The 57,671-nt window shown below is 45.4% G+C and carries 54 protein-coding genes (2 of these 54 cut by a window edge); 24 read left to right on the top strand and 30 right to left on the bottom strand.

Features of this window, described 5'->3' with window-relative positions; genetic code table 11:
- The 6 genes from G395_RS0119360 to G395_RS0119390 form a co-directional block, all read left to right on the top strand.
- A protein-coding gene (locus tag G395_RS0119360) for a DUF1684 domain-containing protein (RefSeq protein WP_026631577.1) crosses the window boundary here: on the top strand, nucleotides 1–630 show its 3' portion. Its footprint begins 30 nt before the window's first position; 630 of the gene's 660 nt are visible here — the last part of the coding sequence; the start codon falls outside the window, past its left edge; its stop codon occupies nucleotides 628–630.
- A 128-nt stretch (nucleotides 631–758) separates the two neighbouring features.
- A complete protein-coding gene (gene pheT, locus G395_RS0119370) occupies nucleotides 759–3,188 on the top strand; it encodes a phenylalanine--tRNA ligase subunit beta (protein ID WP_026631578.1) in 2,430 nt (809 codons plus the stop codon).
- Between the two features lie 35 nt (nucleotides 3,189–3,223).
- Nucleotides 3,224–3,568 carry a hypothetical protein gene (locus tag G395_RS0119375; protein WP_026631579.1) on the top strand — a complete coding sequence of 115 codons (345 nt, stop codon included), beginning with the start codon at nucleotides 3,224–3,226 and terminating at the stop codon, nucleotides 3,566–3,568.
- Nucleotides 3,565–3,876, top strand: coding sequence for a cell division protein ZapA (gene zapA / locus G395_RS0119380; RefSeq protein WP_026631580.1), 312 nt, complete (start codon nucleotides 3,565–3,567; stop codon nucleotides 3,874–3,876). The genes G395_RS0119375 and zapA overlap by 4 nt, the downstream gene beginning before the upstream one ends.
- Before the next feature lie 120 nt (nucleotides 3,877–3,996).
- On the top strand, nucleotides 3,997–5,568 hold the full coding sequence (gene rny, locus G395_RS0119385; RefSeq protein ID WP_026631581.1) for a ribonuclease Y: 1,572 nt from the start codon (nucleotides 3,997–3,999) through the stop codon (nucleotides 5,566–5,568).
- Nucleotides 5,569–5,583: 15 nt separating this feature from the next.
- The gene (locus G395_RS0119390) at nucleotides 5,584–7,119 is read left to right on the top strand and encodes a P-loop NTPase family protein (protein ID WP_026631582.1); all 1,536 of its coding nucleotides are present in this window, start codon (nucleotides 5,584–5,586) and stop codon (nucleotides 7,117–7,119) included.
- A 73-nt stretch (nucleotides 7,120–7,192) separates the two neighbouring features.
- Here the strand turns inward: G395_RS0119390 and recA are convergent, their stop codons facing one another.
- Complete coding sequence (gene recA, locus G395_RS0119395) at nucleotides 7,193–8,260, bottom strand: recombinase RecA (RefSeq protein WP_026631583.1); 1,068 nt, start codon at nucleotides 8,258–8,260, stop codon at nucleotides 7,193–7,195.
- A 339-nt stretch (nucleotides 8,261–8,599) separates the two neighbouring features.
- Between recA and G395_RS0119400 the strand changes: the two genes are divergently transcribed.
- Complete coding sequence (locus G395_RS0119400; protein WP_026631584.1) at nucleotides 8,600–9,667, top strand: aminopeptidase; 1,068 nt, start codon at nucleotides 8,600–8,602, stop codon at nucleotides 9,665–9,667.
- Between the two features lie 13 nt (nucleotides 9,668–9,680).
- Complete coding sequence (locus G395_RS0119405) at nucleotides 9,681–10,487, top strand: DUF3108 domain-containing protein (protein ID WP_026631585.1); 807 nt, start codon at nucleotides 9,681–9,683, stop codon at nucleotides 10,485–10,487.
- Here G395_RS0119405 and G395_RS0119410 read toward each other — a convergent pair.
- Both G395_RS0119410 and dnaA read right to left on the bottom strand, forming a co-directional pair.
- Complete coding sequence (locus G395_RS0119410; protein ID WP_026631586.1) at nucleotides 10,462–11,511, bottom strand: GNAT family protein; 1,050 nt, start codon at nucleotides 11,509–11,511, stop codon at nucleotides 10,462–10,464. The genes G395_RS0119405 and G395_RS0119410 overlap by 26 nt on opposite strands.
- A gap of 50 nt (nucleotides 11,512–11,561) precedes the next feature.
- Nucleotides 11,562–12,989 carry a chromosomal replication initiator protein DnaA gene (gene dnaA / locus G395_RS0119415; RefSeq protein WP_026631587.1) on the bottom strand — a complete coding sequence of 476 codons (1,428 nt, stop codon included), beginning with the start codon at nucleotides 12,987–12,989 and terminating at the stop codon, nucleotides 11,562–11,564.
- Nucleotides 12,990–13,248: 259 nt separating this feature from the next.
- On the opposite strand from dnaA, the gene G395_RS0119420 reads away from it, so the two are divergent.
- Entirely contained in the window at nucleotides 13,249–14,439 is a 1,191-nt protein-coding gene (locus G395_RS0119420; RefSeq protein ID WP_026631588.1) for a methylmalonyl-CoA mutase family protein, read from the top strand.
- Complete coding sequence (gene scpA, locus G395_RS0119425; protein WP_026631589.1) at nucleotides 14,436–16,580, top strand: methylmalonyl-CoA mutase; 2,145 nt, start codon at nucleotides 14,436–14,438, stop codon at nucleotides 16,578–16,580. The genes G395_RS0119420 and scpA overlap by 4 nt, the downstream gene beginning before the upstream one ends.
- Before the next feature lie 5 nt (nucleotides 16,581–16,585).
- Here scpA and G395_RS0119430 read toward each other — a convergent pair whose 3' ends face one another.
- The 14 genes from G395_RS0119430 to G395_RS29815 all read right to left on the bottom strand — a co-directional run bounded on the left by G395_RS0119430 (nucleotide 16,586) and on the right by G395_RS29815 (nucleotide 29,824).
- Nucleotides 16,586–17,782 (bottom strand): beta-ketoacyl-[acyl-carrier-protein] synthase family protein, encoded by a 1,197-nt coding sequence (locus G395_RS0119430; RefSeq protein WP_026631590.1) that lies wholly within the window; start codon nucleotides 17,780–17,782, stop codon nucleotides 16,586–16,588.
- A gap of 1 nt (nucleotide 17,783) precedes the next feature.
- A complete protein-coding gene (locus tag G395_RS0119435; protein WP_026631591.1) occupies nucleotides 17,784–18,050 on the bottom strand; it encodes a phosphopantetheine-binding protein in 267 nt (88 codons plus the stop codon).
- Between the two features lie 22 nt (nucleotides 18,051–18,072).
- Nucleotides 18,073–19,350 (bottom strand): ABC transporter permease, encoded by a 1,278-nt coding sequence (locus G395_RS0119440; protein WP_026631592.1) that lies wholly within the window; start codon nucleotides 19,348–19,350, stop codon nucleotides 18,073–18,075.
- Nucleotide 19,351: 1 nt separating this feature from the next.
- Nucleotides 19,352–20,101, bottom strand: coding sequence for an ABC transporter ATP-binding protein (locus tag G395_RS0119445; RefSeq protein WP_026631593.1), 750 nt, complete (start codon nucleotides 20,099–20,101; stop codon nucleotides 19,352–19,354).
- 10 nt (nucleotides 20,102–20,111) lie between these two features.
- Nucleotides 20,112–21,143 carry a BtrH-related acyltransferase DarH gene (darH, locus tag G395_RS0119450; protein ID WP_026631594.1) on the bottom strand — a complete coding sequence of 344 codons (1,032 nt, stop codon included), beginning with the start codon at nucleotides 21,141–21,143 and terminating at the stop codon, nucleotides 20,112–20,114.
- A 4-nt stretch (nucleotides 21,144–21,147) separates the two neighbouring features.
- Complete coding sequence (DarG, locus tag G395_RS0119455) at nucleotides 21,148–21,546, bottom strand: flexirubin biosynthesis protein DarG (RefSeq protein ID WP_026631595.1); 399 nt, start codon at nucleotides 21,544–21,546, stop codon at nucleotides 21,148–21,150.
- A gap of 15 nt (nucleotides 21,547–21,561) precedes the next feature.
- Nucleotides 21,562–22,704 carry a dialkylresorcinol biosynthesis protein DarB gene (darB, locus tag G395_RS0119460; RefSeq protein WP_026631596.1) on the bottom strand — a complete coding sequence of 381 codons (1,143 nt, stop codon included), beginning with the start codon at nucleotides 22,702–22,704 and terminating at the stop codon, nucleotides 21,562–21,564.
- Nucleotides 22,705–22,706: 2 nt separating this feature from the next.
- Complete coding sequence (locus tag G395_RS0119465; protein WP_026631597.1) at nucleotides 22,707–23,615, bottom strand: hypothetical protein; 909 nt, start codon at nucleotides 23,613–23,615, stop codon at nucleotides 22,707–22,709.
- A gap of 29 nt (nucleotides 23,616–23,644) precedes the next feature.
- Nucleotides 23,645–24,127, bottom strand: a complete 483-nt coding sequence (locus G395_RS0119470) for a hypothetical protein (protein ID WP_026631598.1) — start codon at nucleotides 24,125–24,127, stop codon at nucleotides 23,645–23,647.
- 50 nt (nucleotides 24,128–24,177) lie between these two features.
- Nucleotides 24,178–25,236, bottom strand: a complete 1,059-nt coding sequence (locus tag G395_RS0119475) for a methyltransferase (RefSeq protein ID WP_026631599.1) — start codon at nucleotides 25,234–25,236, stop codon at nucleotides 24,178–24,180.
- Between the two features lie 9 nt (nucleotides 25,237–25,245).
- Nucleotides 25,246–25,971, bottom strand: a complete 726-nt coding sequence (locus G395_RS0119480; protein ID WP_026631600.1) for a YdcF family protein — start codon at nucleotides 25,969–25,971, stop codon at nucleotides 25,246–25,248.
- A 233-nt stretch (nucleotides 25,972–26,204) separates the two neighbouring features.
- Nucleotides 26,205–26,816: a hypothetical protein gene (locus G395_RS0119485; protein WP_026631601.1), complete on the bottom strand. Its 612-nt coding sequence runs from the start codon at nucleotides 26,814–26,816 to the stop codon at nucleotides 26,205–26,207.
- A gap of 34 nt (nucleotides 26,817–26,850) precedes the next feature.
- Nucleotides 26,851–28,113: a flexirubin biosynthesis putative acyl-CoA ligase FlxY gene (flxY, locus tag G395_RS0119490; RefSeq protein WP_035361804.1), complete on the bottom strand. Its 1,263-nt coding sequence runs from the start codon at nucleotides 28,111–28,113 to the stop codon at nucleotides 26,851–26,853.
- Nucleotides 28,103–29,824: a C45 family autoproteolytic acyltransferase/hydrolase gene (locus G395_RS29815; RefSeq protein ID WP_051350264.1), complete on the bottom strand. Its 1,722-nt coding sequence runs from the start codon at nucleotides 29,822–29,824 to the stop codon at nucleotides 28,103–28,105. Before G395_RS29815 ends, flxY begins: the two co-directional genes overlap by 11 nt.
- A gap of 62 nt (nucleotides 29,825–29,886) precedes the next feature.
- On the opposite strand from G395_RS29815, the gene G395_RS0119500 reads away from it, so the two are divergent.
- Nucleotides 29,887–30,513 (top strand): 4'-phosphopantetheinyl transferase family protein, encoded by a 627-nt coding sequence (locus G395_RS0119500; RefSeq protein WP_026631603.1) that lies wholly within the window; start codon nucleotides 29,887–29,889, stop codon nucleotides 30,511–30,513.
- 29 nt (nucleotides 30,514–30,542) lie between these two features.
- Entirely contained in the window at nucleotides 30,543–33,020 is a 2,478-nt protein-coding gene (locus tag G395_RS0119505; RefSeq protein WP_026631604.1) for a PIG-L family deacetylase, read from the top strand.
- A 3-nt stretch (nucleotides 33,021–33,023) separates the two neighbouring features.
- Here G395_RS0119505 and G395_RS0119510 read toward each other — a convergent pair whose 3' ends face one another.
- From G395_RS0119510 to sufC, 8 genes are all read right to left on the bottom strand, one after another.
- Nucleotides 33,024–34,133 carry a vWA domain-containing protein gene (locus tag G395_RS0119510; protein WP_026631605.1) on the bottom strand — a complete coding sequence of 370 codons (1,110 nt, stop codon included), beginning with the start codon at nucleotides 34,131–34,133 and terminating at the stop codon, nucleotides 33,024–33,026.
- Between the two features lie 90 nt (nucleotides 34,134–34,223).
- Nucleotides 34,224–34,652, bottom strand: a complete 429-nt coding sequence (locus G395_RS0119515; RefSeq protein ID WP_026631606.1) for a BrxA/BrxB family bacilliredoxin — start codon at nucleotides 34,650–34,652, stop codon at nucleotides 34,224–34,226.
- A 52-nt stretch (nucleotides 34,653–34,704) separates the two neighbouring features.
- Entirely contained in the window at nucleotides 34,705–35,016 is a 312-nt protein-coding gene (locus tag G395_RS0119520) for an SUF system Fe-S cluster assembly protein (RefSeq protein ID WP_026631607.1), read from the bottom strand.
- A 24-nt stretch (nucleotides 35,017–35,040) separates the two neighbouring features.
- Nucleotides 35,041–35,475, bottom strand: a complete 435-nt coding sequence (locus G395_RS0119525; RefSeq protein WP_026631608.1) for a SufE family protein — start codon at nucleotides 35,473–35,475, stop codon at nucleotides 35,041–35,043.
- Nucleotides 35,476–35,487: 12 nt separating this feature from the next.
- A complete protein-coding gene (locus G395_RS0119530; RefSeq protein ID WP_026631609.1) occupies nucleotides 35,488–35,868 on the bottom strand; it encodes a DUF5618 family protein in 381 nt (126 codons plus the stop codon).
- 47 nt (nucleotides 35,869–35,915) lie between these two features.
- Entirely contained in the window at nucleotides 35,916–37,142 is a 1,227-nt protein-coding gene (locus G395_RS0119535; RefSeq protein WP_026631610.1) for a cysteine desulfurase, read from the bottom strand.
- An 84-nt stretch (nucleotides 37,143–37,226) separates the two neighbouring features.
- A complete protein-coding gene (sufD, locus tag G395_RS0119540) occupies nucleotides 37,227–38,546 on the bottom strand; it encodes a Fe-S cluster assembly protein SufD (protein ID WP_026631611.1) in 1,320 nt (439 codons plus the stop codon).
- Between the two features lie 60 nt (nucleotides 38,547–38,606).
- Complete coding sequence (gene sufC / locus G395_RS0119545) at nucleotides 38,607–39,365, bottom strand: Fe-S cluster assembly ATPase SufC (RefSeq protein WP_026631612.1); 759 nt, start codon at nucleotides 39,363–39,365, stop codon at nucleotides 38,607–38,609.
- A 258-nt stretch (nucleotides 39,366–39,623) separates the two neighbouring features.
- Here sufC and G395_RS0119550 point away from each other — a divergent pair, with 258 nt between their 5' ends.
- Nucleotides 39,624–41,084 carry an arginine deiminase family protein gene (locus tag G395_RS0119550; RefSeq protein WP_026631613.1) on the top strand — a complete coding sequence of 487 codons (1,461 nt, stop codon included), beginning with the start codon at nucleotides 39,624–39,626 and terminating at the stop codon, nucleotides 41,082–41,084.
- A 63-nt stretch (nucleotides 41,085–41,147) separates the two neighbouring features.
- Complete coding sequence (gene ctlX, locus G395_RS0119555) at nucleotides 41,148–42,104, top strand: citrulline utilization hydrolase CtlX (RefSeq protein ID WP_035361805.1); 957 nt, start codon at nucleotides 41,148–41,150, stop codon at nucleotides 42,102–42,104.
- Between the two features lie 68 nt (nucleotides 42,105–42,172).
- Here ctlX and G395_RS0119560 read toward each other — a convergent pair whose 3' ends face one another.
- Entirely contained in the window at nucleotides 42,173–42,631 is a 459-nt protein-coding gene (locus G395_RS0119560; RefSeq protein WP_026631615.1) for a hypothetical protein, read from the bottom strand.
- A gap of 240 nt (nucleotides 42,632–42,871) precedes the next feature.
- On the opposite strand from G395_RS0119560, the gene G395_RS0119565 reads away from it, so the two are divergent.
- Entirely contained in the window at nucleotides 42,872–44,944 is a 2,073-nt protein-coding gene (locus tag G395_RS0119565) for a TonB-dependent receptor (protein ID WP_026631616.1), read from the top strand.
- Nucleotides 44,944–46,077: a radical SAM family heme chaperone HemW gene (hemW, locus tag G395_RS0119570; RefSeq protein WP_026631617.1), complete on the top strand. Its 1,134-nt coding sequence runs from the start codon at nucleotides 44,944–44,946 to the stop codon at nucleotides 46,075–46,077. The genes G395_RS0119565 and hemW overlap by 1 nt, the downstream gene beginning before the upstream one ends.
- Nucleotides 46,078–46,133: 56 nt before the next feature.
- On the opposite strand, the gene G395_RS0119575 is transcribed toward hemW, so the two are convergent.
- Nucleotides 46,134–46,556, bottom strand: coding sequence for an OsmC family protein (locus G395_RS0119575; protein WP_026631618.1), 423 nt, complete (start codon nucleotides 46,554–46,556; stop codon nucleotides 46,134–46,136).
- A gap of 271 nt (nucleotides 46,557–46,827) precedes the next feature.
- On the opposite strand from G395_RS0119575, the gene G395_RS0119580 reads away from it, so the two are divergent.
- Together G395_RS0119580 and G395_RS0119585 are read left to right on the top strand one after the other, a co-directional pair.
- Nucleotides 46,828–47,379: a hypothetical protein gene (locus G395_RS0119580; RefSeq protein WP_026631619.1), complete on the top strand. Its 552-nt coding sequence runs from the start codon at nucleotides 46,828–46,830 to the stop codon at nucleotides 47,377–47,379.
- 83 nt (nucleotides 47,380–47,462) lie between these two features.
- Entirely contained in the window at nucleotides 47,463–48,083 is a 621-nt protein-coding gene (locus G395_RS0119585) for a DUF1684 domain-containing protein (protein WP_026631620.1), read from the top strand.
- Between the two features lie 54 nt (nucleotides 48,084–48,137).
- Here the strand turns inward: G395_RS0119585 and G395_RS0119590 are convergent, their stop codons facing one another.
- Nucleotides 48,138–48,647, bottom strand: a complete 510-nt coding sequence (locus tag G395_RS0119590; protein WP_035361815.1) for a YcxB family protein — start codon at nucleotides 48,645–48,647, stop codon at nucleotides 48,138–48,140.
- Between the two features lie 234 nt (nucleotides 48,648–48,881).
- Here G395_RS0119590 and G395_RS0119595 point away from each other — a divergent pair, with 234 nt between their 5' ends.
- The 6 genes from G395_RS0119595 to G395_RS0119620 all read left to right on the top strand — a co-directional run bounded on the left by G395_RS0119595 (nucleotide 48,882) and on the right by G395_RS0119620 (nucleotide 54,088).
- On the top strand, nucleotides 48,882–50,942 hold the full coding sequence (locus G395_RS0119595) for a BatA domain-containing protein (protein ID WP_026631622.1): 2,061 nt from the start codon (nucleotides 48,882–48,884) through the stop codon (nucleotides 50,940–50,942).
- Between the two features lie 67 nt (nucleotides 50,943–51,009).
- On the top strand, nucleotides 51,010–51,273 hold the full coding sequence (locus tag G395_RS0119600; RefSeq protein ID WP_026631623.1) for a hypothetical protein: 264 nt from the start codon (nucleotides 51,010–51,012) through the stop codon (nucleotides 51,271–51,273).
- Nucleotides 51,274–51,660, top strand: a complete 387-nt coding sequence (locus G395_RS0119605) for a type II toxin-antitoxin system VapC family toxin (RefSeq protein WP_026631624.1) — start codon at nucleotides 51,274–51,276, stop codon at nucleotides 51,658–51,660. It begins immediately after the preceding gene.
- A 99-nt stretch (nucleotides 51,661–51,759) separates the two neighbouring features.
- The gene (locus G395_RS0119610; protein WP_026631625.1) at nucleotides 51,760–52,890 is read left to right on the top strand and encodes a 5-(carboxyamino)imidazole ribonucleotide synthase; all 1,131 of its coding nucleotides are present in this window, start codon (nucleotides 51,760–51,762) and stop codon (nucleotides 52,888–52,890) included.
- 14 nt (nucleotides 52,891–52,904) lie between these two features.
- Nucleotides 52,905–53,396 (top strand): 5-(carboxyamino)imidazole ribonucleotide mutase, encoded by a 492-nt coding sequence (purE, locus tag G395_RS0119615; protein ID WP_026631626.1) that lies wholly within the window; start codon nucleotides 52,905–52,907, stop codon nucleotides 53,394–53,396.
- Nucleotides 53,397–53,455: 59 nt separating this feature from the next.
- On the top strand, nucleotides 53,456–54,088 hold the full coding sequence (locus G395_RS0119620) for a LysM peptidoglycan-binding domain-containing protein (protein ID WP_026631627.1): 633 nt from the start codon (nucleotides 53,456–53,458) through the stop codon (nucleotides 54,086–54,088).
- Nucleotides 54,089–54,181: 93 nt separating this feature from the next.
- Here G395_RS0119620 and G395_RS0119625 read toward each other — a convergent pair whose 3' ends face one another.
- Both G395_RS0119625 and G395_RS0119630 read right to left on the bottom strand, forming a co-directional pair.
- The gene (locus tag G395_RS0119625; protein ID WP_026631628.1) at nucleotides 54,182–57,055 is read right to left on the bottom strand and encodes a TonB-dependent receptor domain-containing protein; all 2,874 of its coding nucleotides are present in this window, start codon (nucleotides 57,053–57,055) and stop codon (nucleotides 54,182–54,184) included.
- A 135-nt stretch (nucleotides 57,056–57,190) separates the two neighbouring features.
- Nucleotides 57,191–57,671 carry the final stretch of a PAS domain S-box protein gene (locus G395_RS0119630; RefSeq protein ID WP_026631629.1) on the bottom strand. 3,134 nt of this gene lie beyond the right edge of the window, so 481 of the gene's 3,615 nt are visible here — the last part of the coding sequence; the start codon falls outside the window, past its right edge; its stop codon occupies nucleotides 57,191–57,193.

The following is a 57,671-nucleotide window of genomic DNA, read 5'->3' on the forward strand; positions in this document are numbered from 1 at the left end:
ACCATTGCGATGGTAATCGCGATTCTAGCCTATTTTATAATAGAAAATTTCTCCGGAGCCGGCCCCAACACAAGCACCGATAATGCGGTCACTGATCCTGAACAGTATAAAAATGCGATACTTAAAGAGCGGGAAGCGAAAGATGAGCAGTTTAAAACAGCCGACGACTCTCCTATCAAGGACAAAGAAGGCTTTCACGGTCTGCATTACTTTCAGCCTGACCTGACTTACCGCATCCGGGCGAGCATTTCGCCTTATACCAGTGATGATAAAGAAGTTATTGTCAAATACACAGACGGCACATCCGAGAAATATGAGAAATATGGTTATGCCCATTTCAAAATCGGTGATCAGGCTTTAAAACTGCTCCTGCTGAAAAACGAGAGCGTGATTTCAGTGCTTTTCAAAGATGCATCTAACGGAAAACAAACGTATGGGGGTGGCCGCTACCTGGATTACCCCCTTTCAGAGGTTAAAAATAATGTCATCATCCTCGATTTCAACAAGGCATATAATCCCTATTGCGTATATCAGGAAACTTACGCATGTCCGGTTCCGCCAGCCGAAAACACGCTTTCTGTTGCCATACCCGCTGGTGAACAAATGGAAATTCTGATTCATAACGAATAGGGCAGTTTTATTTAAACATTTTGAAAAGGCAATAACTATCGCAGCCTTGCGGCGTCGTTCCAGTTAAATCCTTAATTTTGTAATCCGGCTTCCAAGTCGGTTGAATCCATATTTTTGAAAGCATTCGCATGAAGATCTCCTATAAGTGGCTTAAAGAATTAATAGAAATAACAGAATCTCCGGAAGAAATCGGCAAAATACTGACCGCAACCGGACTGGAAGTCGAAAGCATTGAGGAGATTGAATCCATCAAAGGAGGTCTGCAAGGCGTTGTGATCGGTGAGGTGCTTACCCGCGAAAAACATCCGGAAGCCGACCGTCTGAGCCTGACGACCGTTGATGTGGGCGGTGAAAATCCATTATCCATTGTTTGTGGCGCCGCTAATGTGGCTGCCGGTCAGAAAGTGGTGGTAGCAACCGTTGGAGCCACATTATATCCGACGGGAAGCGACCAGCCATTGGTTTTAAAGAAATCAAAAATCAGGGGCGCTCTGTCGGAAGGAATGATCTGCGCCGAAGATGAATTAGGGGTCGGCTCGTCACACGACGGGATTTTGGTGCTGGACACTGATCTTCCCAACGGCACACCAGCCAGCGAATATTTTGGTATCTCTTCTGATTATCTAATAGAAATCGGCCTTACGCCTAACCGTGCAGACGCGGCATCACATTATGGGGTTGCGCGTGACCTGAAAGCCTATTTTAATCGTGAGATAAAACTTCCGTCCGTTGATGATTTTGCAGTCAATAACGAAAACCTACCATTTGAAGTCGAAGTACGCAATCCGGAAGCTGCGCCCCGATATGCCGGCCTGACCATCACCGGTTTGAAAGTAGCCGAATCACCCGAGTGGCTGAAACAGCGACTGGCAACGATCGGAATCCGCTCGATTAATAACATTGTTGACATTACAAATTTTATCTGCCATGAGCTGGGCCAGCCCATGCATGCATTTGATGCCGATAAGGTTACCGGCAACAAGGTGATCGTTACCACCGTGCCAGCTGAGACAACATTTGTGACATTGGATGGCGTGGAAAGGAAACTTTCGGATTCTGATCTGATGATCTGCAATGCAGGGACAGGCGGCAATCCGGAGCCTATGTGCATTGCCGGGATTTTTGGCGGGCTCACTTCTGGTGTCACCAATGAAACCACTTCCATATTCCTTGAATCTGCCTATTTCTCGCCTGTATGGGTGCGTAAAACGGCACAGCGCTTTGCATTAAAAACGGATTCTTCTTTCCGCTTCGAGCGTGGAACGGACCCTAATATGCCTTTGTATGCGTTGAAAAGGGCAGCATTGCTGATACAGGAAATTGCAGGCGGCACTGTTTCCTCCAACATTACAGACATTTACCCAGATCCAGTTGCGGATTTTGAAGTGAAAATGACTTACCGCAACATTGACAGGTTGATTGGTAAATCATTGGATAAAACACTCATTACTAATATTCTAAGCGGCCTGGATATAAAAATTCAGGACCAAACCGAAGCCGGTTTTACGGCCATAGTGCCACCTTACCGCGTGGACGTGCAGCGGGAAGCGGATGTGATTGAAGAAATCCTGCGCATTTACGGTTTCGGCCAAGTGGAACTCTCTGAGGCGCTTAGCTCGGATTATTTGTCAGACTTCCCTGTTAATGATCCTGAAAAACTAAAACTGCGCGTTGCCGAGCTGCTGGTGGCAAATGGTTTTAACGAAATGATCAATAATTCGCTGACCAAGCCCGATTACCATGCCTCATTAGCGGAAAGTATTCAGGGTAACCCGGTCAAGATCCTGAATTATCTGAGCGAAGACCTGTCCGTGATGCGCCAGACGCTGATTTTTTCCGGTTTGGAGGTCATAGCTTACAATAGCAACCGCCGCCAGAAGGATTTGAAGCTTTTTGAGTTTGGCAAAACCTATAACGAGATCAGCGAAAAATATGTTGAAAAAGAAAGACTGGCTGTTTTCTTAACGGGCAACATAGGACAGGAAAGCTGGTTTGAGAAGTCACGTGAAGTCGTTTTCCATGATCTGGCAGGCTTTGTTATGCAGGTTTTATCAGCGGTTAAGATCAAGGATGTGGAAAGGGCTGAGGCAGATGCGGCGATTTTTAAATTTGGAACAACATTAACATTAAACCGCAAGCCTGTTGTCACATTTGGACAACTTCAAGCGGCTATTGCTAAAAAGCTTGATATTAAGGCGCCTGTTTTTTACGCAGATTTTGATTGGGATTATATGCTCAAACAATACGATGCGTTTGTCCAGTACAAAGAAGTAGCGAAGTTTCCCGAAGTGCGCCGGGATCTTTCGGTTGTGGTTAACAAGAACATTACTTTTGACGAGCTGCGCCAGATCGCGTATAAGACGGAAAGGCAGCTTTTGCGCGCAGTAAACGTGTTTGATGTCTATGAAGGCGCGAACCTGGGAGGTAAGAAATCGTATTCGGTAAGCTTCATTTTACAGGACGATCAGCAAACATTGACCGACAAAGTGATTGACAAAACCATGCAGCGGTTGATTTCTGCTTACGAACGGGAATTTGAGGCCGTGATCAGGAAATAAGAGTTTTGGTTGACAGCATTATTAAGGCCAAAAAAATGGAAAGGAGCATCGAGCGCATCATTGAGCATAAGTTGACCGACCTTGAGAAAAAACTCGAGTTCCTGATCAACATTAAAGAGAAACTAAACTGGTCAATATCAGAGCTGCAACGCGAAAATGCCGAACTGCGTGCATCGAATAACCAACTCAAGGAAGAAGCAAAAGAAATAAAGAAAAAATACACTAGTTTGGAAAAAGACTTTAATAAGTCTAAAAGTTTCGCTAAAATTGTCACTAGTAAACTGACACCAACAAGCGGAATCGCCGAACTGAAAGACTCAGTTGAAAGATATATACAAGAGATCGATAAGTGCATAGAATTGCTTGAAGATACCTTATGAAAAAAAATAACATACCCAATCCGGACGTTTCTGTCTTTATAAAACTGCTGGACAGGGGTTTCAAACTGAGCGTTCCGGCGGATCAGGAGAAATTCTACAGGGATGGGTATGAGGTGTTCATGCAACGCGTGCAGCAGCATAAATTAAAAGGAAAAGTATACGGTGACATTGAAGCAATTGCACTTACTTCTATTGAATGCCTTGTAGCATTACAACGGAACCAGGAGCAAATGGATAATTTGGTGATGGCTTTTAAAAACAGGGTAGAAAAGCTTGATGAAACCATTACCAGCGCGATAGAAGGCTAAAAGCTCGGCACCAAAAACCTTTATTTATACGGATTACTCTTTATCTTCTTTCAATCCTTTCATCTTCGGCATTTTCACGCGGGTTAGTCGGTAAAACCAACTATATATAACCTTACTGAAATGTCAAATTCATTAATTTTCATCCTTGTCCTGTCCGACATTATCGCCATTGGTGTGGGGATTTTCGCAGGAAAATTCATTTTTCAGAGGTCGTTTGACCAGAAAGAAAAGGAAGCGCAGGAGCGCGCAGCCGAAATTCTCCGTAATGCCGAAAGTGCTGCTGAAAACATAAAGAAAGATCGAATCCTTGAAGCCAAGGAAAAATACCTGAGACTAAAAGGTGAGTTTGAAGAAGATGCCAACAAAAAACGCGTGATCCTTCAAACCAATGAGCAAAAATTAAAGCAGCGCGAGCAAAGCCTTAACCAGACCATTGAAGCAAACAAGCGTCGCGAAAACGAGCTTGAAGCGCTGAAAACAAACTTGAACTCGCAGCTCGAAACGGCCACAAAACGCCGCGAAGAAGCAGAGAAGTCACTTGCACAACAGGTTACTCAACTAGAAAAAATCGCGAATCTTACCGCCGATCAGGCGCGTGAGCAGTTAATAGACGCATTGAAAGCAGAGGCCGACACCAGGGCCGGATCGTATGTGAAAAGTGCGATGGAAGAAGCCCGCCTTACAGCCACCAAAGAAGCCAAAAAGATTGTTATCGAAACCATCCAGCGCACGGCCGCGGAACATGCGATCGAAAACTGCGTTTCTGTTTTCAACATTGAAAACGACGATATCAAAGGAAAGATCATTGGCCGCGAGGGACGTAACATTCGCGCCCTGGAAGCTGCAACGGGCGTTGAGATCATTGTAGACGACACCCCAGAAGCGATCGTGATCTCCGGATTTGATCCGGTAAGAAGAGAAATTGCCAGACTTTCGCTGCACCGCCTGGTTCAGGACGGAAGGATCCACCCGGCCAGAATTGAAGAGGTTGTTGCCAAAACACGCAAGAACATTGACGACGAGATTGTTGAGATCGGTGAAAGAACTGTGATCGACATGGGCATACACGGGCTTCACCCTGAGCTTGTTAAGATGATCGGCCGCATGCGTTTCCGTTCTTCTTACGGGCAAAACCTGCTGCAACATTCACGTGAGGTGGCTAAGCTTTGCGCTACGATGGCTTCTGAACTTGGGCTTAACACGAAACTGGCTAAAAGAGCTGGTCTGCTGCACGATATTGGTAAGGTCTGGCCGGAAGAATCCGACCTTCCACACGCAATATTAGGTATGGAGCTGGCCAAAAAATACAAGGAAAACCCTGAGGTGTGCAACGCCATTGGTGCCCACCACGATGAAATTGAGATGACAAGCATCCTCTCCCCGATTATTCAGGTTTGTGATGCGATTTCAGGTTCTCGCCCGGGAGCACGCAGGGAAATGATGGAGTCTTACATTCAAAGGCTGCGTGATCTTGAAAACATGGCATTGTCGTTTGACGGTGTTGAAAAATGTTATGCGATCCAGGCGGGCCGCGAGCTGCGCGTGATCATTGACGCAGATAATGTTTCGGATGAAAAGGCAGGGATGCTTTCTTTCGATATTTCACAAAAAATTGAAAAAGAAATGCAGTATCCCGGACAAATTAAAATTACAGTAATCCGTGAGATGCGTTCAGTAGCGTATGCGCGTTAATCAGCCAAAAAATACATGAGTTACTCACTTCTTAGTAGTTCAGAGCTGTTGGATATCCAAACGCTCGGGGAACTGAAAAAAGCAGGTTATCAATCCCGTTCCATTAAACAGGAACTACGTGATAACCTGATCGTTAGAATTAAAAACAAAGAGAATATTTTTCCCGGCATCTGGGGTTATGAGGAAACGGTCATTCCCGACGTGGAACGTGCGATCCTTTCGATGCACAACATTAATTTTCTGGGTTTACGCGGACAAGCTAAGACGCGTATTGCGCGGATGATGATAAGCCTTCTGGACGAATACATTCCGTATGTAAAGGACTCGGAGCTGCATGACGATCCGTTGGAGCCATTATCCCGTTTTGCAAAAGACGCTATTGAAGAATATGGCGACCAGACAGAAATTGCCTGGCTGCACAGAAGCGAGCGTTATACCGAGAAACTGGCAACACCAGACGTCTCTGTGGCCGATCTTATCGGTGATGTGGACCCTATCAAGGCCGCAACATTGAAGCTGCCTTATTCGGACGAAAGAGTGATCCACTTTGGGCTTATTCCCCGCTCGCATCGCGGTATTTTCGTAATTAACGAGCTTCCCGATTTGCAGGCCAGGATCCAGGTTGCACTTTTCAATATTTTGCAGGAAGGCGACATTCAGATCCGTGGGTTCAAATTGCGTCTGCCGTTGGATATTCAGTTTGTTTTTACGGCCAACCCGGAAGACTATACCAACCGCGGAAGCATTGTGACACCATTGAAAGACCGTATCGAAAGCCAGATTGTGACGCATTATCCAAAGACAATTGAAACGGGTAAGAAAATTACGGAACAGGAAGCGATTGTTAAAACGGAACAAGTGGGCATGATCAAGGTTAATGAGCTTGCTAAAACATTGATCGAGCAGATTGCATTTGAAGCAAGAGAAAGCGAATATGTGGACAGCAAAAGTGGTGTGTCTGCGCGTTTGACGATTTCAGCTTTTGAAAGCCTTTTGAGCACGGCGGAGAGGCGAGCGTTGATCAATGGGGAGGAAAGCACTTACGTGCGCATTTCTGACCTATATGGCGTTGTCTCTGCCATTTGCGGAAAGGTTGAGCTTGTTTATGAAGGCGAGGTTGAAGGACCGGTTATTGTAGCCCAAAACCTGATCGGAAAAGCGATTCGTACCCAGTTCCTTAGCTTTTTCCCGGATCCGGAAAAGAGCAAGAAAAGCAAGATCAACCCATACGCGAAAGTGATCGAATGGTTTGGCTCAGGCAATGAAATGGAAATGCCCGGCGATATGACCGATCGCGAGTATATGGCGCGGTTGAAAACCATTGACGGACTGGACGATTTCGTGGATATGCTGAGTGCTTATTCAGGAGCGGAAGAAAAGCTGTTTATGATGGAATTCGCATTGCACGGCATGGCGGAGTTCTCACTGATCGGGAAAATGTCTTTGGATCAGGGAATGAAATTTCAGGACCTGGTTAGCAGCATGTTCTCCGGCCCAGGAGAAGATGATTATGATTTCGAGGACGATGATGATGATCGAAAACCATTTTGACATACAATAAAAAATGCCCGGCAAACACCGGGCATTTTCTTTATAAGTTATTACAGAAGCTATTCCGCCAACATTAAAGCGGAGCGCCTTCGTCTACAACATTAGGCTCGCTGGTGTCAATCAGCGCATCCGGCTCGTTGTTAACCTTCGCGCGAACTTTCGCTTCCAGTTCATCCATCAACTCGGGATTGTCCTTAATAAGCGCTTTCACGGCGTCACGGCCCTGTCCAAGACGGTTACCGTCGTAGCTAAACCATGAACCTGCTTTTTTAACGATATCCAGCTCAACTGCAAGGTCGATGATCTCTCCTACTTTAGAAATTCCTTCGCCATACATAATATCAAATTCCACAACTTTGAAAGGCGGCGCAACTTTGTTTTTCACCACCTTCACACGTGTACGGTTACCCAGGATCTGGTCAGCACTTTCTTTGATCTGACCCACACGACGGATATCCAAACGTACAGAAGCATAGTATTTCAATGCATTACCACCGGTTGTAGTCTCAGGGTTACCGAACATTACGCCGATCTTCTCACGCAACTGGTTAATGAAAATACAGCAGCATCCGGTTTTGTTAATTACACCTGTAAGCTTACGCAATGCCTGAGACATCAAACGAGCCTGTAAGCCCATTTTACTATCACCCATTTCACCTTCAAGCTCGGCGCGCGGCACAAGTGCGGCAACGGAGTCAATAACGATGATATCCACAGCACCGCTGCTGATCAGGTGTTCTGCGATCTCCAATGCCTGCTCACCGCTGTCTGGCTGCGAGATCAGCAAGTTGCTTGTATCAATGCCTAACTTCTCAGCATAGGACCTGTCGAATGCGTGTTCTGCATCAATGAATGCTGCAAGTCCGCCTTTTTTCTGAGCCTCTGCTATGCAGTGCATTGATAATGTGGTCTTACCGGAAGATTCAGGTCCGTAGATTTCCACAACACGGCCACGCGGAACGCCTCCTACTCCAAGTGCCAGATCTAGCCCCAGCGAACCTGTTGAAATAACAGGAATATCCAAAACCTTACTGTCGCTCAGGCGCATTACTGTGCCTTTTCCGTAGGTTTTGTCCAGCTTTTCGAGCGTGGTTTGTAGTGCTTTTAGTTTGTTGTCTTTATCAGTGGTTGGTTGTGCCATAAAAACGGTTACAATAATTTAGTTTGTTCATAAAAAAGCGGCTTCTGATTCCAAAAACCGCTAGATACTTGGTTTTTTTGTTGTGTAAAAATACCAAATTCCAAGCAAAAATCCAACGGGTTTTTCTTTTAAAAATATAATTTCAGGCATGATAAATACAGATAATATCAAGCGGATTTTACAACTTAGGACATTGGATTATTCTGCGTCGCGAATCATTTACCCACCGGCTTTTTGGCAGGATAAACGGTGGATAATTAATGACCGATTTCTATAATTTTGCAGCGCAATGATCTGTTTTAGAGATTCATTCCGCCTTCTTACTTAATTACCGCATTTGTGTTTAAAAAGATTTTTATTGCCATCATAGTGCTTTGCGTCCTTGCAGGGATTTATTATCGTGATATGCTCAGCTATGGCTGGATGCAGGCTTCCGGTCAGGTCAAGATCCTTATGAATGTGGAGGAAGTAACCGACGTGCTCGACGATCCTGCATTCCCCGATTCGCTTAAAGCAAGGATCCGGCTGATTGAGGAAATAAAAAAATTCGGCGTCGATTCACTTGGGTTGACGCCTTCAAAGAACTACACTACGTTCTATAATCAGCATGGAAAACCATTGATCTGGCTGATTACTGCTTCCGAGAAATACAAAATTGAGCCCTATAAATGGCACTTTCCTATCATTGGTAGTTTTCCTTACAAAGGTTTTTTTGATTCCACGCGTGCGGTGACCGAGGCGCGTGAACTGATAAATCAGGGCCTGGACACGGATATTGGAGACGTATCGGCCTGGTCCACCTTGGGTTATCTGAAAGACCCTATTTTATCAAGCATGTTAAACAGACGGGTGGGAAGCCTTGCTAACCTGATCCTGCACGAGCTCACGCATGGAACGCTTTTTGTGAAAAATAATCTGGAACTGAATGAGAACCTGGCCAGTTTTATCGGCGACCAGGGCGCTATCCGCTTTTTGAAGTTCAAGTATGGTCTGGATTCACCGGAATTACGTACATACGAATATTCAAAAAAGTACAATGATGCCTATTCGCGGCACATGCTCAGGGGAATAGGCCGGTTGGATAGTCTCTATAAGACGTTCGGGACAAACCCGGTTGCCAGCGCGCATTACGATTCTTTGAAGACGGCGCTCATTACCAACATCTTTGAAGACGCAGATACACTGCTTTCGGGGAAACGGACGTTAACAAACAAAAATCGCGGGGCGACGAGCCGCCGGGCGCCGGACCGCTGGCCGGACGGGAAGTTACCGAATAATGCATACTTCATCAGTTATCAGACTTATAAGTCAAAACAGGACATTTTTAAAATTGAGTTTGAACAAAAATTTGGAGGAAATATCAAGAAGTATCTGTCCTATTTGAAAGAAAAATATCCCTCTCTATAATTACCCTTTTAGCATGAAGAGATCGTACATCGTTATAATTGCTTTAATCACCTTTTCGCTTTTTTTCTCATTTCGGCAGTTTGAAGAGCAGGCAGCTCAGAACAGGGTTATCAATAACAAGAGCTTTGGGACGGGTGAAAGGGTCGAATACAGAGTGCATTACGGGTTTATCAATGCTGCCGAAGCCAAAGTAGAAGTAGGCAAGTCGGTTTCCATGATCAACAACCGGCCCTGCTACCGGGTCAATGTGTCGGGACGTACAGTAGGCGCGTTCGACCTCATTTCACGGGTGCGCGACACCTGGCGGTCATACATTGACACGACGGCGATCCTGCCGCATATGTTTGAGCGGCAGATCCAGGAAAACAAATATCGAAAGGATGAACGCGTCATGTTCAACCACCACAGGGACCAGGCCGTCGCAAGTGTGAAGGACGAGACCAAAACCTACAATGTCCCCAACAACATTCATGACATTATCAGCGGCTATTTCTATCTGAGAACGATCAATTTTGAACGCATTTCCGAAGGCGAAGTCATTGAAGTTCCCACATTTTTTGACGGGGAGGTTTATAAGCTGCGCGTTCGTTATGTGGGAAAAGATGTGATCAAGACCAAATATGGCAAAACCAAAGTACTCAGGATCAACCCCTTGATTCCTGACAATAAGTTCTTCAAAGGAGAAGGCGCGATGAAATTGTGGGTTTCTGATGACTCTAACAAGATTCCATTAAAAGTTGAAGTGGAACTGAAAATCGGATCTTTGGAGATGGATTTGAAGTCATATAAAGGACTTAAAAAAGACCTTGTCTGGTTTTGAAAAAGCGCTTTCGCCATTCCTGGAACTGCTTTAATGGAAACCAAAGCTCGTTCCGGCTAATGGCATAAAACGAAACCTCAACGCTTCCGAAGCTCAGATAAAACTGGGCAATGGAATCAACTTCCGGGCTTTCGAAGTCGAATATCAATGTTTTCCTTTGTATGGAGCGGAAATGCTGATCCAGCATGAATGTCCGCGCATTGCCTTTCCTTCCTTTCTGATCCGCTGCATTAAAGAGATAAATCGCTCTTCCCCCAAACCTTACAATGAGTATCCCCGCATGGATATGTCCCGAATGGAGACGCCCCGCATGAATATGCCCGGCATAGATATGCCCCGCATGGAGATGCTCATTGGATAGGCCGTAGTACAATTCTGCTTGTTGCCTGGCCTGCAATGCCTCAAAAAGTGCTTTCAAACGTATAAATGCATCCGGATCAATTCCGCCGGGAATGCACGCTGTTTGATTTTCACTAAATAATTTGATCAATGGGCTGATGTCCTCACTTCTCTGCACCTCCCAGCTATAACCCTTACTACGTACTAAATTCCGCTTTCTGTCTCTGGAATAGCCTGCATTTACTTGTTGGAGATCACCTTTCAAGTGAAGCCAGTGCGTATGCTTTTGTAAGAAATTAAAATCCGGAAAAGTGTGAGCTAATGCAGATAGCCTTATAGAATTCTCAGGATTAAAATGATAAGCTGATATGTAGGAGAATTCTGTTGAAACAAACCGGAGGAATGATTCCAACTGCAATCCGGAAAGCGGCTTTAAGGAGAATAAGCCCAGATATTGGCAAAAAAGAGGCTGATAAACTACTTGGACACCCCATTTCCTGCGAATGGGAATCGGCATGACAATGTCCGGATGCTGAATATTGGGCCATACAAGCGCCTTCCAGCTTTCGCAGACCGTGTCGAGATAGTAAGTTTGAGCGTAAATAACACATTGAAGAGATTTGCAAATGTGCTCATTCCATTTTGCGTCACAGATCTGTGCGCGTTCGATCAGTAAGGGCGTCATCTTGTTTTTCAGGTTTAAAATAAGTTTTCAAACCCTTTAGACGCCATTTGTTATTTAAAGTAACTGCGTAATTTTTGCAGCGTTTCTTCCACGTCTGGGGTTTCGCCCATCAGCAGGTTAATGCTTTGAATAGAGTGAATTACCGTGCTATGGTCGCGGCCCCCAAAATGATAACCAATTGATTTCAAAGGCAGATCTGTATATTCTTTGGCTAGGAACATGGCTAATTGACGTGGGTAAACGACTTCTTTTTTCCTGCTTTTGCTTTTCAGATCCGCAATGGTAACCTGGAAAAAGTCAGCGATCACCTCTTGAATTGTATCAATGGTCACCTCTTTATCCTCGTTCATTACAATGTTCCGCAATGTATTTTTGGCCAGCTCCACGTCTATTTCCCTGCGTGTAAGCGAAGCCTGGGCCATCAGGGAAACGATCACACCTTCCAGTTCACGCACATTGGAATTAACACTGTGCGCAATGTATTCGATCACATCATAATCGATCGAAATGCCTTCTGACTGGATCTTCTTTTGAATAATAGCGATACGCGTCTCAAAATCAGGCGTTTGCAAATCTGCCGTTAGTCCCCATTTGAAACGGGACAACAACCTGTCCTGCAAGCCTTGCAGCTCGCGCGGCGGCCGGTCACTGGTCATAATGATCTGCTTGCCAAGCTGGTGCAGATGATTAAATATATGGAAGAATGTATCCTGCGTTTTTTCTTTTCCCGACAAAAACTGAACGTCATCAATCGCCAGCACATCCACCTTCATGTAAAAATCGGTGAAATCCTGTAATGTGTTGTTTTTGATGGAATTAATAAACTGATTGGTAAATTTTTCGGAAGACACATACAACACCAGCTTGTTGTCAAAGTGGTTCATAATGTAATTTCCAATGGCTTGCACAAGGTGCGTTTTGCCCAGCCCTACCCCGCCGTACATCATCAGCGGATTAAATGACGTGAGTCCTGGCCGCTGTGCCACGGCAAATCCCGCGGACCGCGCCAGACGGTTGCAATCGCCTTCAATAAAATTATCAAACGAATAATTCGGATTCAGGTAAGTGTCCAGGTTCATGGAATCCTGGTCCTTATCCCGGTGATTGGATCCCAGCCTTGGGTCCGTTACGAAATTATCCGGCTTCGAAGAATTCGGGGACTTGGGCGTGGAAACGTTCATTGTAAGCGGCTGATGCTTATCATTGCCTTTGTCTACGATAATGGAATACTCCAACAAACCATCTCTTCCGATCGCGTAATCCAGTGCTTTCCTTAAAAGATTGACATAATTATCTTCCAGCCATTCATAGAAAAACTGGCTTGGAACCTGAATCGTAAGCACCTTACCATAAAGTTTTAAGGGCCGTATCGGTTCAAACCACGTCTTAAAACTTTGATCCGGAATATGCTGCTGAATCACTCTCAGGCAGGCATCCCAGATCTGGTCTACTTCTCTATGTGTGCTAACTCTTTCCAATGTATAAGTTGAGGAATTCAGAATATCGAAATTTAAAAGGACGGCAAAGATATAAAAATACCTGATCTCTGCAGATTAAAACCAAGGTTCAATTTAATACCTGGGCGGGCTATCTGCAAACCCACAAAATAAAATCGCATGACTTCATGTCCCTGATCTGCCGAAGGGATGGTTTGTCTCGACAACTGAAAAAGTAACTTCAAATTTGTAGCTTTGTTAGCAAGCAAAAATCGCTCACTTCCACCTTATCTGTCAAGAAATGGCTGTCCTTAACTTCTCAGAATTCAGCCCTTCCGATAACAAAGCCTGGGAACAACGGGCTGACAAAGAATTGAAAGGAAGGCTTAAAACACTATCTGATTGGACAATCGGGGCTGATCTGCATTTGGAACCTTATGTGACGCGATCGGAAATTGCTCCTGAAAAAATGGCGTCTATGCAGGCTTGTCAGAAAAAAACACCAGGCTGGCAAAACTTGCCTATGGTGAAATTCTCCGAACCGCGCGCAACCAATACAGCGATGAAACATGCCCTGGAAAACGGCGCGGATGCGATTATGCTCGACCTTGAAAATGCCAGCATAGCACATTGTGAATTCCCGAAATTGCTTCACGGAATCCGGTTAAGCGACACCGCTATTTATTTTCAAACACAGGAAAATGCTGCGGACGTTTTCAAGGAAATATCCAAAAACGCTGGTTATTATCTCAAAGGCGGCATCGCATTCGACCCGGTCGCCCACCAAATGCGCACGGGAAAATCAATTGGTAACAGCATTGACGCTATTGTTTCTGTTTTGAACCAAAGCCGGAACATGCGCGAATTTCGGGCATATATGGTTGAGGGTCATTTATTTCACAACAATGTCGAAACACCAGTGCAGGAACTGGCCATGCTGATTTCGGCCACCGTCAATTACCTGGATCTGCTTACAGACAAAGGGATTTCACCATTAACAGCCTTCAACCGCGCCCTTTTCGCCATTTCAATCGGCACCAACTTCCTTTCGGAAATCGCCAAATTAAGAGCATTCCGGTTTTCACTACGAAAAATTGCAAACGCCTATCAACTGCCTGCTGAACTTTGCACGCCATTCATACAAGCACGAACCTCAATATTCAATGATGCCGCATCCGAGCCTTACACCAATATGATCCGCTCTGCCTCCGAGGCCATGAGCGCAGTAATGGGTGGATGCAATGCACTGACAGTGAGGCCATACGATGAATCAGCCAACAAGCAAAGTGACTTTTCCGCACGGATCGCGCGCAATGTATCCTCCGTTCTTGCCCACGAAAGTGCATTGGCCTATGTTGCAGATCCGGCAGCGGGCTCATACATGCTCGAAAAAATGTCGCTGGATATGGCCGACAAGGCTTGGAAATTGTTTTTGGAAATGGAAGAATCAGGAGGTTTTCAAGCATCCGTGTTAACCGCATCAAAGCCATGAAACCGGATTTCAGGAACATTCAAACGACCCATCATAACGAATCCGCTCAGCCAGAGGAACGGGCTGGCAAACCTGTGTTTACCTCGGAAGGGATCAGATTAAAAAGCATTTATAGCCAAAATGATCTTGAAGACGCCGACCATTTAGCATTCGAAGCCGGAATTCCGCCATTCGTGCGTGGGCCTTATGCGAGCATGTATCTGGAACGACCGTGGACAATCCGTCAATATGCCGGTTTTTCGACTGCTTCGGATTCCAATGCATTTTATAAGCGCAACCTGGCTGCTGGCCAGAAAGGCCTTTCCGTTGCATTCGATCTCGCAACGCATCGAGGATATGACTCGGATCATCCGCGTGTCACCGGCGATGTGGGCAAAGCGGGCGTTGCGATTGATACGGTGGAGGACATGAAAATGCTTTTTGACCAAATCCCGTTGGACCAGATGTCCGTTTCCATGACCATGAATGGCGCTGTTATTCCGGTCATGGCTTTTTTTATACTGGCCGCAGAAGAACAGGGTATTAAGCCGGAGTTATTGTCAGGAACCATTCAGAACGACATTTTGAAGGAGTTCATGGTTCGGAACACCTACATTTATCCACCAGCACCTTCCATGCGGATCGTGGGCGATATTTTTGCCTATACTTCCCGGTTCATGCCAAAGTTTAATTCCATCAGCATCAGCGGTTATCACATGCATGAAGCGGGTGCACCCGCGCACATTGAACTCGCATATACGCTTGCAGATGGATTGGAATACATCAGGACCGGGCTGAAAGCGGGCATCGCGATTGATGATTTTGCACCCAGGCTGTCATTTTTCTGGGGCATAGGAATGAATCATTTCATGGAAATCGCCAAGATGCGTGCGGGGCGGCTGCTTTGGTCAAAAATTGTAAATCAATTTAATCCCAAAAACGAAAAATCGCTGGCATTAAGGACACACTGCCAAACGAGTGGTTACAGCCTTACCGAGCAGGATCCCTATAACAATGTTACCCGGACAACCATTGAGGCCATGGCCGCCGTCATGGGGCACACGCAATCGCTGCATACCAACTCGCTCGACGAAGCCATGGCGCTTCCCACCGACTTCTCTGCCCGCATTGCGCGCAACACGCAGCTTTTTATTCAGCATGAAACGGATCTTTGCAAGGCCGTGGATCCATGGGGCGGTTCCTATTATGTGGAATACCTGACAAAAGAGCTCGCAGAAAAAGCATGGCAGTTGATTGAGGAAGTGGAAAAACTCGGCGGCATGACCAAAGCCATAGAAACCGGACTACCAAAGATGCGGATCGAAGAAGCGGCGGCAAAAAAGCAGGCACGCATTGATTCGGCCAAGGATATTATTGTAGGGGTCAATAAATTTAAAACAGAAAGCAAGGACACATTTGACATTTTACAGATTGATAACCAGGCAGTTCGGCTGTCGCAGATCGCCTCTTTGAATAAAATAAGAGAGGAACGCGATTCGCTGGCAGTTGCATTGGCGCTGAATGCTATCACGGAAGCCTGCAAGCAAAAGGGCGGCAAGGACATGTCTGTAAATTTGTTGGCACTGGCCGTCGAGGCGGCGCGCAAAAGGGCTACATTGGGGGAAATTTCTGATGCGATGGAAAAGGAATTCGGACGTTATAAATCAACCATCCGGTCTGTTTCGGGTGTTTATCAGGCAGAAGCTTCGGATGACGAAAATTTCCGGGCGGCGCTCGAATTGTCTGATCAGTTTGCAGAAATGGATGGCCGGCGCGCACGGATATTGGTTGCGAAGATGGGCCAGGACGGTCATGACCGCGGCGCCAAAGTGATCGCAACGAGCTTCGCCGACCTCGGCTTTGACGTGGACATTGGCCCACTCTTCCAGACGCCACAGGAAGTCGCGAAACAAGCAGCAGAAAATGATGTCCATGTGATCGGTGCATCGAGCCTGGCGGCAGGCCACAAAACGCTTATCCCAGAACTCATCGCCGAGCTGAAAAACATTGGTCGGGAAGACATTATGGTGATTGCGGGTGGCGTTATTCCGGCGCAGGATTATCAGTTTCTGTACGATGCGGGTGTTAAAGGCATTTTCGGGCCCGGAACCATCATTTCAATTGCTGCACAAAAGATCCTGAAAGAGCTCATGCAATCCTAGGACGCCTAATTTACGCTTCCAAAAACAAGGGAAGTGCAATTCCCTCCGAAGCCAAACGAATTGGAGAGCACATAAGCCACTTTTTTATCCTGAATTAATGCAGCAACCGGTTGCGCCTTGTGCGAGCTCATGGCGGTTTTTACATGTAAACTTGGAAATATCTCATCGTGGACGATGCTTAAGATGCTAAAAATCGCCTCAACCGCACCAGCCGCTCCTAATGTATGCCCCGTGTAAGATTTGGTGGAATTAAAAGGCGGAATTTCTTCGAATAACTTCGTCATTCCGGTTAGCTCAACTTCATCATTGTTGGGCGTCCCCGTTCCATGGGCATTAATGTAGTCGATGCGATTGAAGCTAATCCCTGCGGATTCGATGGCTTCCCGCATGGAGAGCATGGCGCCTATGGCTTCATCAGACATGGCCGATGGGTGATGCGCATCATTTGCATTGCCATATCCGGCGACTTCCGCATAAACCCGTTTATCACCAACAACGTCCTCCGCTTCCAGGACAAGATAAGCCGCCGCTTCTCCCAGATTAAGCCCATCCCGGTTTTCATCGAATGGCTTACATGCGGAAGCGGATAAGATTTTAAGTGAATTGAAACCATTAACCGTGTATTTGGCAAGGCTATCCACGCCGCCGACGATAACCCTTTTTGCCCGTCCGGACCGGATCAGTCGCGCCCCCATTAAAATCGCATTGGCAGATGACGAACAGGCTGTGTTAATGGTGTCGGAAAACCCTCTGATGTTATACTTTTCGAGTAATGTAATGGTGTGCGCTGCGCAATTGTATGATTCCAGATATTCCGATCCGCTCGTTTTCAGATTAGCATCTTCATAGAGCTGATCGGTGAGGCACATTCCGCCGACGGTTGTTGCGGAGATGAATGCTGTATCAAAAGATGAAAGCTGGTCTGCGGAAAGATTAGCGTCTTTAATTGCCTCGTCGAATGCCTTGGTAGCAAGCAAATCGGTGCGCGTGTAACCTGCGCGATCCTGCAAACCGAGCAGTTCTCTCAGCCGTTCGTTGCTGCATGCAATTTCACCGAAAGGAAGCAATGCGGCATAGCGGGAATCAAAGTGGGCTGCGGCGGTTATGCCCGTTTTTCCCTGGCGCAAATTGGCGTGGTTCTCCGAAAGGTTTTCACCAATGGCTGATATAATGCCCATTCCGGTTACCAACACCTTTTTCATATCAGGCCGTTTTTGTATTTGCTAAAATATACTCAGCCATGTGATTTACATCCACAAGGATCTTTCTTCCCTCGGCAGGATTGGTGATTTTGATCCCGTACTCTCTTTCCAGAAGCACAACCAGTTCCAGCGAATCAATTGAATCCAGGCCCAGGTCGCCGCCAAAAAGGGGTTCGTCATCTTTAATGTCCTGCGGATTGATGTCAAGTAAATTCAAATATTGTACGATCTGACTTTTAATGACGGGTTTTAAACTTTCTATGTCCATAATTTCTTTTCTGAATTCAAACTTAAATAATTCTTTCCATCCTAAGCTTAAAATAAGTGGCAAGTTGACAAAGCAGAATAAATATCCCTAAAAAGGCGAAGACGTTTTTCAGCTCCTGCCAGCTTCCGCCTTTGAGGAAAAGAATGTAGAAACCTTCCAGGCACCAGTGTAGTGGTGAAAAGTTGCTGGCAAATTGCATAAAACCGGGCATAACGAATGTCGGCACCAGGATTCCGCCTATGGCCCCGAAAATAATGATGGAAATTGCTCCGAAACCATTTGCCTGTTGCTCGGTCCGGGCATAGGCGCCGATCATTAATGCATAACTCACGGCGGCCATGCTGCTGATCAGGATCACGCAGGCGAATGCAAAGAGGTTAGTAGGAATAGTCAGTTTCGGAAGTCCGAGCTCGGGAAGGATCCATATTCCCATGGAAAATGTCAATGCTACCTGCACCACTGCTACCAGCACGTAAATGGCCATTTTACTAAACATCACCAGCATAAATGTCGTAGGCATGGTTTTCAGTCGCAGAAAACTGCCGTTAATGCGCTCTTTTACAATGTTGCTGCCCAGCGAGACGACCATAAAAAACATGGCAAAAATCGTCCAGGCAGGCACATTATGCTGTGTAGAGTTGGGAATGGCCGTCGAGTTATTGTTGCTAGCCACGATCTGGTTGATCCTGACCCGGTTGGAGATCATTTTCTTTTTCAACTCTTCCGATTGTCCACTCAGGTCCATCGTTGTGTACATCCGGTCGATCATCAGCGAATTTTCAATAACACTCATGTAGGATTGAATAATGCCCATGACCGAAAAGCTGTAATTTTCCTGTAAAACCGGGTCATTATAGAAGGAAAGCGTCGGCATTGACACCTTCTTCGTGTTAACTGAATCGCGTTCCAGCCCCAGATCGTCCATTAGAATGTTACTCACATCGGCTGCATTGCTTTCCAAACCCGAAGAGAATGCTTTTGGAATGTATAAGCCAATTAATTTTCCTCGCGATAATAATTCCGATTTCAACGACTTTTCAGCAACCGCATCCTGCGAGTCTATTTTAAAAAGGCCGGACTTTCTGAGAAGGTCAACAAGCTTATCCCCTTCCTTACCCGCGTCGTGATTGACTACGAGCAGCGGGATCTGGTTCTCATTCACCATTTTATACGCGCTGTCCTGAATAATGGTAATGATAAATACCAGCAGCAGCGGCATCAGAAACATCAGCGCCAGGCCGACCTTGTCGTTGATCAGCAGCAGATATTCTTTACGTAATGATGAAAAAACCTTGAACATATTAATCCCTGTACTCCTCCCCTGTCAGTTTGATGAATAAAGATTGCAGATTGGGAGCATCATGCGTTTTCCTCAGATCCGTCAGGTCACCTTTAGCAATAACCCTACCATGGTCAATGAGTGCAATGTGCTTGCAGAATTCCTCTGCTTCGGACATGTGATGGGAAGTGTAGATGATGGTCGTACCGGCCTTATTTATTTCCTGCAAATAGCGGATGATCGCATTGCGGCTTTGCACGTCGACCCCTACGGTGGGTTCGTCCAGGAAAAGGATATCAGGTTTATGAATCATGCCGATCGCGAGGTTAACCCGGCGTTTCATCCCGCCTGAAAACGACCCGACTTTTTTATCCGCAAACCGGGCCAATCCCAAAATTTCCAGCAAATCTTCCTGACGCGCTTCAAGCTCTTCTTTGCCCAGGTTGTACATGGCGCCGAAGTAATCCAGGTTTTGCCGCGGCGTAAGTTCCTGATAGAAAGCATATTCCTGTGGAACAAACCCTATGTGGCTTTTTCGTTCCTGTCCGAATATGGGTTGATTTTGATGGTAAAAATGAACCGTTCCCGAAGATGGCGGGATTATGCCGCAGAGGATCGAGATTAATGTTGTCTTGCCAGCACCGTTAGGGCCCAGCAAACCAAAAATGTCAGACGTAGCAATGTTCAGGGAGACGTCGGTGAGGCTGTTTTCCTGGGCGGTTTTGTATTTTTTAGAAACGTTTTGTATTTCAATGCTAACCGGTTCGGTCATATCGTAGTGCTCATTTACCAAGACTCATGCGCGACAGTTTCTGAAACGCTTCTTTCTCTACCAATCTGATATCAACCAGCATATCGGCTATTTCATCAAAATCTTTTTGTTCCGTCAACCGGCCTTTGTAAACGCCCGCCATTTTGATCGCACTCGCGCGCCACATGTCGCCTGCTTTGGTAAAGTCCTCAGAAACAGCGGACAAGCGATCATCCTGCATGTAAGCGGACGCCTCTTCCAGAAATGCCCCGTATAGGAACCGAAAACCGCCTCCGCCTGTGCCGATCTCTTCCTGCATCCGAACAATTTGTCCCAGATACAAGCTGGCTTTTTTCAGCCCAAGCTTATCGCGCCACTTGCGAATATGCCCCGCTGTGTGCCTGATGCCGTCCACGCCGGCAAAACTGCCTGGAATTTTGAGCATATCACGCACATTTCGACGGATTCCTTTGACAATTCCTTTACGGATCATATCATCGGTCACCGGTTTCACCCGTTCAGGATAGTATATGTGTCCTTTCGGGGCCAAAGGGCCTTGCGCGAAACGAACACGCGTCAGATCCGACTTGGATAATGTGGTCACATCCTCCATTACCGGATCGCTGATAAGATAATTATTGTCTTCCTGCCCGAAAACGATCAGGTTATGGGCATTGAAATGGAACCGGTATTCTTTTGGAAAATAAGTAAGGTGAAAAACGCCGACCTGGCAGGCCACTGGAACACCTTCCAGCACTTTTTTGTCCAGGAACGCTTCCGCTGAGGCCACATTTGAGAATTTTTTCCGGGTCACATCCACATTCAGTGAATTGCAAGTCCGCTTAAAAATAGCCCCCGGCATGGTCCTGAAAGAAATCGCAGGGCCGTTATTGACAGTAAGGAAAGGAATCTGAATGTAAAAAAGCCCCGAACCCATTCCAAAGGCCAGCGGCTCGGTCATGAAATCCAGACCGTGATAACGCAACAATGCCGTGGTAACCCCATTCTCACAATGTGCGGTCTGAACGTGGCGGAACTCATCCGTATGGCTATCAATATTCACTGGATCAACCTTTAAAATTTTTCAATTCCTGCAATGTAACATCAAATGCACTGGCATATTTTTCCAGCTTCCGGTCGCTTAATCCTTTAAAAATAGATGGTTTTAAATGTCTTTTGATAAAAAAAGGAAAAAACCCTGTGTAACCCGACAGAACCGACAGATCCATTAACCGGAGCTCCATATAGTAGTAGATCGGACTTTTCTCTCCGTTTGCTACGGCTTTTCTGGCGTCTGCTATCCGTTCGTTCACATCGTCCCATGCGCTATCCAGGGCCTGTTTTTTAACCTCCCAACCTCTGCTCAATGCGGTTTCGTATTTTCCGTCCTGATTTTTGACGTAACATACTTCCCTGGTAAATTTGTCCAGCGCGCCCGGGTCTTGTGGAAGGTCTTCCTTTTTCATGGATCAGAATTTAGATCAGCAAACGGTCAACATACAGAACATATAAGAGAAGCGGGAGCTTTCAGGAACTGCCAAAAGTATTTTTTCGCCCTTTTTCAGTGCTCCGCTGTAAAAAACTTCTTCAAGCATCATATAAATCGAAGCCGAACCTACATTGCCCTTGGTAACTAGGTTGGTATACCACTTTTCCTTTGAAATCGGCATGCCGTTCTCGTTACAGAAGTCTTCAATTTTGTTTTCAAAAAAGTAGCTGGACAAGTGCGGCAGGAAATAGCTCACTTCATCCATGCTGATCCCCCGTTTGTCGAGGATATCCTTTAATTTGGCAAAACCCAATTTAACAATTTTTTCTCCTAAAAGTTTCACATCCTGCTTGATACTGAACACAGACTGTTCCAGGACCTGCTCACTTTTAAAATCTTTATAGCTTTTAAGCGTGCCATCCTCCTGCTTGTCAGCGCCCATATACATGCATGCCTCCTCCTCATTGGCATAAGAGCAGCCTTCTATCCAATCAATTTTCAACGATATGCCGGACGTGTTGGGCTCGGATTCAACAAGGAAAGCGCCGGCGCCATCCGATAGCATCCAGCGTAGAAAATCTTTTTCGAATGCCAGATAAGGATTTTTTTCAAGTTTCAGAAGCTGCTGCACTTCATCCTCAAACTGATCCGCACGCAAAACGGGAGAAAGTCTTTCGGAAGCACAGGCCACCGCTTTTTGCTTTTCGCCCAGTTTTACTGACATGTAGGCATATTTGAAAGCGTGCATCCCCGCGCAGCAAACGCCCGAAGGCGACACAACCTCCACAGGGCCGGTGTCTTTCAAGTAGCCGTGCACCATGGAACCGTGTGAGGGCATCAGTTGGTCCGGGCTCGACGTAGCACAACTAATCAGGTCTACGTCCTTTATTTCCGATGTATTTTTTTCAAAAAGTTTTGTTACCGCCAACGCCGCCATTTCCGCATTGGTATGCGTCGTTGTGCCGTCTTTTAGCAGCGCATAATATCTGTTTTTTATGCCGTTATTACGTAAAACAAGTGCTTTTGATTTGGAAGGCTTTCCATTTATATATCCTAAATATGCTTCCATTTCATCATTGGAAACGGGCTCATTCGGCAAAAACTTGGCAATTCTGGTAATATATGCGTCTGACATTATTATTTGGTTTCTACACCACAAAAGTATTGTTTTTTCTTCTTAATCGCATTTCCCGTAAAAGGCACGATCAGCAAATTATATACGAAAAGGATCACGGGAGCGACCATAAACAAGGCGATCAGCAGATAATACTTGAAAAAGCTCACAAGTCTTTTCCGCTTAGCAGGAGTCGTTCCTTTTGTTTTGATCAGCTTTGCCCAGATCCTGAAAAGTTTTTTGGCACGTTGTTCAATAAAAAGAATGTCTGTCGGGATCGCGATCAAACCTGTTGCCAGAATCTCGTTCTGGAGATTGCCGTAATCTGATTTTGCTGCTGCGTTATTCACAATAGCGCCAAATTGCGATGCGCTTCGGATATCCTGCTCACTAACGCCGGGAAGTGGAAAAATATTCCATTTCCGGTCTTTTCGTCCGGTTAGCATCCAATGTAAAATGGTAAATGCGCTGATCAGATTCGACGTCCGGTCCATCAGTGGAATGTTGCCTACCAGCTGGCCGCCTGCATTCTTAATTAACTTTTTAACGCTTTCCTGAGAATTGAGCCACATATTTCTTCCTCCTATGACGGTCACAACGGGCGTACCGCGCAGGATAGACTGGAAAGTAGGGTCTTCAAGCAGGGATGTAATGGGCGGGGAAGGCGATAAAAACCAAGGCTGGTAACCTAGCACGATCAGATCGTACCGCTCGGCTGTGTATGCAATTGATCTTAGAGGAATGGTGTCTTCCTCAACACATTCCGGCATCTTATCAAAAAATTCTTCTGTAGTCCAGGGAAAAACGTAAGGTGTAACCGGGAAAATCTGGTGCCTTTCTATGCTGTTTGGATCGAATGGAGCTAAAAACTGGTCGATGATTTCATTCAACTGTCCGGTTTGCGAGTAGTTTACGACTAGTATTTTTGCCATTGATCAACAATTCCTGTTTACCTGAATTCTCACTTTAATTCACTCTCTTTCAACACTTTGGAATCCTTGGCATAATTGTAAACGATCGCTTTCAAATCATTATCCAGCTTGCCATAACCCCCTATCACTGCCTGCTTGTCTTCGTCAAGCTGCTTATTGTATTTCAAAACCTTAGGTGCATGTTCCTGAACGGTTAGTCGCAGAAACCGGTATTCTGTATTGGCCGGATTGCTTTTAATCTCATCTTCCAGCATATAAGCGCCTTTTTTGAAAGTTTTGACTTTCACCTTTACACTTTTCTGAAACCCAGCCTTTTTCATTGTCAATGCGCCTTTATAGGCGTTGATCCGGGAAGCTGGTTTTTCCTTTTCGAGATTCGCAAGTGCCTGATCGATAGCGGATTCTTCCCCACTCGACAAAGCTTTATAAAATTCCTTTTTCTCTGACTGAATAAACCGGAAGGCGGTCAGGAGTGTAAGGCTGACAAGAATGATAATTAGGGATCTTTTCATGTAACTAATCGTAGACTATTGCTGAAACAAATGATCAGACCCAGATGTTCCTAAGCCCGTTTTCTGCATTCCAAAATAGTATGATAGCTATCGCCGATCAACGGATAGGTTTCCACGATTTCGAACCCTGCCTGACGGGCCAGATCCTTCATTACTTCAACACGATACATTTTGCTGTTTCCATTCGCCATAATGGTGAAATAGAGCGATGTAGCCACCAGGCTATGATGAGCAGCCGGGAAATTCTGATTGTCGAAAAACGGTTCCAGGATGTAAAGCGTCGTGTTTTCGGAAGCTGCGTTGCAAGCATTTTCGAGGATCTGAACGATCTGCTCTTTTGAAAAGCAATCCAGAAACTGACTCATCCAGATCACATCAGCACCTTTCGGAATTTCCTGCGAGCGGTCCAGGAGGTCAATCGGGTGAAAACTAATGCGGTCCAGTAAATTCCGCTCCGTTGCATTGGCCTGTGCCACTTTCAGCTGAACCGGAAGGTCAAGTATTTTCAACCTGACATTCGGATCGTGCTTGCAGCAGGCAAATGACCATTTACCTGTGTTTCCGCCTACGTCGAAAACCAATTTGGGACTGTTCCTGAACACAATTTTTAACGCTTCGGGAAATGCATTGTCCGAATAATAATGGTCAAATTCGAACCAGGAAGTTTTGGCTGGCTCCGGTAATACAGAAAGTCCCTCGTAAATGGTGGGCCAGTCGCCCAGCACTTTCAGCCCCGCAGGTTTGCCATTCTTGAAGCTTTCAGTCATATTTTTTGCGCCTAGATAGCAAACATCATTCATGAAATTGATGTTGACCCGCGTCATTTCGTCTTTTAGGAGGAAGAAACCGATCTTGGAAATTTTAATAATGTCGTCTTCCACTTCCACAACCCCGAGAACCTCAGCGGCTTCTAGCAGCAAAGTAACACTATACTCCGACACACCGGTTTTTTCAATAATCGTCTCAATGCTGACACCCTTCCGATTGTTGCTGATAAACTGCAAAATGCCCAATTCCCGAAGCGCAACGACCGCTTGAAAATACATGGGACCAAATGCTATTTTTTGTGCTTCATACTTGGCGTCAATTGCCGACAATTCTTTTTTCATTATACGCTTTTATGGTTCATTTTTGGCCGAAGAGGCGGGTATCATTCTGTCTTTGAACTTTCTTCTGTGCTTTTTCTTTTTAAGGTCTTCCTCATGCCAGACAATGTATCTGCCCATGGTGCCCCTGAACCGCTGGAAAAAATTTTCCCTTTCCGACAGCTTCACAAAGCCTTCCCGCATAGCCAGTGTGTTGTCTACTTTGGGCTCGTACAGGTTCATCACCTTTAACGTATCGATGACAGTCGGCAAAAGCCCGATCGGCAGGTCGAAACGCTTGATGAATTTACGCATGTAGCTCGTCTGGATCGGGTCGGTAGCGAGTGCAAGTTTCGTAAAACCCAGGTCTTTTCCAAGGCGATATGAATAGTATACGTTTTCCGTGCTGTGCTCGGCTTTTTCCTCGGTAAAAATATTTTCGCGGGGTACGCCTAGTGCGTGTGCGTAATTGGCCATCACCTTACTTTCGACATAAGGCGTCGCAACTGCAGAGCCTGAGAAGATGATGTTTTTGGCGTATCCTTTTGAATAAAGGTAATGTGCCCAGTGGATACGCATTTGCAGGATCATATCCCATTTCTCGCCATTGTGCGGAAATCCGGGAACGATGACAGCATCATACGGCGACTCTTTGATTCCTGTATTGAATGCTTTTGCAGCCGACCGGTATAGCATTTTTCCGCATCCTGACAATGATAATGTAATGAGCGCCAGGAAAATGAGAGGTAAAATCCGCACGTTTATGGGTTATCAGTTAAACAGTAAGCTGTGAAGCGCTCCCCAATCTGGCGAACAAATCACAGCTTACAAAAATATGCTATGGTATCGGTAATGGACTTTAAAAATAGGCAATTCTGTCAATTTTTTAAACCTTATAGGTTTTTGCAAAGCCAGCATGAATGAGAACGAATGCAAGTAGTAACAACTTTTTCATAACATAAGGACGTTAAAATTGTGACTATAAATTGTTATCAAAGCTTTTTATCTAAAAATGCAGCCAGTGATTTTCCTGCTTTTGCGTAAGATTCCGCAATCCGGACGCCGGTGTCGAAGTCGAAGCCGCCAAACTGGCCGCCGGGAACATTGCGCATATTCAGTTGAGCAACTTTTGCAGACTTATTCGCAGATTCAACCAGATCCACTTCGTAATCCACATAGGCATTTTTACGCATTACCCCTACATTAAAGCCGGGCTCAACGAATTTGGTGCGAACGATCAATGTGTAAGTTGCATCCGGACGAGACTGAACGGCTTGCAGCCCTTTGTCAGCCATTCCTTTGTTGAAAAGTTCTTCGAATTTGGGTTCGAATCGGTTTTTCCGGTCATCGACCCAGGCCTTTTTCCAGGCGTCCCCTTTGCCTGCTTCCTTCGCATTGTATTCAGCAGATTTCTTGTCCAGATATTCTTTCTCAGTTGCAAATTTCCCAACCCCGAATTCGGAATAATCGTATTCAACGTTCACTGTTTTCTGGCCTGATAATACGGCAATGTCTCCGCTTTTCAGCTCGACTCTCTGAGCAAATGTATCTGTTGCTCCGATCGCAACAATGGCAATAACTGCTGCGTAAATGGTCTTTTTCATGTTTGTAATTTTATTTTATATGGTAATAGAGGCGTCAAATATAGATCAATTTTTCAGGTTTGCGTTTCTCCTGTTTGTATATTCTGAGGTTGAGTTCGTGAGCGGTTATGAACGCAAATGACGGCGTCACCCGAAGCCTGGATTTGAACAGTGAATGTAATTTCTCGCGAAAAAAGGCAGTGTCCAGATGATCCGGCAACTGGATAGAAATGTCATCATTTCCATACTCATTTTTGGCAACGACAACCTGATAAAGGTCGATTTCGGGCACCATATCCAGGACATCAAAAATGGCAGGTGGAAAAATGGTCGTCCCTTTGAATTTGATCATTTGCTGCTTTCTACCCACTACGGGCCCTACGCGCGGGCTAGTGCGCCCGCAAGCACAACTCTCGTAATGCACATGACATAAATCGCCTGTCCGGTAACGCAGGAGCGGCATTCCTTCAACGCCTAATGTTGAAATGACAATCTCTCCAAGCCCACCCTCTTTAACCACAATATCTTGCTCATCAACCACTTCCAGGATCAGCAGATCTTCATTCAAATGTCCGCCTCTGCCCTCGCTGCATTCAGTGAAAGCCGCGCCCATTTCCGTTGACGCATAAGTGGAGTAAAGTTTCACATCCCACTGAGAAGTGATCCGCTTACCGAGTTCATTATAGGTAAAATCCGGATTCCGGATCGGTTCACCGATGCATATGACCGATTTAATGCTGGAAGAGGCGAAATCGATGTTATTGGCAATGGCATAATCGATGAGCCGGGGAATGAATGAGGGGATGGCGATGATAACGGTAGGCGAAAAACGCTGGATCGATTCCCATTGCAAAAACGGTGCGCCCGGCCCTACCCGGATCATTCCGGCACCCAGCTTTCGGGCGCCCATCCAGTAAGCGAGCCCGGCCATAAACCGCTTGTCAATGGTGGTCATGAGCTGGTAAATGTCATGCTCGCTCCCGTCGGCGCAGCGAAACGATTCGGATTCATTTTCGGCAAGCCTTTCAATGTCCGAGTCTGTAAGATAAAATGCCACCGGATCGCTTAATGTGCCCGAAGTCGTTACATAATCCGCGATCCGGCTTTTTGGAACACACAAAAAATCATCATTGGCCGCAGCCAGATCGTCCTTCGTGGTGAAAGGCAGCTTTGCCAGATCAGCAATTGAAACAATGCTGTCCACATCCACGCCGTGTTTCCGAAACACCTTCTGGTAATAAGGAGAATGTGCCGAAACATACGCCAGCAAGTGTTTCATTTTTTGCTCCTGCGTTTCGCGGATCATATTAAAGGTCATTGGAATCAGGTTTATAACTAAAAATCAGAAAGGAGACTTTTTGGCTTTCGGTAATTTTGTCTTTGATCACAATCCTTTCTTTGAGAGAAGCCACATCGTGTTTTAAGGCTTCCCGGTAATAGCTGATCGCTTTCTTTGAATTTTTACTCTTTTTGAAATAATCCCCTAAAAACAAATAGGTGAGATAACTTTCCGGGTTATTGGCCACAAAAGCAACCTCTTCTTCGCGCGAGAGCTCGAAAGGGACACCCAGCATTACATATTTACTGATCTTTTGCTTGGTAGCCTTGAACGCCTCGAACTTCTTGTAATCATTGGAAGCCAGGAAAGGATCTGACCGAATTTTGAGTGAATCCACGGGTTTAAATGTTCCGTTGCGCGAGAAAACATCATTTAAATTGTAATAAATAAACTCCCCCAACTGGTAAGGCGGCGTTGAAATCCACATTTCCCTTTTTTCCGGCTTGAAAAGAATTCCATGATGCGCGATGAGCTGGTTCAGTGTTTTTGAATTGCCATAACCTACAAATTTATCATTAACACCCTTTTGATCGCGTAAAATAGCGGCGGCCTTGTCCACATCCAGCGGGTAAGACCGGTTCATCAGCTCATTCATGCGATCAAAACGCGACTTGGAATCTGTATCCTTGATGTTGTTAATGTTCACAGAATCAGCAATAAACGATTTACCCTGGTAATGATTGGCGCAAACCAGATAATCCTTTCCCGATTCAAAAACATCCATTTTCTGCGGCGATTTTTCAATAATAGCCGCATTATCATCGGCCGCGGAACCGATCAGTAAGGATTCGGAAACGAATGTTTCGCTCCGCTGCGCGATTTTCCTGGCTTCTTCAATGGTGCCAGCATATTGCAAAATTTCCCTGGCCAAAATAGAAATTGGCTCCTTCGCCGCAAGCGGAATGTCTGATTTTGAGGCATTTAATGTAACCGTTATGCCTTTTTCATTCATTCCCGAAACCACACCTGTAAGCCCCGCCCAGGCGTAGGAAGCGAATTTGTAACCCTTATCCGGGTTCATGAAGACGATGAGCTTGTCCTCTGCAAAAGCGTCACCCATGTAAAAATCGAAATTGCGGGCGATCAGCAATGTCGAATCCTTTGTCAATGCGTTATTGACCGCAAAAGACGTGCAGCCTACCATATTCAGATCGGTAAGCGCATGGCCGATGTCGTGTGCGGCGTGGTAATTAAGAATGCGATAATATTTGGGGCCGATGTAATTGAACTGCTCCGAAAAAGATTGGGAAACGCCGTAAATTTCCTGCTGGTTTTCTTGGGGAATATATTTGTAAATGTCCCGGTTAAACCAGCCGACAAATCCTTTCAGCACCTGCAAAAACACGCTGCTGGGAATCATTTCCTTGATCTGGTTTACGAAATGGACTTCCTGCTTCTCCATTAATTCCTTTGCAAGGATCCCGTAAATGAGCCCGCGCTCGTAAGGCTTCCCTTCCAGATACATTTCCCAGATCCCTTGCTTATTCTTTTTAAGCCAGCAATTTCCGACCGTATAATGGTCCTCGCCCACTTTTACGCGCTTGTAACTTTCGGTAGTTTTTGTACTTTCAAGTTTGGGCGCAGGAACCCGAATGCGCCAGATAAAAAGCCCGAACAAAACACCCACGATCAGCAGGAATATGCCAAAAGTTTTCAGGACGTTCCTTGTAATTTTGTTTTTAGGCCACATAATCAGGAAAGACGGGCAAATGCAGTAGTTGTACCCGGATTGAATATCAAAATTAACAATAAATGCCCATCTGTTATATAAAAAGCATCTCGGATGATTCAACGTTAGGCTTATGGCACATGTCGGAAAGCTGGCAGGATCTGAAAGAAATGGTTACCCTGCCCGAAACAGAGTTGGTGGCACTGAAAGATAAAAAAACCGACCGAAGAAGGCAGGAATGGCTTGCCTGCCGCATGCTGTTGCAGGAAATGTCCGACTTGCAGCCCGTCATTATGTATGACGAAAACCGCAAACCCCACATAAAGGATAGCGTTAAGCAGCTTTCCATGTCTCATTCCGGCGAATATGCCAGCGTATATGTGCATGATGGCAAGCCTGTGGGTGTGGATTTGCAGCAGATGAAACCCTCAATTTCCACAGGCGCCAATTATTTCCTGAACGATGCCGAAATGCAGTGGACGAATCTGAATGACAACGTCCTACTTCATTTGATCTGGTGTGCTAAGGAAGCTGTATTTAAATACGCAGGCGATGCGGATTTAGACCTGAAAAAACATATCATTACAAATCCTTTTCAGAGCAACCAAAATGGAACAATTGAGGTTTGTATTCAAAAGGAAAATGTAAACAGGTCTGTCAAAGTGCATTATGACGCATTTGAAGACTACTTACTGGCCTGGACCATTTGATTTGCACAAGTTTAAAACCTAATCCCCATATGCAGCGAGTTCTTACCATCCTCTTTTTATTAATTGCTTTCCACATTTCCGCACAGGTTCCTTCGCAGTCATCGAGTGAAATTTTTCAGAACATTAAGAAACTGAATGTATTGGGTTCGGTGCTTTATATCGCTGCGCACCCGGATGACGAGAACACATTAATGCTCTCTTATTTATCAAAAGATCAGCTGGTTAGGACAGGCTATTTATCATTAACACGAGGCGACGGCGGGCAAAACCTGATCGGTGCGGAACAGGGTTATAACATTGGCATTATCAGGACGCAGGAGCTGCTTGCTGCACGGCGGATTGATGGCGCACAGCAGTTTTTTTCACGGGCTTATGACTTTGGCTTTTCCAAAACACGCGAAGAAACACTGAATTTTTGGGATAAGGACAAAGTGCTGGGCGATGTGATCTGGATGATCCGCAAGTTCCAGCCCGACGTCATCATTACCCGTTTCCCACCCGATCCCCGCGCTGGACATGGTCACCACCAAACTTCCGCATTCCTTGCGGAACAAGGTTTCAGTCTCGCTGCTGATCCGAAATCCTATCCAGATCAACTGAAATTTGTGAAACCATGGCAAGCAAAGAGGCTGGTTTGGAACACTTACACGCCTGGCTTTACCAATAATAAACCAACTGAGGAAAAAACGCCTTTTATTCCCATAGAAATCGGCGGTTATAATGCTGTTTTGGGTAAATCTTATACAGAAATCGCGGCTGAAAGTCGCAGTCAGCATAAGAGCCAGGGATTTGGAAGTGCTCCGCAACGCGGTTCCCGGCTCGATTACTTACTTCATACTGCCGGCGTTCCAGCAAGAGAGACTCTTTTTGATGATGTTGATTTGACTTGGAAACGGGTGAAAGGCGGTGAAAAGGTGCAAGCTTTGGTTACGAATGTGATTAAAAATTTCAAAGCTGAAAAGGCGTCGGCCTCAATTCCTGATTTACTAAAAATCAACACCGAAATTAATAAACTTGATTCAGCAAATATTTATGTCAAAACAAAGAAAGATGAAATTCGCGAGCTGATCGCGCAATGCGCCGGATTATGGTTTGAAAGCAACCCAACTGATTTTTCCGCGGTCCCGGGAGACTCTGTTGATGTGAACATTACGCTTGTAAAAAGATCCGATTATCTGGTAAAATTGGTTTCACTGCGCTGGCTTGGCCAATTTTCAAAGCCGATTAGCACGGTCGCCATTCCGCCGAATCAGCTGGATGTATACAAGGCGAAAAGCAAATTACCGGCAGATTTGCCAATCAGCCAGCCTTATTGGCTTGAAAAACCAATCGACAAAGGTGTTTTCCAGATTGAAAAACAGCAGGACATCGGCTTCCCTGAAAATCGCCCGAAAACAGTTACCGAGTTCGTTTTTGAAATCGACGGGCAGCGGTTTACGTTTGTAAAACCTTGGGTTTTCAAATACACAGATCCTGCCGAAGGCGAAATTTACCGGCCGTTTGAAATTCGTCCTGCCGTGACAACCACCATTACGGAACCTGTTTTCATCTTTCCTTCATTGGAACCTAAAACGGTTACGGTTATCGTAGAAGCGCAGCGTAAAGGTGTGAAAGGTTCGGTTAAGCCCGAAATTCCTGCTGGCTGGAAATCCGTCCCCGAGTCGGCGGGCTTTGACCTGAAAGGAAAATATCAGCAGCAATATTTCTCATTCACCATTACGCCACCAGCAAATAACCAGGAAGCCAAACTGAAAGCCATTGCAACTGTGGATGGTCAGATGTTTGACAAATCCGTTAAAACCATTGCGTATCAGCACATTCCAAGCCAAACCATTTTTCCCGCTTCCGAAGCAAAACTGGCGAAAATTGATGTAAAAACGACCGTTAAAAACATTGGCTACATTGCGGGAGCAGGGGACGATGTGCCAACTGCCTTGCGACAAATGGATTGCCAGGTTACCATGCTAAATGAAGCTGGCCTGGCGAAAGATCTGGCAATTTATGATGCCATTGTTGTTGGTGTCCGAGCTTATAATACAGAGAATTATCTGGCCAATTATCAGTCCAAGCTCATGGATTATGTAAAAAATGGTGGCACAATGGTCGTTCAATACACCATTCCGGGCGGACAAAAAGTGAAGCAAATCGGGCCCTATGACATTGAGCTGGGCCGCGACAGGGTTGCTGAGGAAGATGCAGAAATGCGTTTTTTACTGCCTGAGCATCCTTTACTAAATTATCCGAACAAAATTACTGAAAAAGATTTCGACGGCTGGATCCAGGAACGCGGCTTATATTTTGCACAAACCTGGGACAAACAGAATTACCAGGCCTTGTTTTCAGCCAATGATAAGGATGAGACTTTAAAGGAAGGCAGTGTGCTATATGCCCAATATGGCAAAGGACATTACATTTATACGGGTTTGTCCTTTTTCCGGGAACTGCCAGCTGGCGTTACGGGAGCATACAGACTTTTTGCCAACATGATTTCTGCCGGCAAAAAGTAAGCATTACTTAACGTTTTTTCTGCGATTACGCTGAAAGTCTTCCAGCACAAATCCGCCCAGGCCTTGCAGGTTGCTGTAATAGGCACGCCCGTTATTCACTTGGGTGAAATTCTGTACAAATTGTTTCAGGTAGGGATCCGTCGCGATCATGAATGTCGTCACGGGAATGTCCAGCCTTCTGCATTGTGCTGCCAGGGTCAGCGTTTTGCTAATGATCTTGCGATCGAGGCCGAAGCTATTTTTGTAATAACGGATCCCTTCTTTCAGACAGGTTGGCTTACCATCCGTGATCATGAAAATCTGCTTATTACGCGTTTTTTTTCGGCGCAGAATGTCCATAGCTAGCTCCAAACCTGCCACTGTGTTCGTATGGTAAGGGCCTACTTCCAGATAAGGCAAATCCTTGATCTGGATCTGCCACGCGTCATTACCGAAAACAATAATGTCGAGCGAGTCCTTCGGATATTTACTTCTGATGAGCTCTGCCAGTGCCAATGCTACTTTTTTTGCAGGCGTGATCCGGTCTTCTCCGTATAAGATCATGGAGTGACTGATATCGATCATTACAACGGTTGCTGTGGTCGTTTTTTGCTCACGTTCCACCACTTCCAGGTCATTTTCCATCAGCATAAAATCGCCGATGCCATGGTTAACCTGCGCATTTTTGATGGATTCCGTCATCGCGATCTGGTCCAGCGTGTCACCGAACTGAAACTGACGAATGTCGCTGCTAAGCTCATCGCCTGCGCCCATATGCGGCGTGTGATGGTTTCCGCCTGTTTTCGAGCGTTTTAGCTTACCAAAAATCTCGTCCAAAGCACTTTTACGAATGCTTTTTTCAGCTTTTGGCGTCATAATGATCTTGCTCTCACCCTCCTGCTTCTCTTCTGTGATGTAACCTTTCTTTTTCAGGCCGTCGAAGAAATCGCCGATGCCATAGGAATCATTGGTCAGATTATATTGGCGATCGAGTTCACTAAGCCATGACATTGCCTCAGAAACATCGCCGGAAGTCATTAACAACAACTGCTGAAAGATGTCGAACAGTTGCTCAAACTTGCTGTTTGGGCCTTGTTCGGCTGGAATAAATTTTGAAAAACGATGTCCGCGCATATAAATCAGGCTTAAAAAGATCTCGAAAAAGAGACGGCTACTTTCAAATTTAATCGAAAGTAGCCGCATATTCATTCATATTTTAAAAGACTACGCTTCTTCCGCACAGAACTCTTCAAATGCCATTTGCAAATGTTGTGCAATCATTTCAGCCGAACGGCCTTCAATGTGATGACGCTCAACAAAGTGGATCAATTCACCATCTTTGAAAAGCGCTACTGCCGGTGAAGACGGAGGATATGGCAATGTATATTCGCGCATTTTAGCGACTGCTTCCAGATCAGCTCCTGCAAAAACGGTTGCCAGATGATCAGGCTTAATCTCGCTGCGTGACAAAGCTGCTGTTACACCCGGACGGGCCGCGCCAGCCGCGCATCCGCAGACCGAATTGATCACAACCAAAGCTGTGCCTTTTGTAGTTTGCATAAAGTTGTCAACTTCCTCAGCCGTTGTCAAATCCTGAAAACCAACATTAACCAGTTCAGCCTTCATCGGAGCCACTAATTGTGGTGGATACATATTTTCTAAAAATTAAAGTTTATGATAAAATTATATTCTTCTCAGCCGGGAACTACATGAACCCAAGTTCAAGTTTTGCTTCTTCCGACATCATTTCTGTTGTATAAGGTGGATCAAATGTCAGTTCAAGACTCACATCATTCACCCCTTCCACTTCACGGATCTTCTGTTCTACTTCGCCTGGCAATGTTCCCGCGGATGGGCAGGACGGCGATGTCAGTGTCATGGATACAAACACATTATTGACAGGGAAAATTTTCAAATCGTAAATCAGCCCCAACTCATACACATCCACCGGAATCTCCGGATCGTACACAGTTTTAATGGCCTTAACAACTTCTTCCCTTAATTCTGACTCTGACATTTTATATAAATTTACTGATCTGAATTAATTCGCTGTATTAAAGGAGCGTGCCTGGAAAGCAACACCATAAGCCTTCATCTGCTTCAACATTGACGCAAGGCCGTTCGACCGGGTTTGCGCAAGATGCTGGTGTAGTCCAACGCGTTCCATGAAATAAAGGTCCGCACTGGCAATTTCCTTCGGCGTATGCCCTGACAAGACTTTCACAAGCATGCTGACCAGTCCGCGAACAATAATTGCATCACTATCCGCTTCAAATTTTAATAAATCGCCATCCATGTAAGCATTCAGCCACACGCGGGATTGGCAACCCTTTATTATATTATCCTCAGTCTTGTATTGTTCCTCTAAAGGCGGGAACTGCTTTCCGAGATCTATAATATACTCGTACTTACTCTCCCAATCATCAAACAATTCAAAATCCGAAATTAGTTCGTCCTGTATCTCGTTTATGGTCATTGTATTTTTAAATTATGCAGCAGCGGTTCTGGTCTCGACCCAATGAATCAGTGTCTCCGCTAATTTGAGACCTGTTTTTGACACATCTGCTGACCGATTTCCATCGTAACTCATAGCCAAGTGAAGCGTATCATAGGCATCGTTGAATGTCGTAAGAGCCTTTTTGTCCACTTTGCTCAACTCGTTTTGATACCATTCGACACTTTTGCGACCTTTGGTTTTTTTACCAAGTAAACTCTCCAAAGCCACCAGCACACCCGTATAAGCAGCATGTCCTGCAAGCTTTACATATTTCTTGTCCTGATAAAACCCATCCTCTTTCTTCGCTTTCTCTCTTAAAATTTCTTTTGCGTTATCCAGATAACGCTTGGCTTCTTGTACTGTGTTTGGCATAGGTGTATATAGGTTTGGTTTAAAATTCGGAGGTTAATTTAATGATATTATCCGAGCATTCTTTTCACTTTATGCAAGCCCTGGATCAAAAGATCGATTTCTTCTGTCGTGTTGTAAACAGCAAATGAGGCGCGGGTGGTTCCGGTAATGTTGAAGCGTCGCATGAGTGGTTGGGTGCAATGGTGCCCTGTGCGAACTGCTATGCCCTGCTGATCCAGCAATACGCCCATATCCTGGTGGTGAATGCCATCAATCACAAACGAAAGCACACTCACTTTTTCTTTTGCCCGACCGATAATCCTCAGTCCTTGAATGTCCTTTACAGCCTCCGTTGCATATTCCAGCAACTTATGTTCGTGCGCTGCAATGTTGGATTTGCCCAATGTATCCACATAATCCAATGCATACTTCGCGGCCACAACGTCTGCAATGTTAGGCGTTCCTGCTTCGAACTTGTAGGGCAGTTCATTATATGTTGTTTTCTCAAAAGTCACTTCCTTAATCATTTCCCCACCACCGCGATAAGGAGGCATGGCATCCAGCAGTTCTTTTTTGCCATACAAAATCCCCATTCCTGTAGGGCCGTAGATTTTGTGCAGGGATAATGAATAAAAGTCGCAATCCAGGTCCTGAACGTCCAAATGCAAATGCGAGCTCGCCTGCGCGCCGTCCAGCAGCACTTTTGCGCCAACGGCATGTGCTTTTGCAATGATCTCTTTCACAGGATTAATGGTGCCCAGCGAATTGGAAACATGCACGACAGACACGAATTTCGTCCGTTCTGTCAGCAGTTTCTCATATTCATCCATCAACAATTCACCCTCATCATTGATCGGAATTACTTTTAAAATACAACCCTTTTCCTCGCAAAGCATCTGCCAAGGAACAATGTTGGAATGGTGTTCCATGGTTGAAATGATCACCTCATCACCGGCTTTCAGGAATGTGCGGCCGTAACTGGATGCTACGAGATTGATCCCGTCTGTGGTTCCGTAAGTAAAGATAATTTCCTCAGGAAGCGGTGCGTTCAGAAATGTCTGTAAACGACGGCGCGATTGTTCAAATGCCGAAGTCGCTTTCTCTGCAAGGTGATGGATTCCACGGTGAATGTTGGCGTTATAATGCTCATAATAACCCGACAGCGCATCCAAAACCAGACGGGGTTTCTGCGTTGTTGCCGCATTATCGAAGTAAACCAGCTGCTTTCCGTTCACGATTTCATTCAGGATCGGGAAGTCATTTCTGATGGATGCTATATCAAGATTGTTGCTCATTATGACAGGTATTTAAGAAAAATACCCAACCCAATAATGACAGGTTGGGTAGCAATAAGATGAAGCCTGAGTAATGTCAGACGATTATTTTGAAGCTAGTTTCTGAGCAATTACGTTTTCAAGATATTCACGGACCGAGTCGATTTTGATCTGTGAAACTACATCGGCGCAAAACGCAAACATCAGCAATGCCATCGCTTCCGGTTGCGAGATCCCGCGTGAACGCATGTAAAATAACGCTTCCTCATCAATCTGCCCGGTTGTAGTTCCGTGTGAACATTTCACGTCGTCAGCAAAAATTTCAAGCTGCGGCTTCGTGTTCATAGTCGCTTCGGTCGACAGGACAATGTTCTTACAGGATTGAAAAGCATTGGTCTTCTGCGCGTCTTCACGAACAAATATTTTTCCGTTGAAAACACCTTTCGATTTATCCCTCAAAATCCCTTTGTACAATTCATTACTTTCGGAATTAGGTTTGCGGTGATCTGCAACGGTATGGTTATCAACATGCTGCGTTCCATCCGGAAAATACAAACCGTACATGTGCGCGTCGCAACGCTCCCCGTCCAGGATAATGTTCAGGTTGTTACGGGTAAAACGTCCGTTGAGCGTAACCGTTCCCGCGTAAAAGTGCGAGCGGTCGAGCATCCGAACCTGCGTTGTGCCGATATGATAAGCATTATCGCTTTCGTTCTGAACTTTGTAATATTCAACATTCGCGTCCTCTGCAACGTAGATTTCTGTAACTGCATTGGTAAAAGAACGCTGCGTTCCCAAAGTCCGGAAGGCTTCGGCGAGCTTCACTTGTGCATTACGGCCAACAGAAATGATGTTCCTCGGCTGGCTACCCACATGCTCGGTTCTTGCGTCACTCAGGAAGCGCAGGATTACCGGATGCTCCACTACTTTATTATCAGCAATGTGAATAAAAATGCCATCCTGTGCAAAAGCCGTGTTCAGCGCAGTAAAGGCATCGTCCTGGTCTTTTACCAACTCATTGAAATAAGAATTGACCAAAGCAGGATTGCTTTTATAAGCTTCGGACAGTGAGCTGATCGTGATCTGATCCTGTGATGAAATGATGCGGGACAGCTCGGCGTTATAATGTCCGTTTACAAAATAGATAATGTTCGCATCCTGTGCCGGAATCTTTAAATCTTCCAGATCCGCCAGTTCGAGCGAGCTGCCTGCATTAAAATTATAAGAAACGCTGATCAGATCCTTTACATTGGAATACTTCCACTCCTCGTTTCTGGTTGTCGGGAAACCCAACTTATCGAATTCAGCCAGTGCTGCTCGTTTTTTCTGGTGAAAAGCTGATGAAGCCTCCCCATTCATTACGGACTCGCGGGCATGAAAATCCGCGACCAGCCTGGTTTTTAAATCTATTGTTTCGGTACTCATTGATGTATCAGTTGTTACTTTAAATGTTAAGAGTGCTCAGGTGTAATCCCTAATGTATTCTTAACCAACGGCTTCTACTTCCGCTTTGATCCAGTCGTAACCTTTTTCTTCCAATTCCAGCGCCAGCTCCTTAGGACCGGATTTCACAATCCTGCCTCTGTAAAGCACGTGTACATAATCAGGAACAATATAGTCCAGAAGGCGCTGATAGTGCGTAACCACGATGGTTGCACGCTCAGGAGAACGCAATGAATTAACTCCTTCTGAAACAATGCGCAATGCATCAATATCCAAACCAGAATCGGTTTCGTCGAGGATAGCCAGTTTAGGTTCAAGCACGGCCATCTGGAAAATTTCGTTGCGTTTTTTCTCACCGCCCGAAAATCCTTCATTCAAAGCACGTTTCAGTAACGAATCGTTCATGCTTACCAACTTCGCCTTTTCACGCACCATTTTAAGGAATTGTGCAGCGTCCAGCGGGCTTTCGCCTCTATATTTACGGATTTCATTTACAGCAGTTTTCAGGAAATTGATGGTGGTAACACCAGGAATTTCAACAGGATATTGGAATGCAAGAAAAATACCTTCCGCAGCTCTGTGCTCAGGCGCCATTTCAAGAATATCTTTTCCGTCAAATACTACCGAGCCGCCAGTAACTTCATATTCCTCTCTTCCAGCTAGAACAGATGCCAAAGTGCTTTTACCAGACCCATTAGGTCCCATAATCGCATGCACTTCACCTGGCTTAACTTCCAGGTTGATGCCTTTTAATATTTCCTTACCTTCAATCGAGGCACGCAAGTCATTAATAGAGAGCATAACTTATTTATACTTAAAATACAGTTCGTGGTAAATTTACCGCAAAAGTAACACGCTTTGGGCGTAAAAGAAAATAGCGGTAAATGTGTGCAGTTATATCCTGCATATAATGTACAACCTTTTTAAAGAGCGCCTTGTTCCCCGGATTTGGATATTTCTAATGTTAAAACCCTGCCTGTAAGCACATACGCCGTAGGCCGGTTTTTAATTGAAAAAGAAACATTTACTTTGCGCACAACACACGTCCACAAATCATTTATGCGTACAGACACCACAGTTGGCACTGCTATAAACGTTGCTTCCGAAACCGGCACATTAAAACGCCTCCTGATCCATAGCCCCGACCGCGGCCTCGGTAAAGTTGTGCCCAACAAAGCGCAGGATTGGCTTTTTGAAGATATCGTTCACCTGGACACGATGCGTCGGGGCGAATATGACTACTATGTAAAACTGCTGCTTTACTTCCTCGACCCGGAAAAAATCAAGGGAAAACTGGCCGACATTGACAATGACCCTACCCGCTCGTTTTTCATCCCCGGTTCTGAAAAATACTTCGATTCCGACTGTGTAGTTGACATTCAAAAGCTGCTGGGGGAAATTCTGGAAAATAGTGAGGTTCGGGTAAAACTTACAGCGGCCATTTGCGGCATTGAACGATGTTCCTACCATACGCAGGAAGAACTCAACCAATATGACCCGCACGAACTGGCGAAAATCTTCATTTCCGGCTCCTATTCCGATAAACGAATGCTTTTTGCCCCACTGCCCAACCTCATCTTCATGCGGGACATCGGCATTGTGATCAATGATCATATTTTGTTAAACAAACCAGCTAAAAATGCCCGGACAAGGGAATCGATACTGGCGCAGTTTATTTTCTTTTATCATCCAATGTTTGCCGAAATAAAAAGCCGCATCATTGAAATACCCGAAAATGAACGCCACTTTTTGCTGCCGGATGATGAAAAAGCGAGCGATTACCACCGCTGCACGCTTGAAGGCGGCGATGTAATGATGGTGGCGCCTAACCATTTGGTAATCGGTTGCAGTGAACGGACTTCGCTTTATGCCGCGCAACAGGTAATGAAATTGTTGTTCGAAAAAAATGTCGTGACCACCATTACCATTGTAAAAATCCCTAAAAAGCGGGATTACATGCATATTGACACCATTTTTACGCAGGTTAAAAAAAATGTCTGGGTGCTTCTGGGTTCACTGGCACGCCTGGGAGACGAAGCTAAAAAGCAGGATGTGCTTCATTTTTTTGGCCCGCAGGATACAAATAAGGAATTCAGGATTTTGCAATTTATACAAGGCCAGGAACACAGCCCGACTGAGATAGAAAACCTGGAAGATCTGCTTACATCAATCAGCGTCAATGATCTAGGTGTTACGGAACCTGTCAAATTCATTTATTCGGGCGATAACGAATTCCCTTACGGCGAGCGAGAGCAATGGACAGATTCCTGTAATCTGTTAGCATTAAAAGACGGCGTTGTTGTGGGTTACGACAGAAATGATAAAACGCTGGATGCATTCCGGAAGCACGGTTATCAGGTGATCAGTGCTAAGGATTTGATACAAAAACTGGAAGACGATGAGCTGTCGGTGGAAACCTTGACAGATACTTTCATCACGCTTCCATCCGCTGAACTTTCACGTGCACGGGGCGGCTCGCATTGCATGAGTATGCCCATTTTGCGTAGCGTGCCCCGGTAAATTTTATATTGTAATCGCGGCGTTTCGGTTGTAAATTGCAGTAGACATTTATTCAACACTCCTATGCGCGTAATCACTTCATCCGCCCAGATCCAGCCTCAATCGACCTCCCGGATCATGATGATCAGGCCGGTTAAATTTGGTTTTAATGCAGAAACTGCGGAAAGCAACGAGTTTCAGCAAAAAGCATTTGCGCAAAGCACGCAGGAAACCGCCGGCGACCTGGCAAAGGAAGAATTTGACCTTATGATCGATCAGTTGAAAAAAGCGGGCATCGATCTCCATATTTTTGATGATAATGAGGACATTCTGAGGCCGGACGCGGTTTTTTCCAACAACTGGGTCTCCTTTCACCAAAGCGGTAAAGTGGTTTTGTATCCAATGATGGCCGAAAACCGCCGGGCCGAACGCCGACTGGACATTATCGAACGCTTAAAAGATGATTTCAAAATTGAGGAAATCATCGACCTCAGCTATTTCGAGGAGCAGGGAAAATTTCTCGAAGGGACTGGCAGCATGGTACTGGACCGTCGTTATAAAATCGCTTACGCCTGCCTCTCACCAAGAACCCATCCGGATGTGCTGGAAGCATTTGCGGATGCGTTAGGTTATGAAATTGTGGCATTTTCGGCTTCGGATGAAAATGACAAGCCTGTCTATCACACCAATGTTATTATGTGCGTAGGTGATGTGTTCGCGGTGGTTTGCCTGGAAGCGATCAAAGATCCGGATCAGCGCCAGATGGTGAGGGCGGCGCTCGAAGAAACGAAAAAATACATTATTGAAATATCATTTGACCAGGTGCGGCATTTTGCGGGGAACATGTTAATGGTACGAAATACCAAGCAAGACAAGTTTTTAATCATGTCTACCCAAGCCTACGATTCGCTGACCAGCCACCAGCGGCAGGCATTAAGCGACTATGCTCGTATTTTACATACTGATCTTGGTGTAATTGAGGGCAACGGCGGAGGTTCGGCGCGCTGTATGATGACTGAAATTCATCTTCCGAGAAAATGAAGTCCCTATAAAACAAAAATGCTCCTCATCGGGAGCATTTTTGTAATTCGTAACCCTCATAAAAACAATTAATCCCTAATATCGGCTTTCGCTTTTGCGATTTTCTCTTTTGTTTCTGCTTTAAATGCATCCCATTTATCAGCAGTTTCGTTCTGAGCATCTTTCCAGGAAGCTTGCAAATCCTCTTTTTCTTCGTTCAGTTCTTTCTTGCGGTCTCTCCACTTCGCTTTTTCCTTGTCAGTGGCCTTTTCCATTTTGGCGTCTGCGTCTTCTATTTTCTTGTCTAGCTTCGCAACAGCCTCATCTATATCTGCTTTCAACGATTCTTTATCCTCTTTCACTTTCGCCTCGAAATCATTGCCTGCGTCTTTGATATCCGATTTTGCTTCAGCTACATTATCATCCATATCTTCTTTTGCCTCTTCAACAGTCTCGTTAGCAGAGTCTTTTGTTTTTTCGGAACAGCTGGTTAGGCTCAGCATGCCCATGGTCATCATTGCAGCAACCATTAAGGTGATCTTTTTCATAATTGGGTGTTTTAAATTATGTGAAAAAAGAATGATCGTCCATTCCAAAAATTACATATCAAAAATCTTACCAGACCACTATACGCGATTGAGCCTAATGGTTGTAGAATTTTATGCTCACAGTCGTAACTGTTTGGCCAGAACCTCGTGTTTCTTCAAAAGGATAAGGTTGGTACAACGCTTGCTAGTAATCCTTTTAATAATCAGATTTGTATTTTATTGATAGCCTTTCAACTCAACATGCGCCAATTTTATATTCCCAGCCTTTTATTTTCGATCCTAATTTTTACTAATCCGGGAAAGTCCGTTGCCCAAAGCGATTCGCTGAACGCCCGGCAGCTGGAAGAAGTGACCGTCAATGCATTTGAATCCAAAACGAACCCGTTAACGACGACCGCAACGGTGGGGTTGATCACATCTCGGTCGCTTGAAAGATTCTCGACTTATACGTGGGCGAATGCTATAAACACCGTTCCCGGCGTAAAAATGGAGGAGCGCTCACCGGGAAGTTATCGTTTTTCGGTTCGCGGGAGCCTGCTCCGGTCGCCATTTGGGGTGCGTAATGTGAAATTTTATTGGAACGGAATCCCTTTCACGGATGCTAGCGGGAATACGCCGCTTAACTCGCTGGATTATGGCGCTGTTCAGAATATGGAGATCATTAAAGGACCCGGAAGCAGCATTTACGGGGCCGGGACGGGCGGCGTAGTGTTGTTGCAAAGTCAGACAGACAATGATTTCACCAACCGCATTGAGCAAAGCGTAAGTTTTGGTAAATATGGTTTTCAAAGCAGAAATTCGACCATTCAGGTGGGCGACATTTCAGTCCAATATGGTCATAGCGAGCAGGATGGTTATCGCAACCACAGCAATATGGTGCGGGATGCGCTCCGTTTTACTTCTTCTTCACGATTAGGCGAACGCAGCACCTTATCGATCTTGGGAATGTTTTCTGACCTGAAATATGAAACCCCGGGCGGCATTAATCTTGCACAATACCAGAGTAACCCGAAACTGGCCAGACAATCTACCCCGACGGTGCCGGGTAGCGAGCCCCAGCAGGCTGCTATTTACACGAAGCTCGCCTTAATCGGCGGAAACTATACATTACAGCTTTCCGACAGCTGGACACAATCCAATGCACTGTATCTGACGTTCACAGACTTTGCCAATCCTTTTATTTCAAATTATGAAAAACGCGATGAGAATGGCATCGGCGGAAGGAATATCTGGCAAAACCGCTCGCAGATCGCCAATGTAAGAACGAGCTGGACCTCAGGATTTGAATGGCAATATGGGAAATCCGCACAGCGCAATTACGACAACATTGGCGGCAGGCCGGACAAGCAGCAAACGGTGGAGGACATCAGGACAACCAGCCTTTCTGTTTTTAGCCAGCTGGAGGCGGTGCTCTTTACAGACCTAACATTAAGTGCCGGCGCGAGTTACAACACATTTAAATACAAATACGAAAGGTTCTTCGCCCTTCCATATAGCAAGGAGGAACGTAAGTTTGACGGCATATTCGTTCCCAGATTTGCCGCAAATAAGGTGATAGCCAAAAACTGGGCGGTTGTAGCGTCTTACAGTGGTGGTTACTCGCCACCCACATTGCAGGAAGTGCGTCCATCGGCAGGTGGCTTCCGTCGTGATTTAGAAGCTGAGAAAGGCATGAACACGGAATTTGGGATCAGAAAAACCGGGAAAGTGATCACCGGGGAAATCAGTCTGTATCATTTCGGGTTGCGTGAAACCATTGTTCGCAGGACCAATGAAGCCGGCGCCGAATTCTTTATCAATGCAGGAAAAACGCGTCAGAACGGAGTGGAATGGACTGTCGCTTATGACATCCTATCTGACCCAAAACTTCCGGTAATGCTTAAATTATGGAACACCGGCACGGCAACGAAATATACATTTGAAGATTTCCAGCAGGCCGATGTGGATCTGACAGGCAAAAGGATTCCGGGAATTCCAAAATTCTCACAAACCTCCGGTCTTGATGCCCTTTTCAGATATGGCTTTGCAGCATTTGTAACTTATCAGCACGGAAGTTCGTTTTACCTGAACGATGCCAACACGGTTGAAAACACACCATATAATCAATGGATTGCGCGCGTAAGCTGGAAGAAAAGCTGGGGTCAGCATTTTTACAGCGAGCTCTCAGCCTCTGCAGAGAAAGTTAATGCGGGCATTTACAGCCTTGGTTATGACCTGAATGCATTTGGCAACCGCTATTACAACAGTGCGCCAAAAGACAATTTATGGGCTGGCGTGAAGATCGGCTGGGAATGGCAGAAAAATTCCAAATAATGCATTTATACCTTCATATTCCTTTTTGCAGACAAGCTTGCCATTACTGTGACTTCCATTTCAGCACCAACACCGCTAACAAACGGGCTGTGGTGGAAGCCATAGCAAATGAAATCATTCTTAGAAAAGATTATCTCCCCAAAGCGGACATTGAAACCATTTACTTCGGCGGAGGAACGCCTTCGATGCTGGACGAGGCGGAGCTGCATTTGCTGCTCAACACAATCAGTCAGCATTTTACGGTTTCTCCCCATGCTGAGATAACATTAGAAGCCAATCCGGACGATTTGCAGCAGGAGAAGTTGCAGCAATTTTACAATGCGGGGATAAACAGACTGAGCATTGGCATACAATCTTTCCATGAGCCCCATCTTCAATTCCTGAACAGGATACATTCCGCTTATGAAGGTGAAATTTGCGTCAGGACTGCACAGGACATTGGCATTAAAAATATTTCCATTGACCTGATATACGCGATTCCATCTCCCGACCATAGCATTCTGATGCAGGATATGCAAAAAGCATTTGCAATGGACATTGCCCATATTTCAGCTTATTGCCTTACTATCGAGCCGCAGACTGCATTTGGAAGCTGGCTTAAAAAGAAGAAAATCAAACCCATAGACGAAGAATATGCTGCGCAGCAATTTGAGCTTCTTGTAAAAACCCTGGCAGAAAACGGTTATGAGCAATACGAGATCTCGAATTTTGCCCGGAATGGACACTATAGCATGCATAACAGCTCCTATTGGAAGCAACGGCCCTATTTAGGTGTTGGCCCGAGCGCGCATTCCTATAATGGTGCAAGCCGTGAGTATAATGTTTCAAATAACGCGCGCTATGTTGAGGCCATTCAGAAACAGATCATTCCCACAACGGTGGAAACGTTATCGCCGGCGGATCAGACGAATGAATATTTGCTTACAGGCCTGCGAACGAAGTGGGGCGTAAATAAGGAAAAATTGGAGTTAATATCAGGCAGCTCTTTTGCATCGATCCATACAGCCGATTTGCAACAGATGGCGAAGAAAAACTGGATCAGGGAAGATGCAGACAATTGGTATCTGACGGATTCGGGGAAGCTTTTTGCGGACCGGATTGCCAGCGATCTTTTTATTGAATGGAATGGGTAATGAGTTACCGGGCGCTCATTGCATATAGCCCGATAACTCAAAAACGCATCTTTTGCTTATGACAGCAACTCTGCGTTCAATGTAATTTCTGCATTCAGCAACTGTGAAATCGGGCATTCTTTTTTCGCTTTATCAGCGATTTGCGCAAACTGGTCTGCGGAAACGCTCGGGACTTTCGCCTTCAATTCGATTGCGCTTTTTGTTACCTGTCCTTTCGCCGGATCCAATGTTACAGTTGCAGTGGCATTCAGCTCATCGGCTGTAAAACCTGCTGCATTAAGCTCAAAGCTAAGTTTCATGGCAAAACAGCTCGCGTGAGCAGCTGCGATTAACTCCTCAGGATTCGTTCCTTTACCCTCAGCAAAACGGGTGTTGAATGAATATTGCGTGTTTTCTAATACAGTGCTTTGTGTGCTTACGGTTCCGGTTCCTTCTTTTCCGGTTCCTTTCCAAACGGCTGTTGCTTTACGGTTGATCATCTTAAATGTGTTTTAAAGTTTAAATTAAATCCTTTGTTGCAGGATCGTTTCATCGAAAAGTAACAAGCATCGACGATTTACGCAAATTATTAAATTTATATCCTGTGCAATAAATAGGCACTTTAGCCTGTTCCAGACTATGCGTATTCCCGGCCGGAGGCTACTGTTTTAGTTAAGGAATGTTAATGGCGAATCGGGCATTAAACTTTATTATTGCGCAGCAATCTAAAAATCAAATTACAAACCAAAATTCAACTTAATCTATTCAATCATGAAAAAGATAATAATGCCTCTCCTGCTAATTGTAGCTGTTCTGTTTCAAAGCTGCGAAGGACCGGAAGGCCCACAAGGACCTCCGGGGCCGGAAGTCGAAGCACTCGGAAAAACATTTGATCTTACAGATGTGGATTTTTTAGCCGCAGATAAATATCAGTTTGGTCTCACTTTTGCAGCCGCCGATCTTGGCTTCGAGGTGCTTGAGTCGGATGCAGTATTGGTTTATATCAACTGGGGAAGTGAAAATGTAAATGGCCAGCCACTCACAGCCTATCGTCCCCTGCCGCAGACTGCATTTCTGGATAATGGCATCCTGACTTACAACTTTGACCGAACTGTACAGGATTTCTCTATTTTCCTGGACGGGACTGTTAATCTTGCCACAGTGCCTGCCAGATATGCAAGAGACCAGGAATTCCGCGTGATTATCATTCCAGCCGATTTTGTCCAGCGCAGAAATGCCACAGTGGATTTCAATGACTACAATGCTGTTGTGAAAGCATTTAACATTGATGAATCAAAAGTTCGGAAGATCTCAGTGAAATAGGCACAGTATTTTAGTTGTGTAGGCATTCTGGATATTTTTTTATAAAATCCGGTAATTTTTTACCGGATTTACTTTTACTAAGTATGAAAAGCGTTTTAAACACACTCGGGTTATTGCTGGTTACGATCTCACTGGCAATTGCGCAAGATTTTAAGAAGGAGACTAACAAGTTCAGAAAGAAGTACAAAGAAGAATTTCTGAGTTCGGCCAATTCTCCCCTCAAAGAAGCTGATTTACCGTTTTTGCAGTTTTACGAACCTGATTCGTCATATAGGGTCATTGCAAAATTCGAGAAAAGCCGCGGGCAGTCTTTCGAAATGCCTACTTACAGCGGAGTTAATAAAACGTACGTAAAATATGGAAAGGTAAAATTTCGGATTAACGGCAGAAAGCAGACATTAACTGTTTACAGAAGCCTGAGCTTACAGCAGCTCGCGAGATACAAAGACTATCTTTTCATACCATTTAAAGACAAAACAAATGGCGACGAGTCCTATGGCGGCGGTCGCTATCTGGATCTAAAAACCACAGACATAAAGGACGGCCAGCTGGTGCTCGACTTCAACAAAGCATACAATCCTTATTGTGCTTATAGTGATGGCTACAACTGCCCGATCCCACCTGCCCCGAACCACTTGCCGATCGCGATTACGGCCGGAGAGAAGAAGTTTGGAAAAGACCATCAGCAAGCGCAATTGAAATAGCATAAAAAAATCCCGATCTGTTCAGACCGGGATTTTTTGTTTTTATTCCAATGGTTATGCTTTCAAAAATTCTTTCTGCTTCATAATCCGCTCGAAAACTTTAATGTCGTGCTCAGAAGTAAAAATGCTGAAAGGAAGATATACAAACTGTCCTTTTGAAATCACCAGCACGTAGGCTTCCTTATCCTTATAAGCGTCCATGATCTGCTCCCATTTCATAACACTTCCCTCCTTCTGGTTCAATTTCATCAGGATCTGACGATTATCAATCTCATAAGAGAATTTTTCGAACATCGGTTTGTACTGCGCAAGCTGCGTAATGCCTGTAAACTGCACCAGCCAGAAAAGCACGTAAAGAAGTGCCACCACAAATACAGTAATGTAGATCCACAAGTTAGGATACACGCCGGTAAGGTTCAAAATGGCGTTGATCAGGATAAGCGCGAGTGGTATTAACCCCCATTTCAGCTGCGTTTTAAAGAAGTGACGCATGGCAAGGGCAATGTATTTCTTGGTGGGTAAAGCATATCTTTTCGTACGGACCGCCGCAGGGTTCGTCGGCATTTGATACACAGGTTGGTGTTTATTCACCGAAACTTTGGCCATAATTCAGTTTAAATTAACAATTTCTTGGATTCCCAGCATGTCGCGATGCTGTCGGAAAATGAAGTGCAAAGTTAGAAAAAAAGGAGTCGACATATCAGAATGCCGTTGAAATAAAAAACTGTTATGAGATTTTAGTGTAATTTGTCTTTCTTAACTGCGTTGAACATGAAACACGAAAATATTCATAACTAAATGGGTTTCCTTTTTCCATCATTTTTGTGGGGTCTTCTGGCTGTTTCGGTTCCAATTGCGATTCATATTTTCAATTTCCGTCGTACAAAAAAGGTCTATTTTACCAACGTCGCTTTCTTAAAGGCAGTAGATACCAAAACGCGTTCGGTAAGACAAGTGAAGCATTGGCTGGTGCTGGCGGCGCGCATTTTGGCAATCATGTGCCTTGCGCTGGCATTTGCCCAGCCGTTTCTGCCGGCTCAAAACAATGTTTCGGTAGACCGCAAAGGCATTACCAGCCTTTATCTCGACAATTCGCTCAGCATGGAAAGCGAGCTCAATAACAAACGCTATCTGGACATTGCCACCGCGCGGTTAAGCGAGTTACTGGGGCTTTTCAGGAATGCAACTTCACTTCAACTCGTCACCAACGATTTTTCGGCCCAGGAACAAGGTTTATACGCGTCCGAAAAATTACGCGACAGGCTGACAACCATCGGGTTATCCAATACACCACGCACATTTGAACAGGTTTATAAGCGCCAGGAAAACCTCATGTCCCGGCATCAGCAGGCGGGCAAAAATCAGCTTTTCTGGTTTTCTGACTTTCAAAAAAGTACTTCCGGAAATCTTTCAGAATTGAAAGCGGACACGACAAACCAGCTGTTTCTGGTTCCCGTTCAGGCTGCGGCGGAGAAGAATGTTTTTGTGGATTCTGCCTGGCTTAATACGCCTTTTATCCGCGAGTTGCAGAACAACATTCTCTTCGTTAAGGTCAGCAATTCCGGATCAGAAGCAGCCCGCAATGTTGTTTTGAAGCTAAGTCTGGACGATATGCAAGCTTCGACGGCTTCTGTGAATGTGCCCGCTAACGGCAGCGCAACAGCAAAATTTAACTTCAACTTAAAAGGGAAAGGTTATAAAAAGGGCCAGATCACATTTGACGATTTCCCGGTCACATTCGATAACAACTATTATTTCGTGCTCAATGCTTCGCCGTTGATCCGCGTCCTGCACATTTACGGACAGAAATCCGCTGGTAACTACATTGAAAACGTCTACGCCAACGACAGCCTCTTTTCTTTGCAAAGTTACAGCGTCAATAATGTTGATCCGGGATTAATCAAAAATACAGATCTTGTTGTTTTAGAAGGTGTTACCTCATTATCAGGTTCCCTACCCCAGGATTTGCAGGAGCTCATCCGAAATGGCGGAAGTGTTACAGTGATCCCTCCCACCGCACCTAATACTGAAAGTTACAGCGACTTTTTGTCGCGTATTGGCATTAATGGTCTGTCCGGCACGCAGAATGCTCAGCCTGCACCGGTTGCCATGGCAGCGCCCGATCGTAACAATCCGTTTTTCAGCGATGTTTTTGAAGAATCCGTCCGACAGGAACTGAACCTTAACCTGCCCTCAGCTTCGCCTGTGTGGAGTTGGGCCAATGCAGGGCAAATGGTGCTGGCATTGCGCAACGGACAGACGTATCTGAACCAGGTTACTTCGGGTACGGGAAGGGTTTACCTCTTTGCGGCACCCTTAAATCCGGAATACGGCAACATTGCGCAGCACGCCATTTTTGTGCCTATTATGTACAAAATCGCTGCATCCAGCGTCCGCGCGCAGCGTACATCTTTCAAGTTTGATGAGAATCCGATTACATTGAATGTTGAAAAAGCGCAGCCCAATACGGTTTATAAATTAAGAAGAAACCAGAAAGAAGTCATTCCCGTGCAGCGGATCGCGGGCAACCAGCTTTTACTCGAAATTCCCCAGGGCGATCAGCTTGGAGAGGGATTGGATGCGGGATATTTTGAATTAATAAAAGACAGCAAAGTAGAACAGATCATCGCATTGAACCACAATAATGCAGAATCAAAACTGCAATACTATTCCCCTGACGAGCTCAGGACCATTTTCGCCGGACAAAAAAACGTCCAGATCTTCGACCGCATCGACGACGACGCCTTCTCCACAGCCTTCCAGCAACAAAACATGGGAACCAACCTCTGGAAATATTTTCTCTACGGAGCGCTATTCTTCCTATTGGTCGAGGTAGCCTTGATCCGGTTTTTGAAATGATTGTTCGGACAATAGTTGTAGTTTTTGTTTCACGAAAAAATTATTATTTTTGAAAAAACTAACAGTAATGCGCACTATAAAATCAAAATCTGTAATTCCCGCTGCCTCAAAAGCTGCGGAATATTACTACCCTTCGGGAAAAACTTCAACTCTTAATGACCCCGGCGCGGGCTATCAGAAACTTGATCCCGCGAAGTATGGCCGCATTATCAATTGTGAACTTTCAGATGAAGAACTGGAAATGGCCAATGATCCTAATGTCAAGCCCTTCGCATACGTCTCCGATTCCGCAGCGTATGTTCGTAAAATCCGCAAAACATCGAAGCCTTAGATGTTGTTGCTTGACACAAACATTCTAATCGACTATTTGAGAGACAAGCCACAGGCCATTCAGTTCATACATTATACCGGAAAATTCAATCTTGGCATCAACACCATTGTTGTTTTAGAATTGTATAACGGCTGCCTGAATCGGGCAGAGTTTGCGAAAATCAAGCGAACGCTCAATGGTTTTATCCACTTTGATCTTAACGAATCTGTTGCCAGAGCGGCAATTGATATCAGTCATACATTCGCATTATCGCACCAATTAAGCGTTGCGGATACGCTGATTGCCGCAACTGCATTGGTATATGATTTGGAGTTGCGGACATTAAATCTCAGGGATTTCAAAATGATCCCCGGACTTCGCGTTTCTAACTCTCTCATTCTGCCATAATGATGTGAATTTTTCAAAAGTATCTTGTCAAAAAATTTCGGTTCAGTTTTATGTTAGCGGTTTTTACACCAATTTTGTGTGACACTACCGGAACATTAAATGCTTTCATCGCGAATAGGAATTCTTGGCGGCGGCCAACTAGGACTAATGCTTTTACAAGCCGCTGTGGACTGGAATCTGGACATTCACGTCCTTGATCCTGACGCAGAGGCTCCATGCAAACAAATTGCCCCTCACTTTCAGCAAGGCTCGTTACAGGATTATGACACGGTTTATAATTTCGGCAAAGACCTGGATGTCATTACAATAGAAATTGAAAAGGTCAATGTCCAGGCTTTGGAAGCACTGGAAAAGGAAGGCAAGAAAATCTTCCCGCAACCCTCTGTTATCCGACAAATCCAGGATAAACGGGTCCAAAAGCAGTTTTACAAAGCTCATAACCTCCCAACTGCTGATTTTATATTAACCGAAAACCGGCAAGATGTTTATAAAAATGCATCCTTTTTACCCGCATTTCATAAGCTGGGAAAAGATGGTTACGACGGCCGCGGGGTGCAGCGGCTTACTTCCGAAGCAGACATTGAAAAGGCTTTCGAACAGCCCGGACTTCTGGAAAAGGCAGTGCCCTTTGAAAAGGAACTGGCCGTGATCGTGGCGCGCAATGTACGAGGCGAAATCACAACATTCCCGACCGTGGAAATGGTTTTTCATCCGGAACTGAACCTGGTTGAATATCTTTTTGCACCGGCAGAAATTGAGAAATCCATAGACGAAAAAGCGCAGGAAATTGCCAGAAAAACGGCAGAAGCTTTCCAGATCGTAGGCCTTTTGGCTGTGGAGCTATTTATGACTGCCGATGGCGAGATCCTGATCAACGAAGTGGCGCCAAGGCCGCATAATAGTGGCCACCACACCATCCGCGCCAATGCGACTTCGCAATATGAGCAGCACTGGCGGGCCATTCTGGACTTACCGCTGGGCAGCACGCAAGCTTATGGGCCATCCGCAATGGTCAACTTGCTGGGTGAAGAAGGTTACGAAGGTCCGGCTGTTTATGAAGGAATGGAGAAATTGTTGGCTACTGAACAGGTTTTCCCGTTCCTTTACTGGAAGGCCGTTACAAAATCATTCAGAAAAATGGGTCATATCACCATTATGGATGCCGATATCGCGTCTTTAAAGAGAAAGGTTGATTTTGTTAAAAAGAATATCAGAGTAATTAGTAAGTAATCTTTCGTTAAATAATGGTTGGAATCATAATGGGAAGCTTGTCGGACCGGAAAATCATGCAGCAGGCAGCTGATGCACTTTCCGAGCTTGGGATCGCTTTCGAAATGGAGATCGTCTCGGCACACCGCACGCCGGAACGCATGCTGGAATACGCGTCATCGGCCAGAAGTCGCGGGTTACAGGTTATTATCGCTGGTGCAGGCGGCGCGGCGCACCTGCCGGGCATGGTTGCCTCACTCACTTCACTGCCTGTTATCGGCGTCCCGGTTTTGTCCAGCAATTCAATAGATGGCTGGGATTCAGTGCTTTCCATCTTACAAATGCCTTCGGGTGTGCCGGTGGCAACAGTGGCACTGGATGGGGCGAGAAACGCTGGAATTCTGGCGGCTCAAATCATCGGAGCGAGCGATCCGGAGGTCGGAAAAAGGCTTGATGCATTCAAGGAAGGCCTAAAAGAAAAAGTCGCGGTCATGAATGAGGAATTGAGAAATCACCTTGGAAGTTAGAAGGTCTTTAGTATTTTCGTAAAATTAATTAGCACCACAAAAAACCTCGATTACCGGCTATGGAAGACGAATTCCCTAAGAAAAGAAATGTCCGTCCGACCGAAAAGTCCAACCTTCCTATTGTCACCCTGTTTGTGTTGGTTCTTTTGGTATTAGCAATGTTGTACGTGGGGTATGAATACATTTCCGACAGTTCCTCCAATTCCGAAGAACTTACTTCGGTCGTTGTGGACTCAACGCTTGAAGAACCCAGTGTAGGCGAGCCGATAACCGACGAACCCGCCGAAGCATTAGAAACACCGGCCTCGGAAACGCCGTCGGCAGCGAAAGACCAACCGAAAGAGACTCCAAAAGAAACGACGCCTGCCATTTCGGCGTCCTCAGTGGGTGGAGAGCAAATTACGCATACAGTGAAAGGCGGTGAAACTTTTTCAAGCATTGCATCGCGCTATAATTTGAAAACGGAAACATTAAAGGGACTGAATGCTTCCACTCCCGAGTTGAAGTCAGACGTTACGAAGCTCAAAATTCAAGTTCAGGCCGTGCATACTGTGGGCCCGGGCGATGTTTTAAGGGTAGTAGCAGGCAAATATGGCGTTACCAAGGAAGCAATCATGAAAGCGAATGGTAGAACCAGAGATTTCTCCGAAAGAGGTGAAAAACTCATCATTCCTTTTCCGTCCAGAAAATAGATTCTGAAAATAAAGACATATAAAAGCGCCCGGGACGACTCTTCGTCCCGGTCGCTTTTTTTGCATTGATATTTGATTTAAGCATTTTCCAGGTTAAAAACCACCTCTTCCTCCTCTTCCACCGCCAGGCATATCACCGCTTTCAAAATCTCTGCGGCGGTTGTTCTGCGGAGCCGGCGCTTTTCCGAAATTCCTCAGCGTGTAAGTGAATGTCAGCATTGCATATTGGGTCAAAACGCGATTGGTAACATCCTGCACGTAGGTTTCCGTCACGTTCCGGGTAATGCTGTTGTTTTGTTTCAAGATGTCGAAAACCGTTAGTTTCAATTCGCCGGCATTGTTTTTCAGGAATTTCTTTCCAATGCTGGCATTCCACAATGTGAAGTTCCGGTTATAACCTTCTCCCAAACCCCGGTACGACTGGTTGCTCACATCACTTTGCACAACAAACCCTTTTCCAAAAATCCAGTTCACACGTCCGGTAATGCCCTGCGTATAATAATTATTGTTCAAATTCGGCTGGATCGTATTACGGACCATATTGTAATTTCCTGAATAAGAAACTGTGAAATCGAGGTTCTCGCTGACATTGCTGCTGACAACCAAACCCTGCGAAACTGCGTAAGTGTTGGAGTAATTGGAAATGTTGTTGATCAAGCCAGGCGAACGCACATAGTTGAAGCCGGTAGTCAGGTTTACATTCAGTTTTAATGGCGCAATGGGCTTTCCATAAGCGAGAAAAGTTCGTGCATTCCAGCTTCCGTCAACATTCACAGGCTTCGTAAATTTCGCACCGCGTTCCAGAATAATTCCGTCAACGATTTCGGTTGGCTCTTGCGCAATCAATGTTGAGTTTACAATCGCGTTGTTAGTTTGGGTTACAAAAACCATTGCATTCAGATTGTACGGACGCTCTGCCCCGGCCAGCGAATAGCGAACATTGAAACTGTTGCGATATTCCTGTTTCAGATCCGGGTTACCGGCGGTTAAGGCCAGCGGGTTACTATTATCGATCACATTCTGCAACTGGGAAATCGATGGCTGATTTGTTGAACTTCTGAAAAATGTACGGAACTGTGTGCCGGTTTTGGATCTGTAACTCAACATGAAATTGGGCAGCAGATTGGTAAATGACTGATCCACTTTGGCATTAACGGGCGCCAATTGCTGACTGTACAAGCCTGTATTTTGGAAATCCAGCCCCAAGTTCGCCGACCAGCTATTTTTGCGGTAACGATAACCGATTCCCGCACGGTTAGTAACGTAGCGATTGTCAAATGTGTTGGAAAGCAGCGAATCCAGGTCCGAATAAGTGTTTTCATCGAAACTCATGTTGTAAGTTTCTTTTTTCGAATCGCTGTTGCTCACCGCAAGACCGTAGTTGAACTGTAACTGACTGTTTTTCCCGATAGGCTCGGTGTAGATCAGGTTTCCGCCTAATGTCAGGCCGTTGGAATAGGTAAAGCTTTCCTGATCCAGCGTATCGCCTCTTGCCGCCAGGCGCAGACTGTCGAAGAACATGGTTTTGGAATACAGATTACCAAGTCCGTTACGATCATTCAGCTGCGTGTTCAGATTCACAGAAAGCGTCCGGCCCTTCTTTTCAAACGAATGACGGAACAAAACGTCATTATTGAAGTTGTACGCATTGGTTGCATTACGCTGGTTGTTATCCAGGCTGTTGATCCGCAGGCCGTTTAATGTGTTGAGTCCAGCCTTTGTACTTGCGGAATTGTTGTCCTGAAAGCTCAATCGCGGTGTAACGATCAGCGAGTTGTTCTTATTAATGTTGTATTCTATTCTGAAATTAAGTCTGTGGTTTGCGTTGGTGTTGTTCGTACGGCTGTTTTCATTGTAAATCTGATCCGTAGAATCCGTATCACCAGGCAAAATGAAGCGTTGCTGCATGCTCTGCAAATTGCTGTTACCCGTGCGGTTGAAAAAATAGCTTCCGGTAACATCCACTTTTTTCCCAAACTTGTTGGCATAGTTCAATCCGAAAGAATTTGTTCCGGTAATCCCGCTTTGGTTACCAACCAGGAAATTACCTGCAGAGCCGCCTCCCGAACCGCCTCTTCCCCCGCCGCCTCCACCGGAAACACCGATCAGATCCTGGCTTGAAAAGTTTTGCATGTTAATGTTATTGCTCAGCCCAATCACGGATATACGCTGATTGCCTTTGAAAAAACTCACATTTCCGCCCGCCTGATAACGGTTATCCAGCCCATACCCAGCGAAAACCTTACCAAACTGGCCCATTTTGCGATCGGCTTTGGTGACAATGTTGATGGTCTTTTGGCCGTTACCATCATCGAATCCTGTGAATTGTGCCTGATCGCTCAGTTTGTCAAAAACTTCGATCTTATCGACAATCTCGGCAGGAAGTGATTTCAATGTTAGTGCAGCATCTTCCCCAAAGAATGGCTTACCATCGACCAAAACCCTGTTAACTGTCTCACCATGAGCCGTTACCGTTCCGTTAGCGACCGTTATGCCGGGCATTTTCTGGATAAGGTCCTCGGAAGTTGCGTCAGGGTTTGTTTTATAGGCAGCAGCATTGAACTGGGTCGTGTCACCTTTTTGCTGCACCGCAGTAACTTGCCCTACGACCTTGATTTCTTTCAAATTGGCAACGGCTTCGCTCAACTGAAATGTGCCGGCATCCTGCGTATCATCCTGCAATGTGACTGTGCGGGAAGCATCTTTATAACTCAGATAAGAAATCTTCACCAGGTAAACAGCCTGCCTGGCGAGACCACTGAATGAAAACTTACCGTCTATATCAGTCGTTACATACTCGGGTTTCGCATCGGGCAGGTTCCTGCTTACTGCAACATATGCGCCCACAACCGGCTCGTTGGTAACACTGTCTTTCACCACGCCGGTGATCCGGCCGGTTGGTTCTTGTGCAAATGCTGAGAGGGAAAATAATATCAGCAGCGAGAGTAGGGATGCGAACTTTTTCATGGTTTCTGTAAAGGTTAATTGCATTTTAGAGCCTCCTTTTTGATTATAGTTTAATCAGACTCAGCAATAAACCCCTACAATCGATAAAACCACCACACTTATAGATCAACGCCGGGATTTACCTGACGAGAAATTTCACTTCAACCACTCCTTTAAAAGCCCTTCATATGCATCCAGGAATTTTTGATAAGCTTTTTCCAGCTTCGGAAGCGCCTCGCCGAGCGTGCTCGTATCATCCGATTTCAACCGCCATTCCGCGTCGCGCGCTATTTCTGCAACCTGTGCCACGCCCACAGTTCCACCGCTTCCCTTTAATGTATGCAAATTGCTTTTCACCGTTTTAATGTCCCCTTTAGCATATGCCTCCAAAGCACCCGCAACCAGCTCATTAGATTCTGTAACAAAATCTTCAAACACAGACCATACCAGATCAGGGCCGCCAATGCCGTTCAGCTGATCGATAATTTCCTTGTCCAAAACCGGCAACACCACTTCCTGGGCAATTTCGCGCTGTTTTGATTCCAGCTTGCGGCTTTCCACATTACCCAGCAAGTCTTTCACTTTAAGGATCAATGTTTGTGCGCGGATAGGTTTGGCAATGTAATCGTCCATGCCC

It is taken from the genome of Dyadobacter alkalitolerans DSM 23607, assembly GCF_000428845.1.
Lineage (GTDB): Bacteria > Bacteroidota > Bacteroidia > Cytophagales > Spirosomataceae > Dyadobacter > Dyadobacter alkalitolerans.

Bases quoted from the DNA above. Each gene is read 5' to 3' on its own strand.
- G395_RS0119560 (WP_026631615.1), bottom strand. From the start codon at position 42,631: ATGAAAAAGATCACCTTAATGGTTGCTGCAATGATGACCATGGGCATG.
- G395_RS0119465 (WP_026631597.1), bottom strand. From the start codon at position 23,615: ATGGCAAAAATACTAGTCGTAAACTACTCGCAAACCGGACAGTTGAAT.
- pheT (WP_026631578.1), top strand. From the start codon at position 759: ATGAAGATCTCCTATAAGTGGCTTAAAGAATTAATAGAAATAACAGAA.
- G395_RS0119565 (WP_026631616.1), top strand. From the start codon at position 42,872: ATGCGCCAATTTTATATTCCCAGCCTTTTATTTTCGATCCTAATTTTT.
- G395_RS0119620 (WP_026631627.1), top strand. From the start codon at position 53,456: ATGGAAGACGAATTCCCTAAGAAAAGAAATGTCCGTCCGACCGAAAAG.
- G395_RS0119600 (WP_026631623.1), top strand. From the start codon at position 51,010: ATGCGCACTATAAAATCAAAATCTGTAATTCCCGCTGCCTCAAAAGCT.
- darB (WP_026631596.1), bottom strand. From the start codon at position 22,704: ATGTCAGACGCATATATTACCAGAATTGCCAAGTTTTTGCCGAATGAG.
- G395_RS0119430 (WP_026631590.1), bottom strand. From the start codon at position 17,782: ATGAAAAAGGTGTTGGTAACCGGAATGGGCATTATATCAGCCATTGGT.
- G395_RS0119575 (WP_026631618.1), bottom strand. From the start codon at position 46,556: ATGATCAACCGTAAAGCAACAGCCGTTTGGAAAGGAACCGGAAAAGAA.
- G395_RS0119405 (WP_026631585.1), top strand. From the start codon at position 9,681: ATGAAGAGATCGTACATCGTTATAATTGCTTTAATCACCTTTTCGCTT.
- G395_RS0119375 (WP_026631579.1), top strand. From the start codon at position 3,224: ATGGAAAGGAGCATCGAGCGCATCATTGAGCATAAGTTGACCGACCTT.
- ctlX (WP_035361805.1), top strand. From the start codon at position 41,148: ATGCGCGTAATCACTTCATCCGCCCAGATCCAGCCTCAATCGACCTCC.
- G395_RS0119470 (WP_026631598.1), bottom strand. From the start codon at position 24,127: ATGAAAAGATCCCTAATTATCATTCTTGTCAGCCTTACACTCCTGACC.
- sufD (WP_026631611.1), bottom strand. From the start codon at position 38,546: ATGAGTACCGAAACAATAGATTTAAAAACCAGGCTGGTCGCGGATTTT.
- zapA (WP_026631580.1), top strand. From the start codon at position 3,565: ATGAAAAAAAATAACATACCCAATCCGGACGTTTCTGTCTTTATAAAA.
- hemW (WP_026631617.1), top strand. From the start codon at position 44,944: ATGCATTTATACCTTCATATTCCTTTTTGCAGACAAGCTTGCCATTAC.
- G395_RS0119525 (WP_026631608.1), bottom strand. From the start codon at position 35,475: ATGACCATAAACGAGATACAGGACGAACTAATTTCGGATTTTGAATTG.
- G395_RS0119550 (WP_026631613.1), top strand. From the start codon at position 39,624: ATGCGTACAGACACCACAGTTGGCACTGCTATAAACGTTGCTTCCGAA.
- G395_RS29815 (WP_051350264.1), bottom strand. From the start codon at position 29,824: ATGTGGCCTAAAAACAAAATTACAAGGAACGTCCTGAAAACTTTTGGC.
- flxY (WP_035361804.1), bottom strand. From the start codon at position 28,113: ATGACCTTTAATATGATCCGCGAAACGCAGGAGCAAAAAATGAAACAC.
- recA (WP_026631583.1), bottom strand. From the start codon at position 8,260: ATGGCACAACCAACCACTGATAAAGACAACAAACTAAAAGCACTACAA.
- G395_RS0119485 (WP_026631601.1), bottom strand. From the start codon at position 26,816: ATGAAAAAGACCATTTACGCAGCAGTTATTGCCATTGTTGCGATCGGA.
- G395_RS0119390 (WP_026631582.1), top strand. From the start codon at position 5,584: ATGAGTTACTCACTTCTTAGTAGTTCAGAGCTGTTGGATATCCAAACG.
- purE (WP_026631626.1), top strand. From the start codon at position 52,905: ATGGTTGGAATCATAATGGGAAGCTTGTCGGACCGGAAAATCATGCAG.
- sufC (WP_026631612.1), bottom strand. From the start codon at position 39,365: ATGCTCTCTATTAATGACTTGCGTGCCTCGATTGAAGGTAAGGAAATA.
- G395_RS0119410 (WP_026631586.1), bottom strand. From the start codon at position 11,511: ATGACGCCCTTACTGATCGAACGCGCACAGATCTGTGACGCAAAATGG.
- G395_RS0119590 (WP_035361815.1), bottom strand. From the start codon at position 48,647: ATGCCGACGAACCCTGCGGCGGTCCGTACGAAAAGATATGCTTTACCC.
- G395_RS0119445 (WP_026631593.1), bottom strand. From the start codon at position 20,101: ATGACCGAACCGGTTAGCATTGAAATACAAAACGTTTCTAAAAAATAC.
- G395_RS0119535 (WP_026631610.1), bottom strand. From the start codon at position 37,142: ATGAGCAACAATCTTGATATAGCATCCATCAGAAATGACTTCCCGATC.
- G395_RS0119435 (WP_026631591.1), bottom strand. From the start codon at position 18,050: ATGGACATAGAAAGTTTAAAACCCGTCATTAAAAGTCAGATCGTACAA.
- G395_RS0119420 (WP_026631588.1), top strand. From the start codon at position 13,249: ATGGCTGTCCTTAACTTCTCAGAATTCAGCCCTTCCGATAACAAAGCC.
- G395_RS0119610 (WP_026631625.1), top strand. From the start codon at position 51,760: ATGCTTTCATCGCGAATAGGAATTCTTGGCGGCGGCCAACTAGGACTA.
- G395_RS0119585 (WP_026631620.1), top strand. From the start codon at position 47,463: ATGAAAAGCGTTTTAAACACACTCGGGTTATTGCTGGTTACGATCTCA.
- G395_RS0119515 (WP_026631606.1), bottom strand. From the start codon at position 34,652: ATGTATCCACCACAATTAGTGGCTCCGATGAAGGCTGAACTGGTTAAT.
- G395_RS0119605 (WP_026631624.1), top strand. From the start codon at position 51,274: ATGTTGTTGCTTGACACAAACATTCTAATCGACTATTTGAGAGACAAG.
- G395_RS0119440 (WP_026631592.1), bottom strand. From the start codon at position 19,350: ATGTTCAAGGTTTTTTCATCATTACGTAAAGAATATCTGCTGCTGATC.
- rny (WP_026631581.1), top strand. From the start codon at position 3,997: ATGTCAAATTCATTAATTTTCATCCTTGTCCTGTCCGACATTATCGCC.
- DarG (WP_026631595.1), bottom strand. From the start codon at position 21,546: ATGAAAAAGGAAGACCTTCCACAAGACCCGGGCGCGCTGGACAAATTT.
- G395_RS0119625 (WP_026631628.1), bottom strand. From the start codon at position 57,055: ATGAAAAAGTTCGCATCCCTACTCTCGCTGCTGATATTATTTTCCCTC.
- G395_RS0119505 (WP_026631604.1), top strand. From the start codon at position 30,543: ATGCAGCGAGTTCTTACCATCCTCTTTTTATTAATTGCTTTCCACATT.
- G395_RS0119475 (WP_026631599.1), bottom strand. From the start codon at position 25,236: ATGAAAAAAGAATTGTCGGCAATTGACGCCAAGTATGAAGCACAAAAA.
- G395_RS0119500 (WP_026631603.1), top strand. From the start codon at position 29,887: ATGCCCATCTGTTATATAAAAAGCATCTCGGATGATTCAACGTTAGGC.
- G395_RS0119595 (WP_026631622.1), top strand. From the start codon at position 48,882: ATGGGTTTCCTTTTTCCATCATTTTTGTGGGGTCTTCTGGCTGTTTCG.
- G395_RS0119510 (WP_026631605.1), bottom strand. From the start codon at position 34,133: ATGCGCGGACATCGTTTTTCAAAATTTATTCCAGCCGAACAAGGCCCA.
- scpA (WP_026631589.1), top strand. From the start codon at position 14,436: ATGAAACCGGATTTCAGGAACATTCAAACGACCCATCATAACGAATCC.
- G395_RS0119580 (WP_026631619.1), top strand. From the start codon at position 46,828: ATGAAAAAGATAATAATGCCTCTCCTGCTAATTGTAGCTGTTCTGTTT.
- G395_RS0119530 (WP_026631609.1), bottom strand. From the start codon at position 35,868: ATGCCAAACACAGTACAAGAAGCCAAGCGTTATCTGGATAACGCAAAA.
- G395_RS0119520 (WP_026631607.1), bottom strand. From the start codon at position 35,016: ATGTCAGAGTCAGAATTAAGGGAAGAAGTTGTTAAGGCCATTAAAACT.